General features: G+C 54.1%; 61 protein-coding genes, 2 tRNA genes and 2 pseudogenes. 41 read left to right on the top strand and 24 right to left on the bottom strand.

What is annotated here, in order from left to right:
- Positions 1–41: 41 nt before the first annotated feature.
- The 6 genes from AC2FGB_RS15245 (at position 42) to AC2FGB_RS15220 (ending at position 3,807) form a co-directional block, all read left to right on the top strand.
- A complete protein-coding gene (locus AC2FGB_RS15245) occupies positions 42–674 on the top strand; it encodes an ATP-dependent Clp protease proteolytic subunit (protein WP_142638117.1) in 633 nt (210 codons plus the stop codon).
- A 132-nt stretch (positions 675–806) separates the two neighbouring features.
- Positions 807–2,072, top strand: coding sequence for an ATP-dependent Clp protease ATP-binding subunit ClpX (gene clpX, locus AC2FGB_RS15240; RefSeq protein WP_142638118.1), 1,266 nt, complete (start codon positions 807–809; stop codon positions 2,070–2,072).
- 66 nt (positions 2,073–2,138) lie between these two features.
- Positions 2,139–2,513: a Rid family hydrolase gene (locus tag AC2FGB_RS15235; RefSeq protein ID WP_142638120.1), complete on the top strand. Its 375-nt coding sequence runs from the start codon at positions 2,139–2,141 to the stop codon at positions 2,511–2,513.
- A 79-nt stretch (positions 2,514–2,592) separates the two neighbouring features.
- Complete coding sequence (locus AC2FGB_RS15230; protein WP_142638122.1) at positions 2,593–2,976, top strand: NADH:ubiquinone oxidoreductase subunit NDUFA12; 384 nt, start codon at positions 2,593–2,595, stop codon at positions 2,974–2,976.
- 13 nt (positions 2,977–2,989) lie between these two features.
- Positions 2,990–3,442, top strand: a complete 453-nt coding sequence (gene mlaD / locus AC2FGB_RS15225) for an outer membrane lipid asymmetry maintenance protein MlaD (RefSeq protein WP_496690137.1) — start codon at positions 2,990–2,992, stop codon at positions 3,440–3,442.
- Positions 3,439–3,807 (top strand): DUF2155 domain-containing protein, encoded by a 369-nt coding sequence (locus AC2FGB_RS15220; RefSeq protein WP_142638127.1) that lies wholly within the window; start codon positions 3,439–3,441, stop codon positions 3,805–3,807. The genes mlaD and AC2FGB_RS15220 overlap by 4 nt, the downstream gene beginning before the upstream one ends.
- Here AC2FGB_RS15220 and aat read toward each other — a convergent pair.
- From aat to AC2FGB_RS15200, 4 genes are all read right to left on the bottom strand, one after another.
- Positions 3,762–4,394: a leucyl/phenylalanyl-tRNA--protein transferase gene (aat, locus tag AC2FGB_RS15215; RefSeq protein ID WP_496694231.1), complete on the bottom strand. Its 633-nt coding sequence runs from the start codon at positions 4,392–4,394 to the stop codon at positions 3,762–3,764. The genes AC2FGB_RS15220 and aat overlap by 46 nt on opposite strands.
- A 48-nt stretch (positions 4,395–4,442) precedes the next feature.
- The gene (accC, locus tag AC2FGB_RS15210; RefSeq protein ID WP_271950374.1) at positions 4,443–5,792 is read right to left on the bottom strand and encodes an acetyl-CoA carboxylase biotin carboxylase subunit; all 1,350 of its coding nucleotides are present in this window, start codon (positions 5,790–5,792) and stop codon (positions 4,443–4,445) included.
- Between the two features lie 9 nt (positions 5,793–5,801).
- Positions 5,802–6,293, bottom strand: coding sequence for an acetyl-CoA carboxylase biotin carboxyl carrier protein (gene accB / locus AC2FGB_RS15205; protein ID WP_496690134.1), 492 nt, complete (start codon positions 6,291–6,293; stop codon positions 5,802–5,804).
- A gap of 152 nt (positions 6,294–6,445) precedes the next feature.
- Complete coding sequence (locus tag AC2FGB_RS15200) at positions 6,446–6,982, bottom strand: helix-turn-helix domain-containing protein (protein WP_142638135.1); 537 nt, start codon at positions 6,980–6,982, stop codon at positions 6,446–6,448.
- 223 nt (positions 6,983–7,205) lie between these two features.
- Between AC2FGB_RS15200 and AC2FGB_RS15195 the strand changes: the two genes are divergently transcribed.
- The 5 genes from AC2FGB_RS15195 to AC2FGB_RS15175 all read left to right on the top strand — a co-directional run bounded on the left by AC2FGB_RS15195 (position 7,206) and on the right by AC2FGB_RS15175 (position 13,109).
- A complete protein-coding gene (locus tag AC2FGB_RS15195; RefSeq protein WP_281995802.1) occupies positions 7,206–8,504 on the top strand; it encodes a helix-turn-helix domain-containing protein in 1,299 nt (432 codons plus the stop codon).
- A gap of 78 nt (positions 8,505–8,582) precedes the next feature.
- Positions 8,583–8,963, top strand: coding sequence for a response regulator transcription factor (locus AC2FGB_RS15190; RefSeq protein ID WP_142638139.1), 381 nt, complete (start codon positions 8,583–8,585; stop codon positions 8,961–8,963).
- On the top strand, positions 8,960–9,262 hold the full coding sequence (locus AC2FGB_RS15185; RefSeq protein WP_496690133.1) for a hypothetical protein: 303 nt from the start codon (positions 8,960–8,962) through the stop codon (positions 9,260–9,262). Before AC2FGB_RS15190 ends, AC2FGB_RS15185 begins: the two co-directional genes overlap by 4 nt.
- Positions 9,262–11,940 (top strand): ATP-binding protein, encoded by a 2,679-nt coding sequence (locus tag AC2FGB_RS15180; RefSeq protein ID WP_496690132.1) that lies wholly within the window; start codon positions 9,262–9,264, stop codon positions 11,938–11,940. Before AC2FGB_RS15185 ends, AC2FGB_RS15180 begins: the two co-directional genes overlap by 1 nt.
- A gap of 50 nt (positions 11,941–11,990) precedes the next feature.
- A complete protein-coding gene (locus AC2FGB_RS15175; RefSeq protein ID WP_496710134.1) occupies positions 11,991–13,109 on the top strand; it encodes a FliM/FliN family flagellar motor C-terminal domain-containing protein in 1,119 nt (372 codons plus the stop codon).
- Between the two features lie 8 nt (positions 13,110–13,117).
- Here AC2FGB_RS15175 and AC2FGB_RS15170 read toward each other — a convergent pair whose 3' ends face one another.
- The 4 genes from AC2FGB_RS15170 to AC2FGB_RS15155 are packed head-to-tail and all read right to left on the bottom strand — an operon-like array spanning position 13,118 to position 15,311.
- Positions 13,118–13,549, bottom strand: a complete 432-nt coding sequence (locus AC2FGB_RS15170; protein WP_142638147.1) for a protein tyrosine phosphatase family protein — start codon at positions 13,547–13,549, stop codon at positions 13,118–13,120.
- A 9-nt stretch (positions 13,550–13,558) separates the two neighbouring features.
- Positions 13,559–13,990 (bottom strand): DUF6691 family protein, encoded by a 432-nt coding sequence (locus AC2FGB_RS15165; protein ID WP_496694229.1) that lies wholly within the window; start codon positions 13,988–13,990, stop codon positions 13,559–13,561.
- On the bottom strand, positions 13,990–14,412 hold the full coding sequence (locus tag AC2FGB_RS15160) for a YeeE/YedE family protein (protein ID WP_142638151.1): 423 nt from the start codon (positions 14,410–14,412) through the stop codon (positions 13,990–13,992). Before AC2FGB_RS15160 ends, AC2FGB_RS15165 begins: the two co-directional genes overlap by 1 nt.
- 35 nt (positions 14,413–14,447) lie before the next feature.
- Positions 14,448–15,311 (bottom strand): MBL fold metallo-hydrolase, encoded by an 864-nt coding sequence (locus AC2FGB_RS15155; RefSeq protein ID WP_496690130.1) that lies wholly within the window; start codon positions 15,309–15,311, stop codon positions 14,448–14,450.
- A 246-nt stretch (positions 15,312–15,557) separates the two neighbouring features.
- On the opposite strand from AC2FGB_RS15155, the gene AC2FGB_RS15150 reads away from it, so the two are divergent.
- Complete coding sequence (locus tag AC2FGB_RS15150; RefSeq protein WP_142638155.1) at positions 15,558–15,773, top strand: hypothetical protein; 216 nt, start codon at positions 15,558–15,560, stop codon at positions 15,771–15,773.
- A 9-nt stretch (positions 15,774–15,782) separates the two neighbouring features.
- On the opposite strand, the gene AC2FGB_RS15145 is transcribed toward AC2FGB_RS15150, so the two are convergent.
- Positions 15,783–16,001 (bottom strand): carboxymuconolactone decarboxylase family protein, encoded by a 219-nt coding sequence (locus tag AC2FGB_RS15145; protein ID WP_142638212.1) that lies wholly within the window; start codon positions 15,999–16,001, stop codon positions 15,783–15,785.
- Positions 16,002–16,163: 162 nt separating this feature from the next.
- Here AC2FGB_RS15145 and AC2FGB_RS15140 point away from each other — a divergent pair, with 162 nt between their 5' ends.
- Positions 16,164–16,430: a DUF2312 domain-containing protein gene (locus AC2FGB_RS15140; RefSeq protein ID WP_142638157.1), complete on the top strand. Its 267-nt coding sequence runs from the start codon at positions 16,164–16,166 to the stop codon at positions 16,428–16,430.
- A 22-nt stretch (positions 16,431–16,452) separates the two neighbouring features.
- On the opposite strand, the gene AC2FGB_RS15135 is transcribed toward AC2FGB_RS15140, so the two are convergent.
- Positions 16,453–17,010: a hypothetical protein gene (locus AC2FGB_RS15135; protein WP_496791786.1), complete on the bottom strand. Its 558-nt coding sequence runs from the start codon at positions 17,008–17,010 to the stop codon at positions 16,453–16,455.
- Positions 17,011–17,509: 499 nt separating this feature from the next.
- Between AC2FGB_RS15135 and AC2FGB_RS15130 the strand changes: the two genes are divergently transcribed.
- The 9 genes and pseudogenes from AC2FGB_RS15130 to AC2FGB_RS15090 all read left to right on the top strand — a co-directional run bounded on the left by AC2FGB_RS15130 (position 17,510) and on the right by AC2FGB_RS15090 (position 23,699).
- Positions 17,510–17,585: transfer RNA gene (locus tag AC2FGB_RS15130), tRNA-Thr, on the top strand.
- Positions 17,586–18,024: 439 nt separating this feature from the next.
- Positions 18,025–18,117 (top strand): annotated as a pseudogene (locus AC2FGB_RS15125) (DDE-type integrase/transposase/recombinase); the annotation flags it as partial.
- A gap of 126 nt (positions 18,118–18,243) precedes the next feature.
- On the top strand, positions 18,244–19,233 hold the full coding sequence (locus tag AC2FGB_RS15120; RefSeq protein WP_496708093.1) for a hypothetical protein: 990 nt from the start codon (positions 18,244–18,246) through the stop codon (positions 19,231–19,233).
- Positions 19,234–19,310: 77 nt separating this feature from the next.
- Positions 19,311–19,824: pseudogene (locus tag AC2FGB_RS15115) on the top strand (integrase core domain-containing protein); the annotation flags it as partial.
- 524 nt (positions 19,825–20,348) lie between these two features.
- Positions 20,349–20,600 carry a type I restriction-modification system subunit M N-terminal domain-containing protein gene (locus AC2FGB_RS15110; protein WP_496708094.1) on the top strand — a complete coding sequence of 84 codons (252 nt, stop codon included), beginning with the start codon at positions 20,349–20,351 and terminating at the stop codon, positions 20,598–20,600.
- The gene (locus tag AC2FGB_RS15105; RefSeq protein WP_496708096.1) at positions 20,582–20,932 is read left to right on the top strand and encodes a restriction endonuclease subunit S domain-containing protein; all 351 of its coding nucleotides are present in this window, start codon (positions 20,582–20,584) and stop codon (positions 20,930–20,932) included. Before AC2FGB_RS15110 ends, AC2FGB_RS15105 begins: the two co-directional genes overlap by 19 nt.
- Entirely contained in the window at positions 20,929–21,825 is an 897-nt protein-coding gene (locus AC2FGB_RS15100; RefSeq protein WP_496708097.1) for a DUF6615 family protein, read from the top strand. The genes AC2FGB_RS15105 and AC2FGB_RS15100 overlap by 4 nt, the downstream gene beginning before the upstream one ends.
- 60 nt (positions 21,826–21,885) lie before the next feature.
- On the top strand, positions 21,886–23,118 hold the full coding sequence (locus tag AC2FGB_RS15095; protein WP_496708111.1) for an anti-phage deoxyguanosine triphosphatase: 1,233 nt from the start codon (positions 21,886–21,888) through the stop codon (positions 23,116–23,118).
- A complete protein-coding gene (locus AC2FGB_RS15090) occupies positions 23,115–23,699 on the top strand; it encodes a type I restriction endonuclease (RefSeq protein ID WP_496708099.1) in 585 nt (194 codons plus the stop codon). The genes AC2FGB_RS15095 and AC2FGB_RS15090 overlap by 4 nt, the downstream gene beginning before the upstream one ends.
- Before the next feature lie 919 nt (positions 23,700–24,618).
- Here the strand turns inward: AC2FGB_RS15090 and AC2FGB_RS15085 are convergent.
- The 6 genes from AC2FGB_RS15085 to AC2FGB_RS15060 all read right to left on the bottom strand — a co-directional run bounded on the left by AC2FGB_RS15085 (position 24,619) and on the right by AC2FGB_RS15060 (position 30,369).
- On the bottom strand, positions 24,619–25,272 hold the full coding sequence (locus AC2FGB_RS15085; RefSeq protein WP_010442259.1) for a DUF3299 domain-containing protein: 654 nt from the start codon (positions 25,270–25,272) through the stop codon (positions 24,619–24,621).
- Between the two features lie 18 nt (positions 25,273–25,290).
- Positions 25,291–26,694, bottom strand: coding sequence for an ABC transporter permease (locus tag AC2FGB_RS15080; protein ID WP_260027312.1), 1,404 nt, complete (start codon positions 26,692–26,694; stop codon positions 25,291–25,293).
- Complete coding sequence (locus AC2FGB_RS15075) at positions 26,694–27,380, bottom strand: ABC transporter ATP-binding protein (protein ID WP_037321629.1); 687 nt, start codon at positions 27,378–27,380, stop codon at positions 26,694–26,696. Before AC2FGB_RS15075 ends, AC2FGB_RS15080 begins: the two co-directional genes overlap by 1 nt.
- 29 nt (positions 27,381–27,409) lie before the next feature.
- Positions 27,410–28,519 carry an HlyD family secretion protein gene (locus tag AC2FGB_RS15070; RefSeq protein WP_010442262.1) on the bottom strand — a complete coding sequence of 370 codons (1,110 nt, stop codon included), beginning with the start codon at positions 28,517–28,519 and terminating at the stop codon, positions 27,410–27,412.
- Positions 28,520–28,601: 82 nt separating this feature from the next.
- Entirely contained in the window at positions 28,602–30,056 is a 1,455-nt protein-coding gene (gene gntH, locus AC2FGB_RS15065) for a guanitoxin biosynthesis MBL fold metallo-hydrolase GntH (RefSeq protein WP_109312726.1), read from the bottom strand.
- A gap of 4 nt (positions 30,057–30,060) precedes the next feature.
- On the bottom strand, positions 30,061–30,369 hold the full coding sequence (locus AC2FGB_RS15060) for a hypothetical protein (RefSeq protein ID WP_496708101.1): 309 nt from the start codon (positions 30,367–30,369) through the stop codon (positions 30,061–30,063).
- A gap of 81 nt (positions 30,370–30,450) precedes the next feature.
- Here AC2FGB_RS15060 and AC2FGB_RS15055 point away from each other — a divergent pair, with 81 nt between their 5' ends.
- Positions 30,451–31,839 (top strand): tetratricopeptide repeat protein, encoded by a 1,389-nt coding sequence (locus AC2FGB_RS15055; RefSeq protein WP_496708102.1) that lies wholly within the window; start codon positions 30,451–30,453, stop codon positions 31,837–31,839.
- 387 nt (positions 31,840–32,226) lie between these two features.
- Here the strand turns inward: AC2FGB_RS15055 and AC2FGB_RS15050 are convergent, their stop codons facing one another.
- From AC2FGB_RS15050 to AC2FGB_RS15030, 5 genes are all read right to left on the bottom strand, one after another.
- Complete coding sequence (locus AC2FGB_RS15050; protein WP_496708103.1) at positions 32,227–32,604, bottom strand: hypothetical protein; 378 nt, start codon at positions 32,602–32,604, stop codon at positions 32,227–32,229.
- The gene (locus tag AC2FGB_RS15045) at positions 32,601–34,109 is read right to left on the bottom strand and encodes a YfjI family protein (protein WP_496791785.1); all 1,509 of its coding nucleotides are present in this window, start codon (positions 34,107–34,109) and stop codon (positions 32,601–32,603) included. Before AC2FGB_RS15045 ends, AC2FGB_RS15050 begins: the two co-directional genes overlap by 4 nt.
- Positions 34,106–34,993, bottom strand: a complete 888-nt coding sequence (locus AC2FGB_RS15040) for a DUF7146 domain-containing protein (RefSeq protein ID WP_496791784.1) — start codon at positions 34,991–34,993, stop codon at positions 34,106–34,108. Before AC2FGB_RS15040 ends, AC2FGB_RS15045 begins: the two co-directional genes overlap by 4 nt.
- A 120-nt stretch (positions 34,994–35,113) precedes the next feature.
- Positions 35,114–35,308 carry a helix-turn-helix transcriptional regulator gene (locus tag AC2FGB_RS15035; RefSeq protein WP_496708107.1) on the bottom strand — a complete coding sequence of 65 codons (195 nt, stop codon included), beginning with the start codon at positions 35,306–35,308 and terminating at the stop codon, positions 35,114–35,116.
- 419 nt (positions 35,309–35,727) lie between these two features.
- The gene (locus AC2FGB_RS15030) at positions 35,728–36,954 is read right to left on the bottom strand and encodes a tyrosine-type recombinase/integrase (protein WP_496708108.1); all 1,227 of its coding nucleotides are present in this window, start codon (positions 36,952–36,954) and stop codon (positions 35,728–35,730) included.
- 283 nt (positions 36,955–37,237) lie between these two features.
- On the opposite strand from AC2FGB_RS15030, the gene AC2FGB_RS15025 reads away from it, so the two are divergent.
- From AC2FGB_RS15025 to AC2FGB_RS15015, 3 genes are all read left to right on the top strand, one after another.
- Positions 37,238–38,335, top strand: coding sequence for a hypothetical protein (locus AC2FGB_RS15025; protein WP_496694220.1), 1,098 nt, complete (start codon positions 37,238–37,240; stop codon positions 38,333–38,335).
- Between the two features lie 315 nt (positions 38,336–38,650).
- The gene (locus AC2FGB_RS15020) at positions 38,651–39,148 is read left to right on the top strand and encodes a hypothetical protein (protein WP_496694219.1); all 498 of its coding nucleotides are present in this window, start codon (positions 38,651–38,653) and stop codon (positions 39,146–39,148) included.
- Positions 39,149–39,277: 129 nt separating this feature from the next.
- Positions 39,278–41,161 carry an AAA family ATPase gene (locus AC2FGB_RS15015; RefSeq protein ID WP_496694218.1) on the top strand — a complete coding sequence of 628 codons (1,884 nt, stop codon included), beginning with the start codon at positions 39,278–39,280 and terminating at the stop codon, positions 41,159–41,161.
- Positions 41,162–43,164: 2,003 nt separating this feature from the next.
- Here the strand turns inward: AC2FGB_RS15015 and AC2FGB_RS15010 are convergent.
- Positions 43,165–43,875, bottom strand: a complete 711-nt coding sequence (locus AC2FGB_RS15010; RefSeq protein ID WP_496694217.1) for a DUF6994 family protein — start codon at positions 43,873–43,875, stop codon at positions 43,165–43,167.
- A 158-nt stretch (positions 43,876–44,033) separates the two neighbouring features.
- On the opposite strand from AC2FGB_RS15010, the gene AC2FGB_RS15005 reads away from it, so the two are divergent.
- From AC2FGB_RS15005 to AC2FGB_RS14940, 14 genes are all read left to right on the top strand, one after another.
- A complete protein-coding gene (locus AC2FGB_RS15005; RefSeq protein WP_496694216.1) occupies positions 44,034–44,423 on the top strand; it encodes a hypothetical protein in 390 nt (129 codons plus the stop codon).
- 54 nt (positions 44,424–44,477) lie between these two features.
- The gene (locus AC2FGB_RS15000; RefSeq protein WP_496694215.1) at positions 44,478–44,969 is read left to right on the top strand and encodes a hypothetical protein; all 492 of its coding nucleotides are present in this window, start codon (positions 44,478–44,480) and stop codon (positions 44,967–44,969) included.
- Positions 44,970–45,344: 375 nt separating this feature from the next.
- Positions 45,345–45,959, top strand: a complete 615-nt coding sequence (locus AC2FGB_RS14995; RefSeq protein ID WP_496694214.1) for a hypothetical protein — start codon at positions 45,345–45,347, stop codon at positions 45,957–45,959.
- Positions 45,960–46,148: 189 nt separating this feature from the next.
- Complete coding sequence (locus AC2FGB_RS14990) at positions 46,149–47,453, top strand: DEAD/DEAH box helicase family protein (RefSeq protein WP_496694213.1); 1,305 nt, start codon at positions 46,149–46,151, stop codon at positions 47,451–47,453.
- A gap of 93 nt (positions 47,454–47,546) precedes the next feature.
- Entirely contained in the window at positions 47,547–48,047 is a 501-nt protein-coding gene (locus AC2FGB_RS14985) for a hypothetical protein (protein ID WP_496694212.1), read from the top strand.
- Between the two features lie 4 nt (positions 48,048–48,051).
- Positions 48,052–48,531, top strand: coding sequence for a hypothetical protein (locus AC2FGB_RS14980; RefSeq protein WP_496694211.1), 480 nt, complete (start codon positions 48,052–48,054; stop codon positions 48,529–48,531).
- Positions 48,532–48,554: 23 nt separating this feature from the next.
- A complete protein-coding gene (locus AC2FGB_RS14975) occupies positions 48,555–49,271 on the top strand; it encodes a hypothetical protein (protein WP_496694210.1) in 717 nt (238 codons plus the stop codon).
- 27 nt (positions 49,272–49,298) lie between these two features.
- The gene (locus AC2FGB_RS14970) at positions 49,299–49,916 is read left to right on the top strand and encodes a hypothetical protein (protein ID WP_496694209.1); all 618 of its coding nucleotides are present in this window, start codon (positions 49,299–49,301) and stop codon (positions 49,914–49,916) included.
- Complete coding sequence (locus tag AC2FGB_RS14965; protein WP_496694208.1) at positions 49,913–50,233, top strand: hypothetical protein; 321 nt, start codon at positions 49,913–49,915, stop codon at positions 50,231–50,233. The genes AC2FGB_RS14970 and AC2FGB_RS14965 overlap by 4 nt, the downstream gene beginning before the upstream one ends.
- Positions 50,234–50,334: 101 nt before the next feature.
- Positions 50,335–50,616 (top strand): hypothetical protein, encoded by a 282-nt coding sequence (locus AC2FGB_RS14960; RefSeq protein WP_496694207.1) that lies wholly within the window; start codon positions 50,335–50,337, stop codon positions 50,614–50,616.
- Between the two features lie 3 nt (positions 50,617–50,619).
- Positions 50,620–51,249: a virion core protein, T7 gp14 family gene (locus AC2FGB_RS14955; RefSeq protein WP_496694206.1), complete on the top strand. Its 630-nt coding sequence runs from the start codon at positions 50,620–50,622 to the stop codon at positions 51,247–51,249.
- A 227-nt stretch (positions 51,250–51,476) separates the two neighbouring features.
- Positions 51,477–51,794 carry a hypothetical protein gene (locus tag AC2FGB_RS14950; protein WP_496694205.1) on the top strand — a complete coding sequence of 106 codons (318 nt, stop codon included), beginning with the start codon at positions 51,477–51,479 and terminating at the stop codon, positions 51,792–51,794.
- Between the two features lie 370 nt (positions 51,795–52,164).
- Positions 52,165–52,250: transfer RNA gene (locus AC2FGB_RS14945), tRNA-Leu, on the top strand.
- Positions 52,251–52,475: 225 nt separating this feature from the next.
- On the top strand, positions 52,476–52,847 hold the full coding sequence (locus AC2FGB_RS14940; protein WP_142638196.1) for a rhodanese-like domain-containing protein: 372 nt from the start codon (positions 52,476–52,478) through the stop codon (positions 52,845–52,847).
- Positions 52,848–52,895: 48 nt separating this feature from the next.
- Here AC2FGB_RS14940 and AC2FGB_RS14935 read toward each other — a convergent pair whose 3' ends face one another.
- Positions 52,896–53,696, bottom strand: a complete 801-nt coding sequence (locus AC2FGB_RS14935) for an alpha/beta fold hydrolase (protein WP_496694204.1) — start codon at positions 53,694–53,696, stop codon at positions 52,896–52,898.
- A gap of 49 nt (positions 53,697–53,745) precedes the next feature.
- On the opposite strand from AC2FGB_RS14935, the gene AC2FGB_RS14930 reads away from it, so the two are divergent.
- Positions 53,746–54,120: a hypothetical protein gene (locus AC2FGB_RS14930; RefSeq protein ID WP_282027770.1), complete on the top strand. Its 375-nt coding sequence runs from the start codon at positions 53,746–53,748 to the stop codon at positions 54,118–54,120.
- 55 nt (positions 54,121–54,175) lie between these two features.
- Here AC2FGB_RS14930 and AC2FGB_RS14925 read toward each other — a convergent pair.
- Positions 54,176–54,641 (bottom strand): PLP-dependent aminotransferase family protein (locus tag AC2FGB_RS14925; protein ID WP_496694203.1); only part of this gene is annotated, 466 nt, incomplete at its 5' end.

Genomic DNA, 54,641 nt, shown 5'->3' with positions numbered 1-54,641 from the left:
CGGGTAGTGTCCCGATCCATAGCAAAGCAGGCAGGTTTCTTATGTTCGATCCCGTTGACACATACATGAACACGCTTGTCCCAATGGTCGTTGAGCAGACCAGCAGGGGTGAGCGCGCATATGATATCTTCTCGCGCCTTCTGAAAGAGCGGATCATCTTTATCAACGGCCCGATCCACGACGGGATGAGCCATCTTGTGGTTGCTCAGCTGCTGCACCTTGAGGCGGAGAACCCGAACAAGGAAATCTCGATCTACATCAACTCGCCGGGTGGCGTGGTCACCAGCGGTTTGTCGATTTACGACACAATGCAGTATATCAAACCGAAATGTTCCACATTGGTGATCGGTCAAGCGGCCTCGATGGGGTCGGTTCTGCTGGCCGGTGGTGAGAAGGGCATGCGCTTTTCCCTGCCGAACAGCCGCATCATGGTGCACCAGCCCAGTGGCGGATATCAGGGGCAGGCAAGCGATATCATGATCCACGCAGCTGAGACGCAAAAGCTGAAGGATCGCCTGTATGATATCTATGTACGCCATACTGGACAGACCAAAAAGGCTGTTGAAAAGGCGCTGGACCGTGACAACTTCATGAGCCCGGAAGAGGCTAAGGAGTGGGGTCACATAGACGAGATCGTTGAAAACCGCGCCAAGATGAGCGGCGAAGAGGGCTAAGCCCAGACCCCTCGTGTCGCCGATACGGGGGGTATTTTGAGATTGTAGCCGCCACAGTGCTGGCCTAAGCTGCACGAACAGGCGCAAGCGCGGCCCCGCAAGGGGCATAGGATGGAGCCCGAAAGGTAGATCATGGCGACGAATTCAGGCGGTGACGGCAAAAACACGCTCTACTGCAGCTTCTGTGGCAAAAGCCAGCATGAGGTGCGTAAGCTGATTGCAGGTCCGACCGTGTTCATCTGTGATGAATGCGTCGAGCTGTGTATGGACATCATCCGCGAAGAGACGAAAGCCAACGGGCTGAAATCTTCTGACGGAGTGCCGACGCCGAAAGACATCTGCGAAGTTCTGGACGATTATGTGATCGGTCAGGCTACGGCCAAGCGGGTTCTGTCAGTAGCGGTTCACAACCACTATAAACGATTGAATCACGCTCAGAAGGCCGGCAGCGATATCGAGCTGGCCAAATCCAACATCCTGTTGATCGGCCCGACAGGCTGCGGCAAGACGTTGTTGGCGCAAACTCTGGCGCGCATTCTGGATGTGCCCTTTACCATGGCCGATGCGACCACGCTGACCGAAGCCGGTTATGTGGGCGAGGATGTCGAAAATATCATCCTCAAACTGTTGCAGGCCAGCGAATACAATGTCGAACGCGCGCAGCGCGGCATCGTTTACATCGATGAGGTCGACAAGATCACGCGCAAATCCGAGAATCCCTCGATCACGCGCGACGTGTCGGGCGAGGGCGTGCAGCAGGCGCTGCTGAAGCTGATGGAAGGCACCGTCGCCAGTGTTCCGCCGCAAGGTGGACGCAAGCATCCGCAGCAGGAATTCCTGCAAGTGGACACGACGAATATCCTGTTCATCTGCGGTGGTGCCTTTGCGGGTCTGGATAGAATTATCGCACAGCGCGGCAAAGGCTCGGCCATGGGCTTTGGTGCCGATGTGCGGGACAATGATGACCGCGGCGTGGGTGAGATTTTCAAAGAGCTGGAGCCTGAAGACCTGCTGAAATTCGGTCTGATCCCGGAATTTGTCGGACGTCTGCCAGTTCTGGCCACGCTTGAAGATCTCGACGAGGATGCGCTGGTCACCATTCTGACCAAACCCAAGAACGCGCTGGTCAAACAATATCAGCGTCTGTTCGAACTGGAAGATGCCGAGCTGGGCTTTACCGACGATGCGCTCAAGGCTATCGCCAAACGCGCCATTGAACGGAAGACCGGTGCACGCGGGCTGCGCTCGATCCTTGAAGACATCCTTCTGGACACGATGTTCGAATTGCCTGGCATGAAGAACGTGACCGAGGTTGTCGTTAACGAAGAGGCTGTATCCTCGGACAAGCAGCCGCTGATCATCTATGCGGATGCGGCGGAATCAGCTTCGGCCGGGTAATCACTGAATTTGAATTACAACAGATGGCGCGGTGATCCCGCGCCATTTTGTGTTTGGGAGGGCAGGATGACGATAAGGCGAATTTCCTCGGGCGGTCAATATGAGGCCAAAGTCGGCTATTGCCGGGCAGTGGTTGCAAACGGTTTTGTCTTTGTTGCCGGCACCTGCGCACAAGGCGAAATCATTCCCAAAGATATCGTCGGACAGTGCAAATCCGCGCTGCAGGCGATTGAAAAGGCCTTGGATGAGGCTGGATCAAATTTGGCGCATGTGGTTCGGGTAAACTACTACCTTCCGGACATGTCAGAATTTGAACTGTGCTGGCCCTTGCTGGTTGAGGCATTTGGTGAAAACCCGCCGGCGGCGACAGTGACCGAATGCAACCTGATCACGCCAGAGGACCGCATCGAGATTGAAGTGACCGCAGTTTTGCCGGATTGATGCGCAACGTTACCCTAGCACTGGACCTTGGCGGACCTTTGGTCCATATCTGCAGAGACAAAAATGCCGGAGGCAGCCGATGGGAATCCTGAACAGTCTTTTGCGCGCCGTGACCTGGTGGAACGGGGCCACCCTGAACACCCAGATTTACACCGCGCGCAAAGGCGTGAAAGTCGGTGAAGATAATGAAGGCAATATATTTTATCGTACCGCGGATGACAGCAGGCGTTGGGTGATCTTCAACGGCGAGGCCGAGGCCAGCAGGGTTGATCCCGATTGGCACGGTTGGTTGCACCGCACCTGGGACGAACCGCCAACCGACAAACCTCTGGCACATAAATCCTGGGAAAAACCGCACCAGGAAAACCTGACAGGAACCGCGCTTGCTTATGCACCGGCGGGGTCTTTGCGCCGCCCGGATCCGGTCGAGCGTTCGGATTATGAGGCCTGGAACCCGGAATAAGACGAGGCGAGCAATGTCATCTTACAAAGTTTCAGAAGTTTTGGTCGGAGGCGCCGTCCTGGCCGGGGCAATAGCGTTTGGCGTCTATGCGAGCCAGTCGACAGGCCTGTCCCAGGGCGGTTCTGGTTATGAGCTTAACGCCTCTTTCCGCTCGCTCGAAGGCGTCGGCGTCGGAACGGACGTGCGGCTTGCCGGGGTCAAAATCGGCACCGTGACAGGGGTGACCCTGAACCCGGAAACCTACCGGGCGGACACGACTTTTGCGATTTCTGATGGAATTCTGGTCCCCGATGACAGTGCTATCGTGATCTCATCCGAAGGGTTGCTGGGTGGTAACTTTGTAGAAGTCATGCCAGGCGGATCGCCCTTTAACTTTGAACCGGGCGATCAGGTCGAGGATACACAGGGCGCAGTCAGCCTGATTTCGCTTTTGGTTAAGTTCGTCGCCGGAGATGGCGGCGAATGAAGCGATATGCTCTGATCGCGGCAATACTGGCAGCCTCTGGGGTAGCGGCACAGCAAAAGGTTCAATCCGGACCGGGTGCAATGCTCAGAGGGCTGGATAAGGTCAATGGCCAGACCGTTGATGTCGAACTGCAAAACGGCCAATCCAAGACAGTCTTTGGGCTGGATGTCGCACTGGGTGATTGCCGCTATCCTGCAGATAACCCAACAGGGGACGCGTTTGCCTACCTGACCATTTGGGAACAAGGCGGAACGGATCAACTGTTTGACGGGTGGATGATTGCCACCTCGCCAGCCCTGAATGCGCTTGATCATTCGCGCTATGACGTCTGGGTGATCCGCTGTATCACGCCATCCGGCGATTGATCGAGATCAGCAGAGAAATCTGCTGCAATAGTCACTGCCTCTTCCAGCGCGTTCCGATACTGTGCCCGCGGCACCTCGATCGCGCCGAGCGAGGCGAGATGCGCGGTTAAAAACTGCGTATCGAACAATTTGAACCCGCAGGACCGCAATCGGTCGACCAGATATGCCAGTGCAATTTTTGAGGCATCCTTGCGTCGGGAAAACATGCTTTCGCCAAAGAAGGCAGCGCCAAGAGTAACGCCATAAACGCCCCCAACCAAATTCCGACCGTCCCAGATTTCCAGTGAATGGGCGTGACCGGATTGGTTCAGCTTATGGTAAAGGGTGCGAAGTTCCTGATTGATCCAGGTATCCGTGCGATCAGCGCAGCCATCAACAACGCCGGCAAAATCCCTGTTGATTGACACCGTGTACCCACAGTTCCGAATCCTGCGGGCCAAGCTGCGTGAGATGTGGAAACCGTCCAGAGGGAAGATGCCGCGAAACTTAGGATCAACCCAGAACAGGTCCGGATCATCGCGATGTTCAGCCATCGGGAAGATACCGATGGAATATCCATGGAGCAGTAATTCCGGGGAAAGGCTCATGCCAGGCGCCTCAGGGTCGGAAAGCGGTAGCCCTCCGACCCAGCAGAGTTAGTCGGCCATATTCTCCGCAAGCCAGTGCTCCAGCCAGTGGATGTTATAATCACCGCTTTGGACGTCACTTTCTTGCAGAAGTGCGTGGAACAAGGGAACCGTCGTGTCGATTCCGTCCACGATCAACTCTCCCAATGCGCGTTCCAGACGGGCCAGTGCTTCGGGTCGGTCGCGGCCCTGCACGATCAGTTTGGCGATCAGTGAGTCGTAGTAGGGCGGGATCGTGTACCCGTCATACAACGCTGAATCCATCCGCACACCCAGACCGCCCGGCGCATGGTAGGCCGAGATTTTTCCGGGGCAGGGCGAGAAGTTTGGCAATTTCTCGGCGTTGATCCGAACCTCGATGGCGTGACCATTGATTTTCAGATCATCCTGACCGAATGACATTGGCTGACCAGCGGCAACGCGGATTTGTTCGCGCACCAGATCTACGCCAAAGATGCCCTCAGTGACCGGGTGTTCGACCTGTAGGCGGGTGTTCATCTCGATGAAATAGAAGTCGCCATTTTCGTACAGAAATTCGATCGTACCTGCACCGATATAGTTGATCTTGGCAACCGCATCGGCACAGACCTTACCGATCCTTGCGCGTTCTTCGGGGGTGATGCAGGGGCCGGGTGCCTCTTCGAATACCTTTTGGTGGCGACGCTGCAGGGAACAGTCGCGCTCGCCCAGATGAACCGCTTGGCCCTTGCCATCGCCAAAGACCTGAATCTCGATGTGGCGCGGTGTGGTCAGGTATTTCTCAATATAGACCTCGTCATTACCAAATGCGGCTTTGCCTTCGGCGCGCGCGGTCATAAAGGCGCTTTCCATCTCATCCGCACTCATCGCGACTTTCATGCCGCGTCCGCCGCCACCGGCGGTGGCCTTGATGATGACAGGATAGCCGAATTCTTCACCGATCCGCTTGGCTGCGGCCAGATCCGGCACGCCACCATCTGAACCAGGCACACAGGGAACGCCCAAGGCTTTCATCGTGTCCTTGGCTGTGATCTTGTCCCCCATCACGCGGATATGCTCAGCGGTGGGGCCAATGAAGGTGATGTCGTGATCTTCGACGATCTGCACAAACTCGGCATTTTCAGACAAAAAGCCGTAGCCCGGGTGGATCGCCTGGGCGCCAGTGATCTCGCAGGCTGAGATGATCGCAGGCACCGACAGATAGCTTTGAGGGCTGGGCGGGGGGCCGATACAGACCGATTCGTCCGCCATGCGTACATGCATCGCGTCACTGTCTGCGGTTGAATGGACGGCGACTGTCTTAATCCCCATCTCGCGTGCGGCGCGGATGACGCGCAGGGCGATCTCGCCTCGGTTGGCAATCAGGATCTTGTCGAACATGGGGCCGCCTTACTCAACAATGACCAGAGGAGTGCCGAATTCCACAGCATCGCCATCACCCACCAAAATACGCTTGATAGTGCCGGATTTAGGCGCGTGGATGTGGTTCATGGTTTTCATCGCTTCGACGATCAGCAGCGTGTCGCCTTCGGAAACACTGGCACCGATGGAGATGAAGGACGGCGCACCCGGCTCGGGCTGCATGTACACGGTGCCGACCATGGGCGAAGTCACAGCGCCCGGATGGCTGGCTGGATCGTCACTTGCTGCGGGTGCTTCAGCTGCTGCTGGTGCGGCTGCCGGGGCTGCGGCTGGCGCGGCCGCCGGGACCGCAACCTGGACCGGAGCGGCGACGGGTGACATGCGGCTAACGCGTACGTTCAGGCTGTCATCTTCGCCATAATCACGCTTTACCTGCAACTCGGTCAGGTCGTTTTCCCGCAGCAGTTCGGCCAGTGCCTTGATAAACGCCACATCCGCTTCGTGTTTGGTATCTGTCATGAGTGTCCTCGACGGTTCCCCTTTGGCCCGTCTGTTTCGCGCGGGCTTTGGTCTGATTACGCAGCGTTATAAGCTAAGCGTACGGCCATGAAAAGCACAGTCTCGGCCTGTCAGATGGGGGTTTTGCTGAAGATTACCAGTGGTAAACAGCGTTACAGCGGCATTCCGGAGAGTTTCGCAACCAGTTCAGGCAGTTTACGTGCCCCGAATTTTTCAAGCAGCCGCGCACGGTAGGCTTCGATTGTACGATAGCTCAGGTTCAGTTCCGCACCGATTTCCTTGGCCGACAAGCCCTTGCAGGACAGAATGGCAACCTCGCGCTCACGGCTGGTTAGCTCGACCAAAGGGCGTTCCTCGGAAATATCCGAAAAACTCCAGATGCCATGGCGGAATGGATCTTCAGGCGTTAGCGAACGTCCGCGCGCGCGGCACCAGAATAAGTCGCTATCGCGGCGACGCATGACCCTCTCATCCGTGTAATATCCGGTGTCGCGCATGATTTGCAGGCTCCGTGCGCCGATACGTTCCCAATCTGCGACAGAAGGGTAGAGATGTAGCAGGGGCATGTTGCGGTAATCGGCCTCTTCACCGCCGAAAGTGCGTGCGAACTGCAGATTGCACCGGCGGATCACGCGGTTCTCCAACTCGACCAATCCGATCGGCGCATATTCAAAGGCTGGGTCGCTCATATGTCCATGGTGCAGGTGTTTTTCCGAAAATAGAAGGGGAAGGCCTGTGATTTTCGAAATATGCAAATGGGTTACACCGTGGTCCGGGTGTTTGGAACTGCGGGATGCGTTTGTGAAGAAAGTAAATTGCTCAAGAAAATTAATTGCTAAAGACTTATATTTAAATAATAGTTTTGAAAATGCTTCTGAGGTTGACCAAAGGAGCCAGCGGAAAAAGAGGAAAATTTTGCGGGACACGTTAACAGGCAGCCGTATTCGCGAAAGGCGGCAGATCGCAGGATTGCGTCAGGCCCAGCTTGCACGGCAGGTTGGAATCTCGGCATCCTATCTGAACCTGATCGAGCATAACCGCCGCAGGATCGGAGGAAAGCTGCTAGTGGATATCGCTGCGGCCCTGACCGTTGAGCCTTCGGTGCTAACCCAGGGGATCGAGGCGACGCTGATTTCTGCGCTGCGCGAGGCTGCGGCAGATGCTGTTGGCCAGAAAGCCGAAGTGGACGGGCTTGAGGAGTTCGCAAGTAGGTTTCCAGGGTGGGCGGGCGTTTTGGCGCAAATGCACAGCCGAGTGGTGTCGTTAGAGCGAACGATTGAAACCCTGTCGGATCGTTTGACGCACGATCCGCATCTGGCAGCATCCATGCACGAGGTCCTTTCGACAGCCGCCGCGATTCGTTCCACCGCTGCCATTCTTGCTGAAACGCAAGAGATTGAACCCGAGTGGCAAGACCGATTCCACCGGAACCTGCACCAGGATGCCGAACGGCTGGCCGATAGCTCCAAATCGCTGGTGGCCTATCTGGATGATTCCGAGGGGGCCGAGGATCGTCGCGGCGTCCCTCTGGAAGATGTCGAAGCATTTTTTGACAGGCATGATCACCATTTCCCGGAAATCGAAACCGGAGGGGGAAGCGCGGATGTTAATCTGAATGAGATTGATTCCTCTGCCGCGCGAAAAGTGGCGCGGGATATTCTGGACGTCTACGAATCCGACGCTCGGCTTTTGCCTCTGGATGCGCTCAAAGGGGCTTTGGATCGGGGAGTTACAGATCCTTTGCTTTTGGCAACAGAGTATTCAGTCGACATCGCCACCGTGCTGAGGCGGCTGGCCGCCTTGCCCAAAGGGTATTTGTCGCGCCCGACCGGGCTGGTGATATGTGATGCCTCAGGCAGCATTTTGTTCAGCAAATCGGTGCCCGGTTTTGCCATGCCCAGGTTCGGCGAGGCGTGTCCTCTGTGGCCGCTGTTTCAGGCGCTGAACCGGCCGCTGGTTCCGATCCGAAAACGGATCGTTCAGTTGGGGCGAACGGCCGCGGAATTCGATTGTTATGCCTATGCCTGGCCGCAATCCATTTCCGGCTATGATGATGCGCCGGTTTATCGTTCTGTCATGCTGGTTCGATCCGTCGAAGAAAGCCCTCAGGGCAGTCAGGCGGTTGCCCATGTTGGCCCAAGTTGCCGGGTCTGCCCCAATAAGGACTGTGAATCGCGCCGAGAGCCCTCGATTCTGAGCGAAGGTTTTTGACAGTTTCGTGACACTGCGCATAAGCTGTTTCGGACAGGTTGACAGTGGTGCAGCCCGTCTCGGGGAGGAATGAAATATATGAGCCGAAAGGTTCTGTTGATCGAGGATGAGCCGAACATTGCTGAAGCCATTCGGTTTTTGCTGACCCGCGAGGGATGGCAGGTTGAAACGCATGCTGAAGGGACGGATGCGCTGCTGGTGATTCAGGGCGCGAAGCCCGATCTTGTGATTCTGGATGTGATGCTGCCGGGCAAAAGCGGGATGGAGATTTTGCGCGACTTGCGCGAACTCGAAGAACTGCGAAATCTTCCGGTTCTGATGCTAACGGCTCGTGGCCAATCGAAAGATCGTGAGATGGCCGAGAATGCAGGGGTCAGCCGGTTCATGACAAAGCCGTTTTCCAATGCAGAAGTTCTGACCGCCGTCCGCGATTTGCACGCGCAGGCCTCGCGGTCATGAGCATGCAGGACGACCGCCAACCATCTGGTGCGCGGCCGTCGCTGTTTCTTGAGCGCCAAAGTTACCGCCGACGCAGGCTAACCGACGCCGCCCGTTTATTGCCTATATTGGGGGGCGCGCTGATTGCGATTCCGTTGCTGTGGCCGCGTGGGGGCGATGCAGCGGACGGAGTGCCGCTGTCTTCTGCGATTCTCTATATCTTCACATGCTGGGCGGTTTTGATCGTTGCCAGCGTTCTCTTTGGGTTCGCCGCAAGACGCATATCAACCGGCGATGATTCCGAGCCAGGTCAAGACTGATGGCAACGCTGAACGTGCTGATCCTGGTTTGTTTGGGCTATGTGGTGCTGTTGTTCAGCGTCGCATTTGCCGCCGACAGAATGGCCGCGGCGGGCAGGGGGGCGTGGCTGCGATCTCCGTTGATCTACACGCTGTCGCTGTCGATCTATTGTACCGCCTGGACCTTTTATGGCGCGGTAGGGAACGCCGCCCGGTCGGGGCTGGAGTTCGTAACGATCTATCTGGGACCCACGTTGGTCATGATCTGTTGGTGGTGGGGATTGCGCAAGCTGGTTCGGGTTGGCCGCAGCCAGAGGGTGACCTCAATCGCCGACCTGATTTCGTCTCGCTATGGCAAGTCGAACACTCTGGCGATTTGCGTCACAATTCTGGCCGTGTTGGGCGGGACGCCCTATATTGCGCTGCAACTTCAATCCATTACGCTGTCATTCTCAATCTTTGCCGAGGCCGACCCAAGCGGTCTTTACCGCGAAGGGTCCAGTGTGTTCTGGGTTGCGGCGGGGCTGGCAGTGTTCGCCATTCTGTTCGGTACCCGCAATCTGGATGCCAACGAACGCCATCATGGCGTTGTCACGGCCATCGCATTGGAATCTGTCGTTAAACTTTTTGCGCTGCTGGCCGTGGGCATTTTCGTTGTCTGGGGTATAGCCGGAGGAGTCGGTCCGATGATGGACCGCATCGATGCCTCTGAGATCGGGCAGTGGAATGTGAATGCCGGACGCTGGACCACGTTTATATTTTTATCGGCTGCGGCCTTTGTGTGTCTGCCGAGGATGTTTCAGGTGATGGTGGTGGAGAACGCCGATGAAGGGCATCTGAGGACAGCCGCATGGGCCTTCCCCCTGTATCTGCTGTTGATGAGTCTCTTTGTCGTGCCAATCGCGGTCGTAGGATTGGACCTTTTGCCCGAAGGATCGAATCCGGATCTGTTCGTGCTGACGGTGCCCCTGTCGCAGGGCAATGAATGGCTGGCGATGCTGTCCTTTATTGGCGGCTTTTCATCCGCCACATCGATGGTGATTGTCACGGCAATGGCCCTATCGACCATGGTGTCAAATCACGTCGTGATGCCGATCTGGTTTAGCCGGCAGGAGGGCGCTGGCGCCGTATCCGGTGATGTCCGCAATGTGGTTTTGCTGTCCCGGCGGATTTCAATCGCCGTGATCATGGTGCTTGGGTTCTCGTATTACCGCATTTCCGGCGGCGGGGCCGCGCTGGCCTCGATTGGTCTGGTGGCCTTTGCCGGGATTTCCCAGATTTTGCCTTCGCTGGTTGGCGGGCTGTTCTGGCGCGGGGCGACGCGAACAGGGGCTCTGATCGGACTGACGGTCGGGTTCTTGTTGTGGATCTACACGCTGTTGTTGCCCGGCATGGGCAGCGCGATTATGTCGGATAGTGTCCTGCAGAACGGACCGTTCGGATGGGGCTGGTTGCGCCCGCAGGCCTTGTTCGGGATCGACGGAATGGACCCGATGGTGCACGCTGTGTTGTGGTCGCTGTCGCTGAACACGCTGGCATTTTGCGCGGCCTCTTTGCTGAGTTTTCCAAGCCCGCTCGAACGTTTGCAGGGGGCGCAATTCGTCAACGTATTCGACCATTCGGTTGCGCTGCGCGGTTGGACCGGATCGGTAGCGCAAAGCGAAGACCTGATGATCATGACCCAGCGCATTTTGGGCGCAGGTCCGGCGCAAGAGTTCTTTCAGGCGCAGGCGGAACAGCAGGGTGGGCGTTCCAGCCTGCCCGAACCTACGCCTGGGTTTTTGGAGCGGTTGGAACGTGAACTCAGCGGCTCGGTCGGGGCGGCGACAGCGCATGCGATGATCGGGCAGATTGTTGGTGGTTCCTCCGTTTCGGTCGAGGATTTGCTCGCCGTGGCCGACGAATCCGCGCAGATGTTGGAATACTCCAGCCAACTGGAAGCGAAATCCGCTGAACTCAGCCGTACGGCGCGCCAACTGCGTGAGGCGAACACCAAGCTGACGCAAATTTCCGAACAGAAGGACGGGTTCCTCAGCCAAGTCAGCCACGAATTGCGAACCCCCATGACCTCGATCCGAGCATTTTCCGAGATCATGCGGGATACCGAAGGTCTGACCAGCGAAGAAAGAACGCGTTACGCTGCCATCATCCATGACGAGGCGCTTCGGTTGACACGGCTGCTGGATGACTTGCTGGACCTGAGCGTTCTGGAAAGTGGGCGAGTCAATTTGAACAAGAGCGGTGACACCCTGCGGTCGGTTTTGGATCGTGCTGTGTCCAGTGCCTTGGCTGGAACCAGCCAGAAACTAACCGTCCGGCGGTCGAAAACCTCCGAACGCGTTCTCCTGCATACGGATTTGGACCGTCTGGGGCAGGTGTTTATCAACCTGATTTCGAACGCTCAGAAATATTGTGATGCCAAAGAACCGGTTCTGACCATTTCCGCGCATGATGTCGGCGGACAAGTCGTCATTGATTTTGCTGATAACGGCACCGGCATTCCCCCGGATGCCCGGCAGATGGTTTTTGAGAAATTTGCCCGCGTCGGAGGCGACAAGGCAGGTGGTGCGGGGCTGGGATTAGCGATCTGCCGTGAGATTATGCAAAGACTGGGGGGCGATATCAGCTACTTGCCCGGCCATGGTGGGGCTGCGTTCCGGGTCAGGCTGCCACAGGCCTACCGACAGGCTGCGCAGTGACGGCTGTATAAACAGGTTGGTAACTATCGCCGGGTTAGACCTGAAAGAGAATGCAGGAACAATCAGCGGTTTTAGGCATGACGCAATCTGTCAGCGCGGCTCTGGCGCGCAAGCTTTCGATCAGTCAGGAGGAAAAGGGTGACAAGCCTCGCTCGATCCTACGTGCGCTGCGTCTGGCTTTTGCTCGCGCGGCAGAAGATCGTTTGCAGATGCCGTTGTCGGTAATCGGCGCCAAACAATCCTGTCGGCCACCAGGTGGGCTGACACAGTCTTTGGATGAGGAATGGATATTGCTGCTCTTTTCAGGCTCTGACAGCAGCTTGGCTGCGATCTGCATGGATATAGGGTTAGTGTCGGCTGTCGTGCAGGCTCAGACAATAGGCGAGGTGATGCCGGGAGCGCCTTCTGCGCGGGGGTTCACCGATACGGACGCGGCCATGGTGTCCCCTTGGATCGAAGAGGGGCTGTCCCGCGCGGCATCACTTGTCGAAACGGCGAGTGACCGCATGTGCCTGATCGGTTTTGAATATGCTTCGCGCCTTGCGGATCTGCGAACTTTGACCCTGGCGATGGTGGAAGAGGAATACCGAGTTTTTGAACTGACAGTCGAACTTGGCGGTGGGCTGAGACAAGGTCAGCTTTCAGTACTGTTGCCTATCCGACCGGCTGAAACGGCCGAGACGGAGGTGATTCATGATGAGCCAGAGGGCAGGCTTGATCAGGCATCGGGCGTGTTGAGAGCAGATTTGAATACGGTGGCCTGCCGGATGCCCTTGTCCCTGGCGACGCTGACAGAACTGGCGGTGGGGGATGTGTTGCCATTGATCGGGGCGCGGCTGGATCGTACCGAGATTGTGGCGATCGACCGCAGCCGGGCCGCGATCGGACGGCTCGGCCAATGCGGAGGACTGCGTGCGGTGCGCCTGAACGAAACCTACCAAACTCAGACATTTTCCCAGCCCGAAGCAAATGAGTTCCTTGAGGCGAGTTCAGCCAGTATACACGAAGAGGGGCCAACCGAACACGGGCAGGAAACAATGCCATTTTCCCGCGGCGCGCTGGGCCTAGAGGGGACAGAATTGAACCTCGAGAATTCGGAACACATGGTTGCCGAGATATCTCAACTGGCTGGTTTATCTGGGGATGAAAGCGCGCTGAAAGGCAGTTAGCAGACGGCTCAAGTCACTGATCTGCGTATTTCTTCCAAGGTTGGACGCAGGTTGTCCAACGCATAGCCTGCCTTGGTCGTCGCCTGAAGGATGTCTTCGGTGCTCATGCTTTCGCACTGCCCCAATGCCCAGATCACAGAACAACGCGTGCCCGATGCACAATATGCGAGAACCGGACCGGCACAGGATTCTGCCAGGTCACGTTGCAAGGAGACGTTTTCGGGCGTCATGGTCTGATGCGTCAGCTCTAGCACTTCGTATTCCAACCCGGCAGCACGCACGGCCTGTCCGATAGCATCTGACTGGAGATCCTCGGGAACTTCGCTGTTCGGCCGGTTGCAGATCACTTTGACAAAGCCTGCCTCGACAATAGTGGGAACATCCTCGACCGAAATTTGCGGCGAGACGGCATAGCGGGGGGTTATCGGTCGAATCTCCATGGCTACTGCTTAGGTCGCGTTTACGGTTCTGTCCAGTTTTGCACCTACGGCAGGAGCGGCATACATCCCTGCGAGCATGGAAATCATAAACACAACGCCTCCGGTTCCGCCATACGTAAGAGACGCGATGGCTGGACCGGGACACAGTCCCGCTAATCCCCATCCCATGCCAAACATGACCGATCCGATGATAAGGCGGCGATCCAGTTCATGCTGCACCATTGTCGGGAAATTCCCACCCGACAGCGGTTTGCGATCTGGAACCAGCCTCCATGCGATCATCATGGGCACAATGGCTCCCCCCATCACAAATGCGAGTGTCGGATCCCAGTTGCCGAAAATATCCAGCCACCCCTGCACCTTGGTTGTGTCAGTCATGCCGGAAATCAACAGGCCTGCTCCGAACAAAGAGCCCGAAAGAAGCGATATCAGATTGCGCATCAGATCAACCCCCAGACATGGCGAAACAAGGCCAGCGTCACTGCCCCGGCCGCAATGTAAAGGATCGTTGCCACGATCCCGCGCACCGAAAACCGGGAAATGCCGCACACCCCATGTCCAGAGGTGCACCCGTTGGCAATTCGTGTCCCGATACCGACAAGCAGCCCAGCCCCGATCACAACCGTCAAATTCGAGGTCAGGTTTGTCTGCGGCCCCGGCGACAAAAACAGGCTTAGCATCAACGGCGTCCCAATCATCCCAGCGAGGAAATACAGCCGCTCGGCCGAGCGGTCAGAGCGATCGACAAGCCCTCCCAGGATACCGCTCGCCCCCATTACACGACCGTTTCCAAGCAGGTAAACTGCTGCGCCAAGACCAATCAACAGGCCGCCTACCAGTCCCCATATCCATTCTGAATACACTGATTTGTTCCCCCAAGAAGTTCGGCTCTAGCCGTCTAAAGTTTGTTCACTGGTAGTTTCAGGAACACGTCGCCATTCTCATCCTCAGGCGGCATCTGACCCGCCCGCATATTGACTTGTAAAGAGGGCAGGATCAGCCGCGGCATGGCCAAAGTGGCATCGCGGGCGTCGCGCATTTCAACGAATTCCTCGATAGGTCGACCTTGCCCGATATGCACGTTCAAGGATTTTTGCTCTTCAACAGTTGTTTCCCACGCAAACTCGTCCCGCCCAGGAGCTTTGTAGTCATGCCCGACAAAGATGCGTGTCGCATCCGGCAGTGAAAGGATCCTCTGGATCGAGTTGTACAAATCTCCGGACGATCCGCCGGGAAAGTCGCATCGCGCAGTGCCAAAATCCGGCATGAACAGCGTGTCTCCGACAAATGCCGCGTCGCCGATGACATAGGTCATGCAGGCGGGCGTATGCCCGGGGGTGTGCAAGACGTCCCCTCTCATTTGACCGACATGAAATCCGTCGCCGTCGCGGAACAAGGCGTCGAACTGGCTACCATCGCGCTGAAACTCGGTACCCTCGTTGAAAATTTTCCCGAAAGTTTCCTGGATGGCGACGATTTGATCACCGATGCCAATCTTGCCTCCGAGTTTCTGCTGCAAATAGGGGGCTGCTGAAAGGTGGTCGGCATGGACATGGCTTTCCAGAATCCATTCGGTTCGCAACGAATTGGATTGGACATATCCGATGATCTCATCCGCAGATCGCGTATTGGTCCGGCCGGATGCGTGATCGAAATCCAGAACACTATCTATGATCGCGCAGGCATCACCTTCAGGATCCTGAACCAGATAAGACACCGTGAATGTCTCGGCGTCAAAAAATGCTTTCACTTTGGGCGTCATGGTTTCCTCCGCCGGTTAGGTCTTAGTCATATATTAATAACGGAATGTGAAGCAATCAACATTTGGTGATTTGATGCCGGTCAAGGCAGAAGCGGCAAAGTCGGGCTAAAATCCAGGCATCCTGCGAAAGCGCGCCGATGTTAGGGGGCGGTCGGGCGAATTTTCGCGCGATAGAATAACCGAGTGATGTAAGTCTTAAAACCGTTACTAAACTATAGGTAACTGATGACATTTGGGAGGATGGATATGCCGAGAATCGATTTGTATTCCGAAGCCGAACAACTTGAGAAGAAACTGAAGGGCGCCAGTGTTGATACCCGCCTTGCCCTTCAGCCCAGTGTCACAAAGGTCATCGAGAAGATGCGTCTGCAGGGTGTTGAGGTTCCTGCGCGCCTGCGTCGCCTGGATGCGGCCCTGTGCGAGGACGTTATGGAAGCGCGTTTCGACAATCTGCCGGTTTGATGGCCGCAGTCAACCGAACGAGATTCCAAGTATAACCAGCATAAGACCTATCACCGACAAAAAGAGCGCGCCCATGTTCCAGGGCAGCACCCGTTGAACAACGGCGCGCAGTTCATCGTCAGACAGGCCGGATTTGCGGGCTTTCATGACATGCAGAATGCACCAAACCAGCCCAGCCAGGCCGATAAGTGACAGGGCGGCACCGCCCCAAGTGATGAATTCGAACATCGTTTTCCATCTTTCAACGTCTGACCTGAGCGCTTAACTGATCGCGCTGGCCCGCACAAGCGAGACTGGTTTTTTGCATGCTTGCGGCTTGGCTCGCACCGATGTATCCCGCTTGTTGCCCACCTTTTCAGCATGACAAACCAGCCTCCGGGAGAGACTTAGATGGAAGAGAATACCGAAGATCAGGCCGCCGCGAATTACCGTGTAACCGCGGGTGAGTTGCGCCAGTTCATCGAACGGATCGAGCGTCTGGATGCGGAAAAGAAAGATTTGGCGGAGCAACAAAAAGAAGTGATGGCCGAGGCAAAAGCGCGGGGCTATGACACCAAGGTCATGCGGAAAGTGATCGCATTGCGCAAACGTGACAAAGACGACATCGCCGAGGAAGAGGCGGTGTTGGAAATGTACAAAGAAGCGTTGGGAATGTAACGGCTGCTTTCCCGCGATAGACTCAAGGTTTTAGAACCTCCACTCCGGGCATGGACTCAAGTCGGTCCATGTCCTGCGCATATAATTCTGCAAACGCGTCGACGATTTCCATACTCCAATCTGGCAGATCAAGCTCTTCTGTTGTGAGCTCGGTTTTGGCGTGTTCCTCCAAAACCGTGGCAAGGTCGTCACGCAAATGTTCGTCCTGTTCCAGGCTTTGATCAATCAATGCCAGACCTTTGGATTTGCCTGAATCGTCTAGAAGTGACAGCAGTAAATCAAACTCATCAACCAGCGTGTTGTCCGAGGGAAGGGCCGCGATTGCACGGACTATATCTCCCCAGATCAGTGGTGCGTCCTCGTTGCTCCAGAGTGTGATTTTGACATTGGGCGCAAGATCCCTGATGTCCTCGACCATGCTGATCCAGCTGAGGCAGCTGATATCGGTATTTCGCATTTTGTCGAGGCGACTCTGTTCAGGTAGCGACATCAAAGCTTTGGGAATAAATCTGCCAGGGCTTAAAAAACCCATACAAAGCTCAATTTCGTGGTCAGGAAAGGACTTTTCAAGCAACTCCATTCGGCGTCCCGCATTTGGGTATAGCTGCCCGTCGTCCAGTGCATTTCCAACATCGCCTGCAAAGCTGGCGCATGAGTAAATCAAACGATCGACCTTCGGAGCTGATCGCAACCCATCCCGGAGCATTTCCATTGCGGCACCGATTTCATCCTGGTTTTCAATGGCAGCAAAGGCGGGTTCGAAAATTTGTCGATATCGGCGCGGGCCAAATACGGATGCACCATTTTGATGCAACGCGCCGGTGTTGCGTTGAAGGGACCGCAATACGAGACCTTCATCGGTGAACGCAGCACCTGCGTGGATTGCAACCTGCATATTCGGTTTTTACCCTCGCGTTCGTGCACATTATCTGCTGGGTTACAGGCTGTACTCCGCACAGTCAAACCAGGCGGAGTAAAATCTCTGGGCCAGACCCAGTGCCATGAATACAGAAAATCGTTAAGCGGCGGCAAAATTCTGTCTTGAAGTCCGTAACAAGAGGCATTAATCGACACCAAGTGCCCCTATAGCTCAGCTGGTAGAGCAACTGATTTGTAATCAGTAGGTCCGCGGTTCGAGTCCGTGTGGGGGCACCACATTCAAAAATAAGATGCTGTAATATAATATTTTTTTAGAGTGGAGCTTTTGTATCCCCTGATCTATCCCCTATTATTTCGCTGATAGTTATGAGCCCCGATTTTCTTGCCATCGATTCCCATGATACGCATTCTTTTAATAAGATTGATGATGGTAAATGTTGGATTTTGTTAGAGCTACGGCTGTGAAAATGTCCCAAGTTAAACGGGCAACCTGACCCAGGTTCTGTACCTATTAACGATGGTAGGCTCCGACCCAAAGCCACGGATTCGGACGTCCGCACCTTGTGCAGCATCTGTTGCTAAGGGCTCGCTCCGTACGTTGTCTGAGGTCTGCGCCAAAGAGACAGTTTAAGTCGATTTGATAAGAGAGGGTTTCTGGCTCATCGTAACCGCCAAGGAGTGGAGGTGAGAAAGAAACCCGGAACCAAGCAGCGCCACGGTGAGGCCGAACGAGCTTTGGCAGACAGACTTCACTTATTTGAAGGTCATCGGTTGGGGCTGGTTCTATCTCAGTACGATCCTGGACGACTAGCCGATCCAGTGGATTGGGTCGAGGTCCCTCAATCATCAGGATCTGAAAGAGAAACGAGCTATTTTGGTGGTCTCATGAGTGCTATGCTTAGCGAGATTTCCTTTGAATAGCAGTGAGAAAACAATGAAAGATGCCAGGGTCGAACAGCGTACCTCGCCATTGGCTTGGCTGATTGCGGGCCTATTCTTTTTCACAGTGGGTGTCTTGGGTCTTTTGGGGCATAGCAAGTGGAACCCTCTAGTTTCGATGGGCGAGGCGACAGCGGAGAAGATCACGGGATCGACGGTCGTGGTCTATATTTCGCTGCGCGCCATTAACGCGGCTTTGTCGGCGGCGCAGGAGGTAGAACTTGGTGCGTCGGCTGTAGGGCAGGCGAGCGTTCAGCCACTGAAAGTTCTGGAGCCAATTGATGACACAGTCGAACGGGTTGCCGATGCCGTGTTCATTGTCGCGACCGGAGCGGCGCTTGCCACGGTCGGCCTGGCACCGGTGGTCTCGGTGGGCCTGATTGTTCTGGGATCGAGTCTTCTGGTTGGGTTCTTAGCTCGGCGCAGCGCTACTCTGGCACGTTCGGTGGAGCCAATGTGCCGCAAGGGGATTAACTTTGGCCTGGTCGTAGGATTTGCGGTTCCACTTTTCTTCACTTTGGGTGTTTGGGCCGGTGAGCGCGCGACAGCCGCGCAGATGCGCGAGGCCGAAGCCAATCTGAGCGCGGTCTCGCAACAGGCGAGGATCCTGATCGGAGACGCGGAAGATGAAACGCAGGGTGTGGTACAGGAGCGCAGCGCCGTTAAAGAGTCTGAACCTGCGGCGGAAGAAGAGGGTGGCTACTTTGACTGGTTCATTTTCGTCAGAGAACCGGAGGGTGGCCTGCAGCCCGCACCGACGGATGATGAGGAAGGGTATTTCAGCCAGTTAACCTCTGCGGTGGCCGAGGTTATCGATCAGGGTGGGAGATACATAAATGCTGCAAGCATGTTCAAGGCGGAGGCAGACACTATCTTAAGGTCTTCTCTGACGATCGTTGGCATCTTTGCGTTGCGGCTCGTCATATTGCCAGTCTTTCTGCTCTGGGGTGCACTGTCACTCTTGAAGACTTTTCCTCGCCAATGAACTCCGCTTTTCTTGCATTCATACTTGCCCGCGGCTTCTACAAACTCGTTTCGCTGGGCGCTCTGGTCAGAGTTGACCGGGTACGGCCAGAGTATCGCAACCATGTTTGGTCGTATGACTTCCTTCATAGCCGAACCGATGATGGCAAAGCCTTCCGGACGCAGAAAATCCTTGATGAGTACAGTCGGGAATGCCTAGCAATCAGAAGGGGGCGGAAACTGAACTCGACCGATGTAATCAACGTCTTGGCAGACCTGTTCATACTTCGCGGCTCCCAGTTTCATATGTTCTGACAATGGGCCGGAATTTGTCGCCCAGGTTGTCTGAGACTGGATCGCCGCCGTTGGCGCCAAGACGACTTACATCGAACCCGGCAGCCCGTGGGAAAACGGATATGGTGAAAGCTTCAATGGCCGGTTCAGGAACGGGCTACTCACCGGCGAAATCTTCCACAACCTGCGCGAAGCTCAAATTCTGATCGAGCAATGGAGAAGACACTAAAACACAAAACGCCCACACAGTGCTCTGGGCTATCGCCCGCCAGCGCCCGAAACCATCATCCCGATGGATCACAGGCCGATGATGCACTAACAATCAAATTGGACCAATCAGATGAGGCCGTTCAGGCCCGCGATGTCTAGGTGCACTATTCAAGTATGCGTCGCATATGACCCACTAAAACGATTTGTCTTGCGGTCACGCCGCAGTGTCTTCAAAGACATCTGAAATGCTAAGGTTTGTTAAGGTTTGCTAAAGTTGACTGCCCTGAAGTGATTGGAAAAGCCTAGAACCATCCAGCCGTTTGAGCGGCGTACCGAACCAATTAAATCAGGAACGATCCAATTCTAAAAAATTTGACAGGAATGCACCGGAGTGAGTTGCGGCAAGGCTCTGGAGACCGCAGGTTTGATCAGAACGACTGATTTTATCTATTTTACGGGTTAGTTTTAGTTGGCCGTCTAACCCTTTATCGGCTGCTATACAAATCTTCTAAATGAACCAGGATTGAAACTTGCGCGCTGGTTTTCGTGTAGGCTGACCAACTTGTTGGACACTCAGCGTAAGCGTGTCTAAAGATAGGGCAAACGTGAAATTACCCAAAGAGCATTTCCAATATGTCATCCACGGTTCGTCAGTCTGACCTCGACTTTGCCGCCGACCTTTTCAAAGCCGCTGACAAGATGCGCGGGGGGCTTGAGCCGTCTGAATACAAACATGTCGCGCTGGGCCTGATCTTCCTGAAATACATCTCTGAAGCCTTCCAGGCAAGCACGATCAGCTTGCTGAAGACGAACTCGCTGAGGGCACCACAATCATCTCAGCTCGCGGCACCGTCGGTAAGATTGGGATGGCACCGGGCGATATGACCTTTAACCAGTCATGTTATGCCTTAAGACCGAAGAAACCTGTGGGGGAGCGCTTTGTCTTCCTCGCGACAGGGCAACTCGTCGAACGCCTGCAAGCTATGGCGCATGGGTCTGTGTTCTCAACGATCACCCGAAATACATTCTCCAGCCTGAGCTTCGCCGGTGCCAGCGAGGCTTGCCACACGGCCTTTGAGGATACTACCGGTCCGCTGTTCGCGAAGATCAAAGCCAACGGACAAGAAAACCAAACCCTCGCCGAGATGCGCGACCTCCTCCTGCCCAAACTCATGTCCGGCGAAATCCGCCTTAAAGACGCTGAGGCGCTGGTATGAGAGGATCGTTACTGCAAAGTTTGTTGGAGTTGGCCCATTCTACCTCGCAGAACCTCGGGTTTGCCCATCGCGACGATGTCAATGTCAGCTATGGCGAAGAGACGATCACGGAAACCAATCTGCTGGAGCTTCGCCGCCGCCATCCCTCTATCATTACCTTGAAGACCTTTGGCAAGAAGAAGGAGGCCAAGAACGGGGCGGATTGGGAGTGGCATATCATCGGGCGCGGACGGAAATTCGGGATGCGGGTGCAAGCCAAACGATTGCAAAAAGATGATAAACTGAAGATCCCGCACAAGGTGAAGTCATCTGGTGAAGAGCAGATCGAACTTCTCATCAAGGATGCACAAGCTAATCAACTGAAGCCTGTCTATTGCTTTTACTCGGCCGAGCGGCAGCGCGATCACTGGAAAAAGGAAAACGTAGGCAGCAACTTTGAGGCGTTTGAGGCGGGGTGCCTTTTGGCGCCTGCTGAGGCGGTGAAGAAAGAGATGCCCACTTGCCTTACCGATATCGAAAAAGACTGTGTGCCCTGGCACTATTTGGTCGAGCGCCGAGACTATGTGACGAACCGTGCAAGAAACGTTTTTGACGTTGAAGGTTCCATTCTGCAATTTCTGGTTATGTCTGAGGACGTGCGGCGTGCGATGGATCCTAATAAGACGAGGGATAGCGAGTCCCTACTCAACTTTCCCACACTTGATGAATTGAATGACCAAGATCCCCCAAAGCGTGAAATTAAGGGCTTAGTTGAAGTTGGCGAGCCGGAATATGAGCGCCGAGGAAGCGTGTCAGATTATCGCGAGCGCGGTATCGGGCGGCTTGTTGAAATTGATGTACGCGAATTTCCCGACCGTCCGGTATTTCGGGAGACACCAGATGAGCAGCATTAGGAAAATTACGTGATATTCAACAAAGAACACTTTGAGCAACGCCAGCATGGCGATCAGGGTTTGAGACCAGGGGACAATCGCAGCCAATTTCAGCGCGATCGTGCGCGAATAATGCACTCTGCTGCTTTCCGGCGTTTACAAGGTAAAACTCAGGTCATGGGCACTGGTGAGGGCGACTTCCACAGAACTCGTCTCACGCACTCAATTGAAGTCGCCCAGATCGGCTACGGCATTTTAGAGGCGCTTAAGGCCAGGAACGACATTCCTGCCGATGTTGTGAATTGTTTGCCGGACAGAGACCTGATTGAGGCCGCCTGCTTTGCGCATGACTTAGGCCACCCGCCGTTTGGACACAAAGGCGAACAGGCACTTCACAAATCGATGTTGAAAAGCGGCGGATTCGAGGGAAACGGCCAGACACTACGTATCCTCACAAAGCTAGAAAAGTACAAGGAACGTGGACGCGGAATATATCCTACACGGCGTTTGATCTTGGGCGTGTTGAAGTATCCGAAACCGATGAAAGACTTCGACTTCTCTGAATTTGGTCCAAAGCCTCCGAAGTCCTATCACGATGAAGAAAAAGACGCTGTGGATTGGGCTCTGTCTGGCTTCCAAAATGAAGACATCGACGAACTTGTTAATTCGGCTAACGGAAAAAGTGCGCATCACAGTCTCGACTGCAGCATCTTGGAACTGGCAGACGATATTGCCTATGGCATCCATGACATTGAAGACATCGTCGCACGCGGTCTGGCCACTCATCAAGAGGTCCGGCAAGAAGTCACAAAAGCTTTTGATCGGGTCAACGGCTCGCTGACACATGAGCAAACGGAGTTTAACAGCGCCATGGTCTGTTGCGGTCTCCTCGGATCAAGTTTTGAACGCAAACAGATGGTTGCGAGCCTTGTAAATTTGTTCATCACCAACGTGAGGTTATCCACTCATAGTGAGTTCCAGCACCCGCTTTTGAGGTTCAATGCATCTCTTCCCGTCGAGCATCGCGATCTCTTAAAGGCGCTCAAAGGCTTGGCGTACGACTTGATTGTTAAAAAGGCGAAGTTGCAGCAGCTTGAATGGCGGGGGCAGATGATAGTTGAGCGTCTATTCGACGTTCTAAAATCAAACCCCAATGGACTGATACCTCAGAGTTCATGGGAAGACGGCTGCACAGATAGCTCAACAGAGCGCAGGGTCTGCGACTACATCGCGGGAATGACGGATGCCTACGCCGAAAAACTCTACAAACGACTTTATCAACCGGGGTTTGGGAGTAGTGGGGATGAGTTGTGAGCATTAACGAAGACCTCGTCGAACAAGCCGTTATTGGCATTCTGCAAGACCTTGGCTGGCGATACGAAGACCCGTTGGCGATTGCACCCGATGGGGCTGAAAAACGGCGAGGATCTTATGGCGAGGTGGTCTTGTACGAGTTGCTGCAAGTCGCGGCAAAGCGGTTGAATCCGGACATCCCGGATGAGGCTTTGTATGCCGCTGTCAGACAGGTGGCGGTCTCTGAGACTCCCTCGCTTATCGAAGAGAACCGGCGCATTCACAAGCTGTTGGTTGACGGGATCGACGTCGAATACCGCCGCCCCGACGGATCAATCAAAGGTGACAAAGTTCGGTTGATCGACTTTGCCAATCCATTAAACAACGACCTGATGGTCACGAACCAATTCACCGTCGTAGAAGCGGGACACAACCGTCGTCCCGACGTGGTGGCGTTCGTGAATGGTTTGCCTCTGGTGGTGATCGAGCTGAAGAATGCCGCTATTGAGAACGCCACGATTGAAGACGCGTTCAATCAGCTACAGACCTACAAGCATCAAATCCCTTCTCTATTTCGAACCAACGCCGCCCTGATCACTTGAGATGGGCTTTTGGCGCGAATAGGTTCGCTCAGTGCGGGAGAAGACCGCTTTATGCCTTGGCGTACGGTCACCGGTGCCCACGATGATTTCACACCAGAAGGTCCGAAGGAGATGGACTGTTGATTGTCACTGAGAACTGACCCGGTATGCCCATAAATTGTCACTGAGAATTGACCCATGTGAACACACTTCCCCGACGGTTTTGGTTGGGGGGATTTGGAGTGATCGACATGGGATTTTTGAGTGTCATCAGACGCTGGGCATTGCGTGACAAAATGCCGATACGCGAGATCGCCCGGCGGACGGGTTTCCGCCCACGTTCTACACAGTCAGGGCCACGCTTTGGCCGACGGCTTTTATTTGGGTGAGCCTAACCGTTTTTCCGAGGTCAGCTTCTGTGCGCTACGCAAAGGTTGGATAATTGGCTGTTTTGAGCTCTAAGCAGTTAGGCCGACCGGCTGACGACCGTTTGTTGACATTGATGAAGTGGCTGACCGTTGGCGCAGAAGCGGACGTTCGAGCGAACAACGGCGAATGACCGTATCGAGCCCAAACTAACGGATGCTGCGACACGCACGAAAGGCGGCTTACAAGCGCGGTATGCGATGCGATTAAGAACACTGATCAATAGGTCAAAGAGACAACATGATCGATCAAGAGCAATGAAAAAGAGTTCTTGCTACTTATAATAAGCTGATTAACCAGCGAGGGTTGCCGGGTGTACTTGTAAAACCCGTACGCGTGGAATGGTGTGGTCACGAAATGGCGGATCGTGAAAAAAAATCGCCCTATTGATCATCAAGGAGCTTCAGAGGAGATTTGCAGCGTCACATCTGCACGAACCAAAGATCCTGATACAGGGGTGCGGTGCAAAGATTTATCCCGGTGAAGCCATAGAACAGACCTCTAGTCTGACTGATCAGTCATAGATTTCTACCGACAGCGCATCCATCGCATATGAGGTTTCGATATTTGCCTGGCCGTCCACGTAATTGAGTGACTGGGACCTGCTCAGTGCCCGCATTTCCCCGCTTATCCAAACCGGCTTATATAACTCATCGATTTCGAAGCCTTGTTCGTATCGCACGTAAACCATCTGATTGGCTGGAGGTGCTGGTGTGTGAATGCAGGCTCCAACTGTCGGAACCAGAAGGAATTCGACCGCCTTCTGGTCGACAATATCCAGGGGAAGGAGATAGCCGGGAAGGCGCACGTTCTCTCCCAAAAGGTCAAGGTTCGGTTCGCGCGCGGCAATCAACCGTTGGTTCATCACAATTTCGCGTTGTTCAAACAACCAATCTGGGTCAAGGCCTTGAGATACGAGTCCTTCGCGGATCTGAAACGCTTCTGCGCGCTTCTCGTCATCCGCAGTGTCCGCATGCAGAACCTCAATCCGATAAAGCATGGCCAACGCATTGACCTGAGAATATTCTAGGGTGGCAAAAGGATCGTGGTAGGGCCGCTCTTCAGGAAGGAGATCCTGCCAACTTATGTTGCGCGGATCCGCTGCTAGAAGAGGCCCCGCAATCGCAAGGGCGAATAAGATATTCAGAAAATGCGCAATGGTTTTCATTTCAGCGGATCCTCTTATTCAAAGCCGCACCAACAGTCCGTCTGATAGCGTCATACGGTACACCCTTAACGCAGGTATAATACTGGCAAGAAGACCAGAGCAGAAAACGATGGCTATGAGAAGAACCTCGCGAAAACTCGGCAGGCCAACACCGATGCGAAGCCCAAAATTTGCGGCAAGAATCGGATCTATCACGCGCGTGAGAGCGCTGAGCGCGATTACTCCAAGCACGATACCGGCCGACAACAATAAAACGGCTTCAAGCAAGATCAGGGAAAAGACGCCGGCAGGTGTTGCGCCCACGGATCGAAGGATCGCAAATTCACGCCGCCGGTTGTCGAGTGAAGCAGACAACATGACCACCATGCCGATCATTCCAGCCACTGCCACAGCGCCTGCCATCAGACGCAGCGCAGTCTCGGCCGTACTGGTAATCGACCAAAGCTGCAACAGCGCAACATTAGGAAGAACAGCGGTCAGTGCCTCGTCGCGATGGTCTGCCAGTTGCCGTTGAACTGAAAGCACCGCCGTTTTTTCCTCCAGCCCGGCAAAAATCGCGTTGATGGTCCCCGGTTCATGATCATGGCCATCGTGATCGTGCCCGTCAGAGGTCGTGACAGTTTGCCCCTCGTCTTCATGGCCGCTTCCGTGAGCATGACGGTCGTCATGTTCCTGATGCCCTTCTTCGTGCTCGTCAGGCTCGTCTAACTCCACATGGTCATGGTCTTCGTGTTCTCCGGCGACTTCTGGTGCTTCGATCAAAACGAATGGGTCCGCAACCTCTGATGCAGGTTCTTCGTGCAAGGCGTCAAAACCCTCGAGTGAGACAAAAACCATTCTGTCGACGGCCGTCCCGGTATGCCCCAGCACGCCGGTCACTGTGAATGGCGCTTCGTCGTGCACATCAAAGGCGACTTCCCCTGAGCCATGGGCATTCACGATTTCAGTACCTGACGTGTACCCGAAAGCCTGAGCAACTTTTGCTCCAATCACTGCGCCATCTGGAGATTTAAACGGAACACCTTCAGCAAATATCAGTTGCCGGCCGCCACTATGACGAAAGTGGTCAAAATATTGCTCGGACGTTCCTATCACGGGATATCCTCGGTGGTTGTCACCCATCATGATTGGCACTGTCCAGCTTATCTGGGGCAGATCTTCGATCATCTCGTAGCTGTCCCAGCTGATACCAGCGCCAGTTGTGCCGACACCAAAAACCGTTGCCATCAGGATCTGCACATCGTTTCCGCGTGCCGCAATGATCAGGTCGATCCCTGATGCAGAATTGGCAAAACCCGCTCGTGCCTCTGTTCGCAGTCGTTCAACCCCAACAATCAAAGCCACGCTCAAGGCAATGCTAAGAACAGTCAACGCAGCGATAAAGCGGCGATTGAGAAGGCTTTTATAACAAAGATTGAACATCACGTTTTGCCCGCGTTCAGCATCGGCAAGTCAACGCTCCGATCGAAGTGTTTTTCCAGGCTGCGATCATGGCTGACAAATAACAAACTTGCCCCTGATGCTTTGCATTCCTTCAACAACAACTGGACAAACGTGTCTTTCGCTTCCTCATCCAAAGCCGAGGTGGGTTCATCCGCCAAAACTACTTCAGGCGCCCCTATCAGAGCACGCGCCGCCGCAACGCGTTGTTGCTGCCCAACACTCAGTGCGCTGGCAGGTCGATTGATGAGCTCAGTATCCTCAAGACCCAGCTCACTTAGCAACCGTGTGGCGGTAGCCTTGGGGTCTGGCCCCGACCGATTGCGACGTCGCGCTGAAAACCGGCAGGGCAGCAACGTGTTTTCAAGCGCACTGAGCCAAGGCAAGAGATTGAAGACCTGGAAAACAATCCCCAAATGATCCACACGAAAACGGTCACGATCACCTCCGGCCAAAGCCCCGACATCCGTGCCTGCAACGCGAACCGCGCTTTGCGGTACATCGATCACGCCAGCAATTGCCGAAAGCAATGTGGTCTTTCCGCTGCCACTGGGGCCTTTCATAAACACACTTTCCCCGGCCTCAAGATCGAAGCTAGCGACTGAGAGAACCGGGTCAGGTTGACCGGGCCACCGAAACACCAAGGATTTGAGCTCTACAGTTTTCATTGATGACACAGATGCTTTGGCTTGGTTTTTCAAAGATAATTGAGCTTCTTGGTGACCCAGAAAAGGATCTCTGCCAAAACACCAATGGCTCCGGCCTCGTCTGTCTTGACCAAAGCTGTTCCTGACGTTCCAAATTGCAAGTAATTTATGTCTGCATCTGCAGGTAGTTCAACCAATACGATGTAGCTGGATATCCCGGTTAGTTCGCGCAATGAGGGAAGGCCTGACCTTAGATCAACAGTACCTTCGACAGTTCCGACCGGAAAATCGGAAATACGGCCGGTAATTTCTCCGCCGGGTTCCGTTCTAAATGCAAGCCGGATTTCGTCACCGACCGAAACATTGGCACGACTGGATTGGGGCAGAGTAGCAATTACTGCAAAGTCTCCGGGTTCGACAAAAGTTATTGCCCCTTGTAGCGGAGTGGCGCGGTTACCTGGTCGTAGTGATACAGCCGTGACAACGCCGTTTCCCGGCGCTTTTACAACTGTTTGCTCTAAATCCCAAAGAGCTTGCGCAAGTGTCTGTTCGGCCTCCACAACACCTGCGTCACGCCCGTCGATCTTCGCGGCGATACGCCGCTCAAGGCTTGTCTTCCGGGCTTCTGCTGCGCGGATATTCGCGGTCAACTGGTCGATGGTTGAGACAGCCTCTTGCAGTTGGAACGTGGTTGATGCCCCGCGTTCTTCCAAACGGATGATGTCATCACGACGCTGAATTCCGAAAATCAGCTGAGCAGTCAGGGATTCAATCTCGGCCTCGGCAGCTGATAAATCTGATAACAGTTGATCGGCAGATGACTTTGCAGTTTCCAAGACAGCTTCGAGCCGGGAAACCTCGGCTTTGAAAACCTCATTATCTATCCGGAATAGGGTCTCGCCAATTGCAACTTCCTGGTTTGGCTCCACAACGACTTCTGTAACCGTGCCCGCCACGTTCGGAGCAATATTCGTCGAAACACCCTGAATGGATACCGGGCCAGTCGGAGTTGTGTGGTTCAGCGCACCGATGACCACCAGAGCGATAACACCGGCTACACAGTAAACCAGAGTTTTCCAGAATCCATTCCAGGGGAGAAGGTGAAACTTGGAAAAGACCAGCCAGACTATTCCAAAGTAGAGGCCAAGTACGATTAACAAGACTTCATTCCTTCGTGATGTTTCCGGAAAGTTCGAACGACCACCCAAACTTACGAGTGATCGCCCTGTTTGTCATGATGACTTAGTTGTCACCTTGCTCTTCCAACACTTTGCGGTTGGCTTCACGATGGCGCCATGCCGCGCCCATACTCTCTTTCAGATTTTCGGGAAGCGCTTCCAGAGGAACAACAAGGTCGTCATCAACTGGCCACTCTGTCAGCAGCTCAGGATGATATCCCTCGGGATAGTACAGCTTAGGATCGATCTCCATATCCCGCACGTAGGGTTCTTGAATGTCTTCGCGCCGGTGGGGCGGCTTCGGCACGATCAACTGACCATTGCTAAAGTCAAACTGCGGCGCTCGTGAGTTTGGAAACTCGGGCAATATGCCTTCGCGAACCCATATCTGATCTTTGGTGACGTTCACAACGATCCCGTCAGGCGCTCCAAAGTGATAGGGGCCTTTCCAGTGCTCTCGGATCTCCGCTACGGTTTCCTCGATCTGATAGGGGTCATAGCTCATGTGAGTGTTCATCAGAAGCCTGGGTTGCACCAGATTGGCAATGTAGCCGGCCGCATAGCTGGGCGTGTGATGGGTGTCGACGGTATACCGCCCGAGGAAAGGCGGCACGCCTTGAACTCCGGATGAGATTTCGATGATTTCCTGTTGCTGTTCCGTTACGAAGACATCGCAGCCTTTGGCGAAAGGAATGTCGATCATGTTGGGTCGACCGTCACCTGTCCAGATGAAGCACATGCCATTCCAGTCCATCCGGTATCCGGACGCACCGTCCTTGGCATGGCTTCTTTGCCAGTGTGTGACTTTGACCCCGTCTTCATCATAGATCACGCCACCATTGTCACGGAAATCAAATTCGTTGACTTCGATGTCCCAACCTTTGCCAACGGGAAAGACGCTGAACGCATCCCGGTGCCAGCCGGTCATCATTTTCATGCCTTCTACCATCGTTGCGGTGCCGTACTCCTTGGTGCGGCCGGATGGGCCGTGGACCGTCAACTGCTCGTGCCATCCACCTGCCCAGGTTCCGAACATCCACAGGTACGGCAGCCCACCAAAGTGGTCCACGTGCAGGTGCGTGATGAATACATCGGTAATTTCATTCAGTGCATATCCACTGGCAATGATGTTCGCTGGTGAGCCCTCACCAATGTCAAACATGAAAATCTTACCGTTACCCAGCTCAACAAGAATCGCTGTGTTCATTTGCCCAGGGCGAATGAACGGGGCAGATCCCATGAAGATAATTCTCATCTCGTTGGGCTGTACATCTTCTGTGCGTGGGAACCAGTTCGCCGCACTTTTCAACCACGGTTGAGGAGAGATGCCCTCAAAGGTCAGACCCTCTTTCCAACGTCCCATTGGGACGCCGCCAGTCAGTGCAGCCTCAATATCTTCTTGGGATGAGGGCTCCTGTACCGGAGGAGCCTGACCGAACGCATTTGTGGCGAACAATGTCGCTGCGACGGCGAGTGCGCTGAGTGACTTAATTGACTTCCTCTGTCTGTCTTGCAGCATATTTTCAGTCCTTTGTTCGAGCCTGGGTGAATATGGGAGCCACTTCTGAAATGGCTTTCGGGACAATCTCTGAATTAGTGAATCGAGAGAGATGCTCGGCGATTTCCTCGGCCAGCCCGTTTAGGCTTTCGGTGACAGGATCGATCAGACATGGTGACGTCTGCTCATTGACCTTCCGGACCCTCTCCAACTCGGTTGAGAGCAACTCGAAGTCACCGCAAAGTGCCTCGAATCCACGATGGTTCTTTCGCATGACGCGGATGCGGCTGATTTGGCCCGGAAAAGCGAGCTCTAGTAAGTTGATGTCCGTCATTGCCCTGGCGCCTAGTCCATCTCTGGGCACTAGGCTGAGGGCACATCGCGCGACGCGGAAGGGTTACACCGTGAAATTAGGGTGACATTCAAATATTCATTTGACAGTATAGAGTTGAAAATACAGAGAAACTTGAAGTTTCAGATGCCCGACAGAGAATTGACCCTTGATCCGGAACGTCACGCGACCCGTGTGAAGTACGCGCTGGACCAGGTATTGGCGAGTGACATATTTGGCAAGGCGGAACGCCTTCGGAATTTTCTGAGCTACGTTGTCGAAGAAGCCATTGCGGGTAGATCCGAGGCTATTCTTGGCAAAACAATCGCTCAGGATGTTTACTTCAAGAGTTTTGCCAGTGATGACGGCCACATCAACGTTGTTCGTGTGGATGCGGGGCGGTTACGGCGGAAACTTCAGCAGTACTATGAAACGGCAGGTGCTGGAGACGATCTGCGCATTCACATTGATAGCGGCGGCTACGCACCTTGGTTCGAGGACCGCTCTGGTACAATTCAGAGCAATGTCGATCATACGCCATTCAGGCCAGGATTACCCTGGCGGATTGGCATCCCTGCTGTCACCATAGCGATCATTGCTCTTGCTTACGTCTTGGGCGGGCGCATGGAACAGGTTGTTGATCTCAACCCAAAGACATCTGCGCGCTCACTTGAGCGAAAGGCTCTATCCGCTAAATCACCCGCTGCAGTACAGGCGTCAAATTACTGCGATCAAGCTCGGGGCCTGCTCTTTCCAATCGCAACTATCGATAACCAGATCCTGGCCAGCGACATTTTTAGAATGGCAATAAATGAGGCTCCCGATTTTTACTGTGGATATGCCGGATTGGCCCATAGTCTGGGAACCCAGGCTCTACTAACGCGAGGCGAGGAAGAGCGTGACGCGCTGATACTGAATTCAGGAAAAATGGCACAGAAAGCTGTGGATATTGCGCCCTCAAACGGCTGGAGCCAATCGGCAATGGCATGGGTGTCTTACGTTTCTGGCGACTATGACAGCGCATTGGACTATTCAGCACTCGCCCAGTCGCTTCGACCCAATGACGGAAACGTTCTGGACTTTCGCGGCGTGATACTACTGGTTATGGGTCGCTTTGAAGAAGCGTATGACGTCAGCGACCCAAGCCACCCCAGAGAGATGGGAAGTCATCGGTTTGCCCACAGGAACATTCACGCGGTTGCCAGTTTTCACATCGGTGAGTTTAGGGAAGCAATCGCGTCCTTGAAATTTGCGAGTGACAATGGTGACCCCGTCAGTGCACTGTCTTTGGTATTTTTGGCGGCTTCCTATCAAAGGTTGGGCGAAGCCAAAGACGCACATGCAACCTTGAATCAACTGAAACAGTCGTGGCCAGAGTTCAGGCCAGATCTTGTTCTAGCAGCATTTTATTCCAGTCCAAATCTATCGGACGAAGTGATTTCAGCCTTAACAGATGCGGGATGGCGGTTTTAAGATATTCCTTTTCGAGCCATGGCTGGAAACAGGCACATTTGCGTAATGTGTGTTTTACCGCCAACACAAGAGAACATATCTTGGTAGTGTTAATGTACGCCGAAAGCGGTCATCGGAATTTGTTGTAGCTAACGGCGGAATTGTCCGCTGACTTAACCTCCAAGTGCGCTGCCGCGAACGTCCAGTTCTCGTTGATAAGGACTACGATTGTACGACGACGGCACACAATGCTGCACAGCCGGGCAGCCGGAGAAAAGGTTCTCACCAAACCGCCACTTAGTCTTGTGTTCGTGACATACTGACCAGTGCGACCTGCCAACATTCAGATTTACACCGGGTGAACCACAGACAGCGCAAGCTTCGAACTCGCTCTCAAATCCATTCATTTCATTCCTCCCATTGCTGAGTTTTCCCGTTCCACACCTTGCCGTTCGGGCCGTGTCGCTCCCATTCGGATAGGTTTCGCCAATCGTCCAGGCTGACAACCTTGCCGGTCCATGTTGTAGGACGACCACTCAAAGTGAGGCGTTTCGGTGTTTCAAAACCTTTCCCCTCGGCTTCCACCCGGCACCCAGCAGAAACCATTAAAAAGCCATCTGGACCTTTTTTTGTTTGGTTTGTATCGGAAGGCCCCGTGCCGGCAGAAACCAGCAAAAACCCCCCTCGGGTAGTGCTTGCATCCCTTTTTGCTGGTTTCTGCTGGGTGCCGGTATGGGAAGGTGTAATTGCTTCGGCACGGCGCGCTATGTCTAACCACCTGCTCATGTGTCGAACCTCAATTTAGGATTGACGGCATAGTCAACGCTCGGGCTACCGCCAGTGGAGGATCGAACCTCACGCACCCAATCAGCCTCGATCAAGATTGCCAACGCTGCCTTAACCTGTTTCGATTTCGTGAGCCCAGAGCGGCGTCTATTGTAAATGTCACGGGCCTTGAATAGTTGCAGTCCCTCGGCACGAATGACGCTTGCGATTGACTGTGCTGCCTCCAACTCAGGAGGAACTTTAACTGCACCATATGCACGGTAGGCGTGATGGCGGAGATACTCGCCAACGAAGTGGCAGGCACGGCCTACATGGCTTTCGTCAATGGTGGACGGGTACGGTGCTCCCTCGGTAGCGGCCCAATCCAGATGAGCTAGAACGTTGGAAACGCGGACGACCAAACCCGGCATTTTACCGATATGGCTTTTGAAAAAACCGGATGCGTTCGCCTCCCAACCCCTGCATTGCTCGCGGAATTGCTGCAAGATATCTGCGGCAGGGTCACTGAAAGGAACGAAGAATGGACGTTTTCCGCCGTCCTCATCGACTGCGTGAGGTAAGGCCCTGAGTTGCGAAATTCCGCGAACCATACGTGCGTCATCAAGGACAGCAGCAGGCCGCGCGATAGGCACCGGATCCGGGAACACCACCATGAATCGGGCAAGTAAGCCGTCATCATCAGCTTTGACTAAGAGATCGGACAGTCGGTCAGGCTGAGTTCCCCCGACGATGGCAACGCTCAGGTGGTCAACGATAATCGGCTCAGGGCTGTTCTTTCGATCGATGGTGTAACTGCGCCCGCCATATGCTTCCAGCCAGAAAGGACGGTCACCGCCGCCGTTATAGCGGTCCATGCTGGACAGCCAGCCGGACAGCTCGTCGCGCGCCAAAAGCAGACCGCGCCAGGTTGAAGAAAGCAACTCGGCAACTTTTTCGGTTGTGATATCTGTTATGCTGATCCGCTCTCGAACCGGGGGCTTGCCTGCGTCTGCCTCATTGGGTTTCGCGGGCGGTTCCAGGCCCTCGGCTACTGCGGATTTGGCGTCGGCCTTCCATTGCGCTAGAGCGAATGAGGCCAGTTCATTTTCGGCCTCCCATTTTTCTCGGTCGCGCCGATAACCTTCCGATAGAAGGCGTTCAATCTCCTTGACCGGATCAAGGACGCTATCAAGCGCGGGGCTTTTACCAGCGGACGGATCACCAATCAGCATTGACCATAGGACGGGAGGTTCCTTCCACCCGCCCCAAGGAACAGCCCAGCGGGTATTGCCGATTGCTGCGCCAGCAACACTTAGTAATGTCAGAGCCACATAATCAGTTGGCACATTCTTGACCGCTGCCGCCGACTTGATCCAGTTTGACCACTGGCCAAACACAGCGTCAAAGTCGGTTTCGCTCATCTGTGGTGCCTCGGGGCGGTTCGGAATGCCAAAGCTCATATCTGGTTCCGGCCATTGTGAAGCGGGGTCAAACGGAACGATGTTCGGTGTTCGTTGGTCTGTCATTTTACTGCTCCCTCTATCAGGGCGTCATTCCAATCCTGTCCGTCTGGTGCGGGCATCATCGATACTTTCCAGCCAAGGGCATGAGCCCGAGAGGCGAGCTTTTCGCCCGCTTCCCGTCCCGCAGGGTCTCCGTCAGTTGCGATAATCAGCACCCCCAGTTTTTCCGGCAGGCGCAAGGCTTTCAGTCCCGAGGTGCTGAGAGTGGCCCAGACCGTTGCGGGTCCGTCCAGCAATCCGGACAAGAGCGAAAGGCCGGTTTCGATACCCTCACAGACCACAAGCGGCCCTACGGCCTCTGATAAGACCACAGCGCCACCACCGCACGGCCCCAGCATCAACTTCGGGCTTTTGCTTACCCTCACGCCTTTCTTGTCCAAGAATGTACGGTGAATGGCCCCCGTAGTGACGTTGGCGATCATAGCCATACACCAAGACGCCGTCGGGCTATGAAACAAATCTGGCGCAACCCGTAGCGACGGCGGCAGGGGACAGGTAATACCCCGATCACGCAGGTACGCTTCAGCCTTAGTGCCCTTTATCGGGCGAGCCGCTTCCCAAATTCCTCGGGCCTGTTGAAGTTTGTTGAACTCGTACGCATTGCGTTTTTCCTCAGCCTCAGTCCGCGCTGTGTGATCGACACAAGTGTCGCTGGGCGGTACATCGGCTGCGGTTGCAATATCCTTGAAGCGGCAACCGCTCTTGAAGCAGTACAACAGTAACTTGCCTCCCGATTCCGAGATCGAAAGAGCTTGTTGATCGCGGCGGCCTTCAGGCTGGCAAACAGGGCAGGGTGCTGAACCCCTACCGGCGCGCCAGACACCCCCGAGGCGGAATGTCAGGGTTTCCCCACAAATACGTGAATTGGATTGTATTTCGATAGTCATTTGCTCTGACCTCACCTTGCGCTGAGGGGCCGAACACATTAGATTTCGGGTGTAGTTTTTCTACACTCCTTAACGAAATCACCCGTGTCCAATGTCATCCCCATTGGCGCGGGTTTCGTTTTAATCGCTCTGGCTTTCGCCCAAGATCCAGGCATCAATTTGATGCGTGTCTACAAATGCAGCGCGACCCAGCGTGTGCTTTGTAATCTCGCCTGCGTTGGCCGCACGATCGAAGGTGGACCGGCTCAACGAATACCGCTCAATAGCGTCCTTGAGTCGGATCAGATTCTTAGTGTTGGTGTTCTGGTCTGCCATGTAATGACCTCAAATTGGGCAGACGACCAGAAAAGAGTTTCAACCAATGTCGCAAAACGCGATGGAACACATCCATTTGCACCGATGCAATGGGTGTTGCATTTTGCAACAATTTTGTTGATATAGCGAGAGGAAGAAAAAAAGCAGGTGCCCGCTTTTGCCAGCGATACCTTGTTTCTTCCAACCACATACTATTCCGGGCCTTCTGCTAGTTGGTTTCGGTTTCAGCAGTGAGGGCGCTCTGACTTTGGCGAGACAAGCGCCCTCGCTGTATTTATGCGTTCTCCCGAGGGATACTGACGCAAGTACGTTATCGCTTTGTTGTGTACACCTCAATATGTTGATTGCGCGAAGCTACACTATTATTATTTAAGTATATTTTTGAGAGTAGCCGATGGTTGCACTGCACCTATCTGCCCTCATTTGACACCTCTCAAATTGAAAATGACGTCAGCATTCTTGCCAGTCACATGCGCTGCCCAGCGTTCCGCCAATAAAAGTCTTTGGTCAAAATAGTCGGACCTTTGGTAGGCGCGTGAGACGGCTGACCCAACCTTGTGCCCGATCGCAGTTTCCTTAATTTCATAGTCTGTTTTGGTCGCTTCGTCGGCCCAGGTCCTGAAGCTGGCACGGAAGCCGTGTGGGCGCGCCTCCAATTCTAACCGCTCCATATGTCGGGACATGCTGGCGTCGCTGATTACGCCTCTGCGGACGCCGGGGAATAAATATCCATCGCGGGCGGTTTCACGTGCTTTATCAACGATCCGAAGTGCCTCATTGGACAATGGCACCCGAAAGTCATCGGTCTTGCCGCGCGGACCTTTGACCAATTCTGCCGGAACAATCCAGACATTACCCTTAATCTGGTTCGTCTTTGCGAATCTTATCGGTCGAGATCGCAACCCCGTTAGGATCAAAAGCTGTAAGGCAAGTTGAACTGTGCCACCGCCGTCGAGGCTCTGATAGAACACTGGAACGTCCCGCCAGTTCATCGATGGTATATTCTTTGCCTTATGCACTTGCTTGCCTAGAAGTTCTCGGGCGTCTTCGATGGCGTGGCGGTCAATCTCGTATTTCTTGGCTCTGGCATAGCTCAGACAGGCTTTCAGGCGCGTCAAAGCTTTCCGGGCGACATCCGTCTTGGTGTGCCATATCGGGCGGAGGGCGTCGGCGATAGCGGTGCCCGTGACATCCTCGACGGGCTTTTCACCCAAGTAAGGCAGGATGTGTGTTTTAATTGGGCTGTACCAACGCCCAGCTTTCCCGTTATCTTTCAGCTGCGCTTTGCGGGCTTCGAAGGCTAAAGGCGCGATGTTCTTCAACAGTCTCTCTTCGCGGAGTGTGGGGTCGGTTGCAATCTGGTTAGCAACGGCTTGCGCTTTTTCTGCATTGCGAACTTCAATAGGGTTGCCACCACGCTTGACGATCCCCCGGTGAGCGTCAGCCATTTCACGAGCCTGCGCCAAAGTCACGCCGGGATAACCGCCCAAACCCATCTCTTTGCGCTTACCCGAATAGGTGAAACGAAACACCCATTGGTCCCCTGTGGTAAGTCGATAAAGGTAAAGCCCCCCACCGTCACTGTGCTTGCCGGGTCCGGCACTGCGGACCTTTGCCGCGCTCAATTTGTAGAGTGATCCGGCCATATCCCCTCACAACTTTAAATATCCCCTGTTTTATCCCCTCTTTTCTATGCGGTTTCAAGGCGCGTCATGAGGCATAGAGACCGTTGCTTAGATAATAACCTTGTTTTATTTCAGGAAAAATGGTTTCACGGAGGAGTCCTGACGCATTGTGGTGGATTTGTTCAATGCCGTGTGGGGGCACCACTATCATCACCTCATAGCCTTTATTTCCTTATTTCATTGGGTTATCAGCCCGGAAATTAGGACACAAATGAGGGCACCTTAAATACACAGAGGTGAGAATATGGTGAATCACAAGCTGAAGCATCTGGACAGTTTGCGTGGCGGAAAGACCCTGCGGTATCGTCGCCGTTGGCCTAAGGACATCGCTGATCAAATGGACAGCGCTACCTTGATTGTGTTCCTGAAGAACAAATTTGGCTCGAAGATGGTGCAGGAACATGCGGCTATTGACGCTATGTTCGAGAAAACCGTTCAAACAATGCGTGAGCGGCTGGCCGGATTGGACGCTAGAACTCCCGGTCAAAAGTTCCATGAGGCTGCCCTGAAAGCTGCGGGACTGTTGGAGGGCGTTAAAGGTCTGGATGAAGACGACCCTTGGTTACGCGGTCACCTTGCAGAAACCACTCCCGACCCGATGGTCAAGGAAATCCTCACCAACCCCAAGGCCAAACCACCTGCTCCTACAGTGGCCGATGGCGTAGCCATGTACCGAACGCTTCGCTGCGCTGACAATAAGGCCAAGCGCACCCGTTTGGACCGCCTAGCGGGGACACTGAAGGCTGTGTGGGGGCCATTGGATAAGTTGCCCTTAGAAAAGCTCAAGCGCGCTCATGGGCGCGATCTGGTCGACCATTACAAATCCCATCGGAAGAGCAATGGGGAACCACTCAGCGCCGACACAATAAAGCGAGAAGTAGGGCAAGCCTCAGCGCTCATCACCTTGGCCCTGCGTGAGAACGATCTGGCAGGCAAAGTGGCTAACCCTTTGGATGGCATTGAGTTGCCCAAAGCGTCCACCCGAAAGGCCGACAAAAGGAAACCCTTGAGTGACGATGAGTTTGCCAAGGTCTCAGAACGCCTTAAGCCGATGTCGTCCGAGCTTTGGCCCATATGGAACCTGATGAGCCTTGGTGTTCATGCTAAGGAACTCTGCTTTCTAGAACGGCAGGACGTTGACCTTGAGCGCGGTGTCATCCACATCCGAGCGAACGGTTTGCGTGGAGCGCTTAAGACCCAGAGCAGGGACCGTGATGTACCGCTTACACCCAGCGCTCAGGAGGCTGCCAGAGAGGCGCTAAGGTTGGCCGGGGAAGGTGAGCCTGCTGAGACGCATTGTTCGCGCGTTACAGCCGTGGTGAGAGAGGCGCTGACAGCCTGACCCAGCTACTTAACACCAAACACATCAAGCCGCTTGGCATCGAAAACACTACTTATGGTCTTCGCCATAGGGCGGCTTCCAAACTGCGCGCGGCTGGTGCTGAGCAGGTAATCATTGACCGCTGTTTAGGTCACTCAATCCGGGGTGAAGGGGCGAGTGTTTATGGTGGCGATGAACGGACTGAACAGGTTCGTGAGTGGCTAGTGAAGGCTGGGCTTTAAGAGCGACCAAAAGTCACTGAGTAGGGCCTCTAGGCCTGCTCAATCAAACGTTGTACCGTGCACAAGACACAAAAAGCAGATAACGGACAACATATTGAAAACCAAAATAATTGCTGCCGCGCTTTTGATCGCGACCCCTGCGGCCTCAGAAACAAAAGTTTACGCCCCGGAAGACTTCGATAAGGCTTGGGTTAAAGTTACCGATTTTGCGAAGCATGGCTGTTGGACGAATATAGGGGAGGTAACAACCTACACTGAGGACCAGTTGAGGCTGGCAGGTTTCAACGTGGTTGACGAGCCAGTTGCTCAAGAGGGTGATCCAAACCCATTGCTGACTGAGGATGGTATCGCGGTTTGGATCAATGTGAATGGGGAAAGACTGAGTAACGGTACTTGCGTTGGATATATCGACGCCACCTTCTTTGCAGAAGTAAACAACCCAAATAGAGATATGGACATAGGGTTCGTTAGTCCGATGGGATTACCTGCTCAGCCATACCTGATGTGGACACCAAAAAACTTCAACACGTATGCGCTGGACTTTATGAAAGTCACAATCAAGACTTGGGTCGAAAGGGGCGTCTTCGAATAGTTTACACATACGACACCCATTGAGCGCTTAGCGCTACCAACGACCCTAAGGTGACTTGTCTAGTCACGGTATTTTGGTTCTATACCAGAATGCAATCTTATCTGCTGAGTTTGAGAATTAGAGAGACAAATGAAGTTAAAGCAATTTCGCGTATCCAATTTCCGTTCAGTAACTGATAGTGGCTGGATCGATGTTTCCGATGTAACTGCCTTGATTGGCGAAAATGAAGCGGGAAAAACGAACCTTTTACTCCCTCTTTGGAAGTTTAATCCAACTGCTGCCGGTGAGATTAGCCACTTGGACGACATGCCACGCAGTCGGTACGCGGAAATGCGAAACGACCCGGCATCACATCGCTTCATATATTGCAAGTTTGAGATGGACGCAGACGACGTCAAAATTGCGAACGACTACGGAGTAGATGTCAAGGAAGGTGCTACTGTCATAGCTCGAAGAAACTTCGACGGAGGATACGGGTTTGAGTTTCCAGATTTTCCAGACGTTAACTTAACTAACACCTACAACCCTGAACTCGAGAAACCTGCGGAAGCTGAAGGCGAAGAACCCAAAAAAGGGCCAAGCCTTTGGCGTCGTTTCTTAGATCGGCTTCCGTGTTTTGTGTACTACTCCAATTACGGCAACTTAGATGATCAAATATTCCTCCCGCACGTCGTCGAAAACATGGCCCGTGATGATTTGGGGCAGCGTGAGGCTGCGAAAACTCGAACTCTTAAGGTCTTGTTCGATCTGGTGAGCCTTAGCGCTGAGGAAATGTTGGAACTTGCTCGTTCCACAGGGGTGGTGGAGCGAGTAAACCAACAAGGCCATAGGATTGGAAACCTAACAGACAAAACTGAAGATCAAATTCAGGAAGACGACAGGCAACTTCGTGAGCGTTTGGCTCTGTTGCAATCTGCTTCATCCAAGTTGACCACAAGTTTCGCCGATTGGTGGAAACAGGGTGACTATAGGTTTAGGTTGGTGGCCGACGGTAACTATTTCCGAATTATGGTAGCGGATAGCCGTCGCCCTGAAGAAATTGAGCTTGAGAACCGGAGCGCTGGTCTCCAGTGGTTCCTCAGCTTTTTCTTGGTCTTTACATATGAAACCGAGGACACGCATGAAGATGCGATTGTGTTGTTAGATGAACCCGGACATTCGTTGCACCCGCTTGCGCAGCGGGACTTGACAGCGTTTTTCAATAACCTAGCAAAAACAAACCAACTCATCTTCACGACCCACTCTCCATTTATGATTGACGCAGATCGTCTGGATCGTGTTCGAAAGGTGTTTGTGGGTGATGATGGCAGCACTCATGCGTCAAGCGATCTAGGCACTAAGAGAGGGGCGAAAGGGCTAAAGGACAAGGGAGCGACTTACGCGGTTCATTCCGCCCTTAACTTGACTGTTGCGGAAAGTCTGCTTCTAGGCTGCAAACCGATCATCGTGGAGGGTCCTTCAGATCAACACTACCTGACTGCTATCAAGAGTATTCTGATCGGAAAGAAAAAGATCGCACCAAAATCTGAGTTGGTCTTCCCTCCGTCCGGTGGTGCCAAAACGGCAAAGATCATTGCTTCAATTCTCTCCGGGCGGGACGATGAACTCCCGCTGGTCCTTCTGGATAGTGACGCTGCCGGAAAACAGGCAATCAAGTCTCTACGCAGCGACACTTATTCTGATGTAAAGACCCGTGTGCTGGAAACGGATGACGTTTTTGATGACCTTAAAGGGACAGAGATCGAAGACCTCATACCTGCTAGCCTAATAATCCAAGTGCTTGACCGAATGGAGAGACGTGCTGAACAGTATTTTGAAGACGCCCACGACCCTAAGAAACCCATCATCCCGCAAATAAAGAACTGGGCCGACACGGAAGGTTTCGAGTTGGAGCAAGGGTGGAAGGTTAAACTGGCACTGGGGGTAAAAGAGAAGCTTCTGGCGAACGCGGACCGGCACACGGACGCTGATGACATAGCTCGTTGGAAATCTCTATTCGATAAGCTTCTGTGAAATGCGGCTTAGCGAAATGTCAGCTTGGACGCGCCGCGTCATTCATAGGGGCGATGATAAGGTAGCTTCAAACCGCCCCCCTGCGTCCACTGCTAACCCCCGCAGATTCGGCACTGGATGGTCGACTTAATGGCGTCGGGAGAGATGAACTCTCCTAGGGGTCAATTTTTGCTATATAAATAAGGCGCATAAGGCCCCATTCCCGTTAGATAAAAGTTTTAGTTCAGTCCCTTCTAAAGGGGGTACCATCAGGGGACACTCAAGGGTCGCTTTCGCTCCGAAAGACCACTTGAGGATGGATGATTGCTTTCCATCACTTCCGGCTAATACTTAATCACCATGTTCGAACGAACAGGTAAGTCTGCATCTTAAGGTTAGCACCTGATAGGGTACCTGAATTATTCAGGCAAACCATCAGGGGCACCCTAGAGCCTTTCGGCTTTGATTGGTTGATGAGAGTGGTCGAACCTTAACCCACTATCACAAACCCCTCAGGAAGCCCCAGAGCAAGCCTACAGGCTACCTAAAGTAGAAGCGTTCAGGATCATCGACCTGCGGAACCAACGAGTGAGCCTAATAGCTGACCGTAGAGGTGGCCCCAAAGGTGCTGCTAAGGTGTTGGTGAGGTTGGTTAAATGCTCATTTCTTCCATGGCCTTTCCCACCATCAGCGTTCCTTATTTTTGGCGTAAAATTGTGAGTGGCAGAGATAGATATAGATGCCGCGCGTACCCCCCGGTGCCCCCATCGTTGCCTCTTCGCGCAGCCATCAGGGAACACCTCAGTCTACTTTTTGAGGCCGAACGTGGGCACCATGTCACCGCTGCGCGTCAACGCATTAACACCAGACCCCTTGTTTCATTGGTCTTCGCGCCAGTATGCCGAGGATTGTAAATCACCTGACGCCACATGAGGTGTCCTAATCGTGTATCATCAGGCACCAGCCGGGGGAACTTAGGGCAGCCTCAGGGCGCAGGGCAGGTCGGTCTTTTTCCTGAGCGGCTGGGCATCTGTGCAAAGGGGCGTACAGACCAGCGTACCTCCAGCAGACACCTAAGCCGCCACCTCAGGTACCCTTCAGGTCCCCGTAATATAACACCTTTAGGTATCATGTTTGGTGATCGATAGGTGGCTCGTCATCATTTACCGTGAAGTGACGCCGCCGGGTACCGCAGTAGCGGCCTTAGCTACACTTAAGAAGATCAAGCAGATCGAACACATTGCTCAGCAAATCGACAACCACAATAAGAGAGCATTGAAGATCGCCTTACAGGGTCGTAAGTCTTCCCTAGACACAAGCGGAGATTGCACCTTGCGAAACCTCAACATCCTTTTGGCAGCCTTCCTAGTTCTCACCTTCGGGACAGACTTTGCAAGGCAGCTAGAGCTTACTACCGACATCAGCCGATATTTTATTAGAGACGTTATCTGGGTGGTCGTACCCATAGCAGCCCTTGTCGGCATCCTGTACCCGATCATTAGGGACAGACGTAAAGGCTGACTTCGCAGAACACACTTGGATAACCTCGTGTGCCATAGCCGCGTGGTGAGTTCGCGTCGTGAAGCGTCAACCAGTGGGTCACCTCGCAGCGCTCTTGAACTCAGAAAACTGTACCGCTCCACCTGCGGGAAATTCCCGAAAACGCAATAAAAATAAGGGGTTGACGGCAATTCCTTGAGGACTCATCTATGCGTTGCATCGAGTTAATGCAGCACTACCAATAATAGGAATAGTAGAATGATCCTCTTTGACTTTTGCGTCGGCCCCTATGATTTGCTCATTGAGCGTTACCCGGACAAAACGCCCCTTAAGGTGACCCGTGAGGGACCGGGAGAAACCTTCGTTGACGTTAGGCGGTTCAGGCTGACCTTCACGAACCACAAGAAGGTGCGGGCAGGGGGTTCTGCTGCTTCTGGCACTCTCGGGTAACGCGGGGAGGGTGAGACTTAAGGTGCCCTTCTGGTGGAGTGAGGGGTGCCTTGGGTCTATCTGTTAAGCAGGCATCAATCAGAGATGGACTGTAACATCCTTCGGTTTCGAGCGGTCACGAAGGCAACAACATTTGGTTTGTAGGAGTGATAGTCTCCAAGGCCACTTGGGTAGGGGGAGGACTTGAAGCCGTCGAATGGTAGATGAAATTTCACTTCGCCGAAATCCTCAGAAACCAAATCCTGTAACAAGAAAAATTCAACGTAACCGCGAAAACTCTCAAACAGATTGAAGAAGTCTGAGTATCTTTTCAGTGGCTCTGAGAGTGGGTTTTCACGTTGTAAGTAGTGCAGGCGAATGCACTCCAAAGTCAGGTCAAACCTATCACCAATCTTAGCGTTGAGACCTCGTGCGCCATTGATCGTCAGTTTTCCATCAATCTTGTTGCCGGGAAAAATGGTATATGCACCGATTGTACTACACAGAGAGAAGAATGAGGCCATTTCGTCGGGGTCGATTTTCCCCACAGCGTCAGCGGCCTTTTTGGTCTTGCTATAAGTATGGGTGATTGCATCGCTGGACAGAGTAAACTCTCCCAAGCGCGATTTGTGATGCAAATATATGTTTGGCGTGTCGTCCATAAGCTCGAATACGGTCCCGTTTGGCAGCGGCTTGCTCCAAAGCAGCTTGTGGTACTTTCGAAGAGTAGGACTTAATTGGTCCGGGTCTTTTCCGCGCGGTGTGTCTGTGTAGAAATCGAACGAAGTATCCAAAGCTATTGTCACAACAATCCTCTTAACATTGACACCGCCTAGACTGCCGTAAGACGCCGTCCCGTATTCCCCAGTAGTACACTTAAATACCACGATCAAAAATACCTCAGGACATGACGACAGGGGTAGCCCTGACGGCTGACGCCTAGCGCGCTAAGGCCGTCAACCAAATGCACCGTGAAGTGGTGTCACTAGGCCGCACAGCTAAGGAAATCGCTGCGTACATCGGAGAGGAACTGATCGCGGTGAAGGCTGAGTTGAAACACGGGGAGTTCATCCCGTGGGTCGAGCAGAACTGTACGTTCACTGTACGAATGGGACAGCAGTACATCAAGGTTGCGGAAGCCAAAAACGAAACACGTTTCGCATTTGATGCCTGCTCATCCATACGCGAGGTCCTCGCCATCGGGAAGACCAAGGCAGCCCCTAAACCCGACACCCGAGCGGCGACCCTCGACGATCTCCGTAAGGTCGAACGTCTGCGTGCCCTAAGGGATGACCCATCGGCCACTGAAGGGGAGAAGAGGGCGGCTCAATCCCGCCTTCACAAAAAAGTTTAATGCCCTGCACAAGACACCTAGTCCCCTGCGCAATCAACGCTTTCAGGGGCTTCCGTGGGCACCAGTGACCTGTATGTCACCAATCGCCAAAATCAAAGAAAAGTTAGTAAAAATAATGCCTTGCGCCTCGTTTCTATTTGCCTAGATAGGGGTCAGAAACAGCTTAAGGAACCCAAGATGAAAGATAGTGTAATCGCCCCGATGCAAGCAGACGCAGACGAAGCCGCAGCGCAATACATGGGACTGCCCCGCGTAGGATATGAAGGGATGCATTGGGCGCACCTGATACTGACAAGCAAGATGATCTGGGCAATCAACAGCACTCTGCAAGGGGTTAAGTGGCCAGACCACGCGGAACCCGAACGCGCCAAAGCCCTTCGTATGCTTGGAGAAACCATTACCGTATTCCAAGAATTTTCTAGTGAATTTTGTCCCTATGGAGAGGACATGCGCCTTGATGCTGATGAACAGGAAAGACTGGAACAAGCCGAAGAGTGGAGCGACAAAGTCTTTAACTCGCTTCCTCCTTTGCCAAGCGGCGAATAAGTACAGACCTAGATTAGACTAACGTAGGGGCGGCCTTAGGGCTGCCTTTATGGTTTTCTGTAGCGGTTAAGAGAGCGCCGAACGCATCCCATAAATCTCTAAGAAATCTTGAGCGTGTACAGCAGCTTACAGCATTTCAGCGGGCGCAGTTAGTGAAACACCCCCACTTTAGCACAAACAGAACGGTCACGATTGCTGATAAGGCACCCGGAAGGTTGCCACAGACCTCGGCTGAAAACGCTCGTGAAGCCATGCAGTTACGCCCACTTCAGCAGGCCAATAGGTAATTCACCCACACTATTGCATGCACAGAACCGTCGCCATTGCAGCCAAGGTGCCCCTGACGGCCACCCCCAACATCACCCAAAGGATACCATGACAGACACATGGACTATGCCCACGCCTCAGAGCATGGGCTGCAAACCACTGACCCGGCCCCAGCAGGACGCCTTCGCCAACCTCTGGAAGGCCAGAAAGATGAAACACAAGCCGAGGTTAGAGCGCGAAGAACTGTGCCGGAAGGTCTACATGAGCAAATCCCGAGTGGCCCTGTGCCGTGCCTTGATGCCGAAGCAAACGCGAAAGCAAGAGAAGGAACACGCGAAGAACAGGAAGCCCCTGACCAAGCTGCAGATTGGGCGAGAAGCCAAGCAAGCTGCCACTAACCAAAAGCGCAGCGAAACCATGAAGAAGGTTTGGGCAGAACAGAAGGCTGCCAATGAGCTTGCCGAGCGCCGCCACCAATGGGTGACCATGAAGATTGCCGAGTGGCGACAACAAAGGGCAGCCGAGTTTGAAGCCGAACTGAAGGCCGAGGTACCACCCCGCGAAGAGAACCCTGACTGGTTCGACCAGATGAACAAGGCGGCACTCAAGGCACGGGAGATGGCTGTTGGTCTGGATACATCAGACGTTGAGGCGAGGCTGATTACTGAGTTCGACAAGGGAAACCGTGCCTTACCCAAGAACCCATGTGAAAGTGGCGTGTAAACAGGGCCTTACCAATCACACCCACAGTAGAATAATACTTGATAGTTTGATCTCCCCCTATCGGCTTTTCTTATCCTTTGGCCGCGAGGGGACCTTGGCGGGCGTCCTAGATATGTGCTTCGGGATGCCCGCCGCCTTTCCCTTATCGATCCACATCCCCCCATCCCTGTCACCATAAGGAAGGTAGACATGACCAAGATCACTTTCATTGACCGTCCTTGCGGAACGGGAAAGACCACCGACCTCATTAACGAACTGAAACAATGGAACCCGGACACGCACATGCCTGTCCTAGTGGTGACCCCGAGATTGTCAGAGGTCGAAAGAATAGTTTCAGGGGCACCTGAGGCCATGCTCATGGTCCCCGAGGGCAACAACAAAACGATAGACATTGAGGGACTGCTTCAGTCTGGCATGAACATTGTCTGTACCCACGCGCTTTACATCCGCCTTGAGCATCTGGCGCGGGCTGGACTTCTGTCCCGCTACCGTCTGGTCATCGACGAATGCCCGACGCCTCTTGAGATTGGTCCTGCCATCAGCAAGCGCAATTTTCAGGAACAGGTGCTGGATACAGGCTTTGCCAGCGTTGACCCGTTCACACGAAAAGTCAGTCCGAACCCGTTGTGGCTTCAACACATGACCAACACCGGACTTACGGGGACCTTGGGGCGGTTGTTGAACGAAGCCTCAAGGGGTCGCCTGTTCGTTGCTGAGGATGGTCGACCTATCGTTCTGGCAATCCCCACGGCACTCCTAACAGCACCCTCAAGCCTCAAAATTCTAACCTATCTGACTGAGGGCAGTATGATCGCGGCCTATCTCGACCGGATAGATGCGCCTTATGAGGTCCAGAAGTGGGTAGGGGAAGCTGACTGGATATGCGCCCAGCGCGACCTGATCACCGTCGAAACGATGGACCTGCCGACCGTCAAAGGGAAGCCCATGAAGTTGACCCATAGCGGTCAGACAAAGGGCCTGTCTACCGGGGTCGCTAAGACGCTGGGTAGCAAGCTCCGCAAGATGTACTTTGACGGCCCCCTCAGGGACACCCCGAAGGAAGACATCATGATCACCTGCGCGGCCAACCTCTACTTCGATGGTGGTGCCGACAAACGCAGGAAGGCCAGTGCGATGATGAAAAGCACCGGACTGTATGGCCGCTGGTCTGAGACAGACGGGCAGTGGAAAGTGAAGGGCGGTCTGCAGTGGGTTGCCAACCAGACCCGAGGCATCAACGACTACATCAACTGTTCGCATGCCTTCTACCTGTACGATCAGCACCCTAATCCCGTCCTGTGCAGCTACTTGAAGAAGGACCCGGACAAATGGGGCGAACAGTATGCCCTGACCGAGTTGGTGCAATGGCTCTATCGTTCCCGTGTTCGCGTTGGAGAACCCGTCACAGTCTATGTCCCGTCTGAAAGGATGAGGCGCATCCTGACCGAATGGCTCAACTCAGCCCAACCTGAACACCTGCCGATAGCTGCCTAAGCGGACCCCGTCAGGTTCACCATCACAACCAAATTCTTGGCCCTGCCTTCCTGACCGAAGGTGGGGCCTTTTCTATTTCGAAAGGATAACCCCATGCCTAAACCTATGGTTCCAACTAGGACAGGACCAAAGAAGCGCGTGCTTGTCCCCGGCAAACTCAAAGGCCGTAAGGCCCGGACCGAGTTCGCCCGTGAGCGGTACATGACACCGACGCAAAAGGCCGAGGCTGAACTCAAATCGCTGAAGTCCAACAGTCATCCCATCAGGCGCATCCAAACGACCCGCTTAGAGAACGCCCTCAGGGACATGTTCGGGGACGTTGAAGTGGGCCGCATACTGGACAAGATGAGAGATCGCCGTTCAGCTCTTGGCTATGAGGGCTACAAGCTACCCGTGAACGTGCCCGTGAGGTTGAAGCCAACCACGTATGTCTTGCTGGACATCATTCGTGAGCGCTTTGCCGAGGCACACCCCGAAATTCCGTTTGAACTCGGAAATCAAGAGATTGTCTCGGGTCTCATGGCGAAGGGTTTGGAGGCCATTGCTGCCTCTGATGACGACGTATTCAGCGACACACTTCCCACCAAAGGATAAAACCATGAACTCCAAGCGCATCGTTGTGGCGAACCGTCCCAACAGCAAACAGACACAATCCTCCGAGTACAGCGGTGATGACTACTGGAAAATCACCAAGGCACAGGATGCCGACCTGTATTCCTTTGAATGGCGCGACCACAAGCAAGCACCTTGGAAGGTGATTGTAAGCCACGTTGACCCAATCACCTTATACGACCGCACCCGCATTCACTTCGCCGCTCAAGCTGGCGTTGACGCTGAGCAAGTGGACCTGCGCGGGGACATTAGCAACGGCTTACTGCGAACGATCTACGGCAACGCCAAGGGTCACTTCACGGGCATGAAAGCACCCAACTCTGGGCCGTCCCTAGAGGAACGCCTGAACGCTGAACTAGAGGCTGGAAAGATCGCTCCTGAACAAGTCGAACAGGTCAAGCAGGACGTCGATAAGCGCAAACGCCAGAACTTCAACCGCATCGCCCGAGAGAATGCACGGGCATAACCCAACACTGAAAGGATACGAACATGGACCTGCGTTCAGACATCATTGACGTTTCAAACTTGGACGCTGTTACCCAAGGCATCAAAGCCGAAGGTAGCGTTACTGGTGGAAGCGAGTTCACCACAACTGTACCCTCGGCACCGACCAACGTCGCTGCGACCGTCCATAACCTTGGCGGCATTCCCACTGTAGAGATCGAACCCGGCAACCCATCAAGCCGTACTTCTGTGGAGGCCGCTCTGGCTGCTGGTCTGGTGACCAAGGAACAACTTGAGGAAGCCCCTCAGGAAGCCCTTAACGAAGCCTCAGAAGGTGATGATGACGACGCCACTAACGAAGCTCTGGGTGCGCATGATTTGGACGAGTTGCTGGGTGAAGAGAACACTGACATCGTCAACCATCTGGTGAATGAGATGGGCGAGGCCGCCACCGCCGAAATAATTGGTCAGACCATCATGTCCGACGGGTTTATCGACGTTGACGCCATTCGAGACGCTATGGGCGATGCAGATGACGACAAAGTTGAGGTCGTGGTCAACGACGTTGCCGACTTTATCGACGATGGACGGGACTACCTAGCCGAACAGATCACCACCGCTGGGTACGACCTGAACATGCTTGAGCAAGTTGTGTCCAATGACCCCGAACTCCACGCACAAGCAAAGGAGGCCTTCGGCCAATTCCTGACTGACGGCTCTATGGCTGGCGTCAAGGCCGTGCTGGACAAAGCCACTTCCTAAACCAACCCCCAAAAGGATAAACTAACCATGAATGAACAAGACCAATTCCTGCCCCAAGGTATCCGCTCGTATGACCTTAAGGCAGAAGAACAACGTGCAGCCCGTGACGTGGCCGCTAAGGAACTCTCCGAAAGCATGGCCAAGGAAGCTGAAGCCACGGCTGAACGCTTGAAACAAGAGCGCCTGCGCGCTGGTGGCACCGAGGGCGTCGTTCAGGACGCCTTCAAGGAACTCCTAAACCAACGCGCTAAGGATGCCGAAGAGGCTGCCCTGAACGCCGTGCATACAGTTAGAGAACCTGACGAAATCGAATATCACTTCGAACGTCGTGGCAGCGGGGTGCTACGGGTGTCTGGTCCTATCCCTACCGGATGCGAGAACAGCCCTTACTACGGCTACTCATACGCTGAAGTAGAACCCCCAGCCGACCCTGTAGCCGAGGCTGTTAAGACAGCTAAGGAAGCTGAGAACCGCAAGATGAACGAGTTTCGTGCATCCATGGCACGACAGATCGCCGCACAGAACGTCGACACCTCAAAGGGCATGGAACTTCCCAAGTCCGACGCGGAACGGATAGCAGAGCTTGAGGCACAGGTTGCATCCCTGACTACTAAGGCCAAGCGGAAAGCGTATGGTTCCAAATGAGCGAACGTGAAGATCACTATGGGGGCATCGAACAAATCAGGGTTCTGTTGAGAGAGAAATTCCTCGACGGCCTGACGCATGGTGTCCCTGAGATTGACGCTGCCACTGGTGAGGTCATCTCGCGCTCTGAACCTAAGGCTAGCTGGTTAGCAGAAGCCCACCGTTTCCTGAACTCAGAGGACAAGAAACGTGAGGCGGAAGAGGCTGAAGCCAAAGCAAAGGCGCAGCAGAGTAACGCCCTGCAAGACGCCCTTGATGAACTGCCTGAGTTCCCTGAGGATGAGGAAAACGCACCTCTTTCGTCCACCATCAACTGACCCCTAACACGCCCCTGAAGAGGCCCTGAGCGGCTACTGCGGTTTACCCCGTGGTGGTTGCTGGGGCCTTTCTGCGTTCTGGGTCTCAGAGAGAAACCACAATGACCTACACCGACATGATCACCGCCCTAGGGGCAGCCCATAAGGAACTTCGAGAGGCTGGCCTTAGGGTTGCTGATGCCCGCGTTGAAATTGAAGCCGTGGCGCACCGTATGGCTGAGTTCGACGGTTCCGAGACGGACGCCAAAGCGACTGCACTGGACTACGTCGAAGCCAAAGCCACCCTCGACGTTGCTGAGCGCGTAAAGGCCGCAGCCCGTGACGAGTTTAACCGTTCCTACCTTGTCCTGCTACGGGCAGGGGTTCCCCAATTCGAAGGATAACCAATGAGCTTACCCCTCATCTTACCCGCCCTCAAAGCTGCGATTGGTCTCGCGGCACCGACCGCCAAAGTCGCATCCATCGCTTCTGCTGTATCCGCTGGCCTTTCAGTCGCAAGTGCCGCCTCTGGCTACGGTCAAGCAAGCGCTCAAGCCGAGGCTCAGGCTGCCACCAATGCCAACATCAAAGAGATCGCAAGGCAAGATATGGTCGATGGTGTTGACCGTCTCAATCTGCGTCAATCACAAGAGATTGCAGCCGCGACTGAGCAACAGCTAGACCACCAGAACGCCGCTACACGTGCCGTCGCATCTGCCAAAGTAGGTGCCTCAGGTAGCGGCGTTACCGGGTTCAGCGTCGACGCTCTTCTCGGTGACCTCTACGGCCAGCATGCGACGAACCGTGACCGTATCAACATGAACCTCGACAACAGCGTCGAACAGATTGGTGCCGAGCGTGAAGCTCTAGGGACCAACTACTCACGAACCGTCTCCAGCCTTCCGAACGTGCAGAAGCCGAACCCTTGGTCCTACGGCCTGCAAGCCGGAGTTGGTGTGCTGGATGCCTACAAGGACCGCCTTAAGGCAATCGCGGATACCCCGGCTGATGACCCGTCTCAGAAACCCGAACTGTGAGGTTAGGCAATGACCACTTATCGACCCAACGTGAAGGACGCCGAGAGCTTCAACCCGAAGTGCAACGTGAAGGGCAATTCGATTGACACCATAGGCCCTTTGTCTGGCAGTTACCCAAACGGTGAAACTCGCCAACACACGGCCTTCGTGGCAGCGCGAGAGAACCTCAGGCCGAACCCTAACGACCCCTCAACATTCCCACCAGAAACCCCTGAAGAGTGACCACCATGCAAGACATTCCCGGTATCAAATTGGACCACAGCCGCCGCCTCTGGAAAGCCTTTGTCATGGTCAATGGCAACTTCCGGCACATGGGAAGGTTCCGCTCTAGAGAGGCCGCTATCGTCGCCCGAGGGTTGGCCCGAGAGTATTACGGGCAGCCAGACGACGGTTACACCCGCTGGCTTAACTCTGATCAGATGGCCGAAGCGTTCGAAGAGATCAAAGGCAAGCGCGTCGGTCTGATCAAGCGCGGGCACGACAGCGCGGCTTATCGTGTTCTGGTGGAATATCTTGATCAGAAAGCAGGCATTTGCACCGCCTGATTAGTACACAGAAACCCCTGACGTTAGGACACTTTCAACCCTGATGGCAGGGGAGCGTAACGATTAAGGTGCTGAAAATAAGTGATTTTCTCGATCAGTTGTTTTTGGCTTGAAATCGTGTGGGGGCACCATTTCACTCTAAGATTCTTTCTATTTCTTGATTTTCCAAAAGTCAGAATGATTGGGACAGCGCAGGCGAATTGCGTAACGAAGAGTTTTTCCGAGGACTTTTTCTGATGACCTGCGTAAATGGGGTGGTGGTCAAAGGCGGCGATTGAATTTCCGCAAGTTGCATCGGCGAAACGCATTGTGTTCATAGCCTTATGGCCTTACTGGTGCTTTCAGCCTAAAAACTGGCCCAACGCGCTGTGCGGGCGTGATGGAATGGTAGACATATCAGACTTAAAATCTGAAGGGCGTATGCCCGTGTGGGTTCGAGTCCCACCGCCCGCACCACCTCTGATGCCCTGATTGATTTTCAAGTCTCGATGCAGCAGAACCTCTCCCGGTTTGCTTTGGTTCGGGTTCGGCGGGAATTGAATACCGGGATTGGTTCAGCGCAAAAATCGGTGTCCTGCAATAAATGTCCAATATCTATCCAGCCTAAGGTGAAGGCCTGTCAGGCTACACCTTCCAGTTCCTGCATGTTAGCATCCCGTAAATTTCTTCAGGAGACACCATATGCCGTTGACCGTAAAACAAATGATGGAAGCTGCGAACTCCACCGTCGAGCGAATCCAGAGAGCCAAAGCGGTCGAGATCCTGGAGCGAGGTGGCCTGCTTCTGGACATTCGCGATGCAGCGGAATTGCAGCAGACAGGGCGTGCTTCGGGGTCACATCATATCCCGCGCGGTATGTTGGAATTTCGGGCCGATGACACTCTGCAATCACATGATCCAGAGCTTCGCAAAGATCGCCCAATTGTCTTGTATTGTGCCTCGGGTGGCCGCGCTGCCCTTGCGGGAAAACTGTTGCAGGACATGGGGTATGAGCAGGTCTATAACCTGGGTGGCTTGGTCGATTGGGTGAATGGCGGGGGCGAAGTCGCCTAGCCAATAGGAAACGCCAGAACCCGAGCTGTGATCGTTCGAGAGGTCAGGTCAGGCGTTGAGGAACGTCCTGACGGCGGCCTCGAACTCACGCGGTTTTTCCGCATGCAACCAATGTCCTGCACCAGGTATTTTTGCAAAACGTGCCGAAGGGAACATTCCGCGGATCACAGAGCGATGTTCAGGCAGCACATAGTCGGACTCCCCCCCGGACAAAAACAGTGTTTGACCACCCCAGGATGCGTCTATTTCAGGAAAGCCCATGATCTTGGGCATTTCAGAGGCCAAAGTATCCAGGTTCAAAAGCCAACGCTGTCCGTTGATGTCGAGTGACTGCGTGAAAAAGCTCTGAAGGGCTTTTTCGACTCCGTTGTCGGCCAGTTGTTGTTCAGCGTCCGAGCGACGCTCGACCCGAGAATGGTCCACCGCGCGCATCGCTTCAATAAACTGAATCTGACTGTGGCTATAGGCCACCGGGGCGATGTCTGCCACCACCAGTTTGCGCAGCTTTGCGCTGTGCAGCAGGGCTAAAGTCATGGATGCCTTGCCGCCCATCGAATGTCCGACGACATCTGCCTGTCCGCCGAACTGGTCGATAACTTCGGCCAGATCATTCGCCAGATCGGAATACCCATGGTCATGCGTCCACATGCTGTTTGCGTGGTTGCGCATATCAACCGCCACAACTTGCCGCTCGTCAGATAGCCGGCGGGCGATGACCCCCCAGTTCCGGGCCGAGCCATATAGGCCATGGGCGATCAGCAAAGGGGGCTTGTCGGTTGGTTCACCATGTATGATCGTGTTCAGCATATAGCCGTGATACCCGCCGCAATCTGAAACGGCCAGCCCCATTGTGGCTCCTATTCCACATGGGTAAACTGTCAGCTCAGGAGGCCGCAGCATGCCGCAAGACACAGATATACAAATCCAAATTGCGCAGACCATACAGCTGTTGCGTGACAAGTTGGGTGTGCGCGACAAAACGCTGACCGCCTCGGTCAAAAAGGCCAAAAGGCAACTGCCGCGCCGGATATACAAACAGGCAATGGTCCTGGCTCAAGCAGAGCAGATGGCGGCCCATCCAAAACTGCGACTTGTGCTGGACAATCCAAAACTGATCCAGGCCTCGGAAGAGGTTCAAAAACATCTGGGGGGTATCAATTTGGCGGATCGGAGGATGGGATGGTTTCTGGGAATGCTGGGCGGGCTGACTTTTAACCTGTTGGCCTTTTCTGCTTTGTTGCTGATCTTCATGTTGTGGCAGGGGCTTATCTGACCACAAAAAAAACGGCGCCGGATTGGCGCCGTTTTGTTCTTGGATGACTGAATTCTTACAAGTTTGGATAGATAGGGAATCTGGCGCAGAGGTTTGCGACTTCGGTTTTGACTTTGGCCTCGACCTCACCGTTACCGTCCTCGCCATTTGCGGCCAGACCGTCGACCACTTCGATGATCCAGTCGGCGATCTGGCGGAACTCGGCCTCGCCAAAGCCACGCGTGGTACCTGCGGGGCTGCCAAGGCGGATGCCGCTGGTCACCATCGGTTTTTCGGGATCGAACGGGACACCGTTCTTGTTGCAGGTGATATGCGCCCGGCCCAGTGCCTTTTCAGTCGCGTTGCCTTTGACGCCTTTAGGGCGCAGGTCCACCAGAACCACGTGGGTATCGGTGCCGTGGGTGACTGTGTCCAGCCCACCTTTGATCAACTGGTCCGACAGGACCTGCGCGTTGGTGACCACCTGGGCGATGTAGTCCTTGAACTCGGGTCGCAGTGCTTCGCCAAAGGCCACGGCCTTG

It is taken from the genome of Ruegeria sp. CDSC021 (assembly GCF_059610845.1).
This window is presented reverse-complemented; position numbering and strand designations above follow the sequence as displayed.

What these genes read in the sequence shown, in the direction of transcription:
- AC2FGB_RS15245 (WP_142638117.1), top strand. Translation starts at nt 42, where the DNA reads ATGTTCGATCCCGTTGACACATACATGAACACGCTTGTCCCAATGGTC.
- clpX (WP_142638118.1), top strand. Translation starts at nt 807, where the DNA reads ATGGCGACGAATTCAGGCGGTGACGGCAAAAACACGCTCTACTGCAGC.
- AC2FGB_RS15235 (WP_142638120.1), top strand. Translation starts at nt 2,139, where the DNA reads ATGACGATAAGGCGAATTTCCTCGGGCGGTCAATATGAGGCCAAAGTC.
- AC2FGB_RS15230 (WP_142638122.1), top strand. Translation starts at nt 2,593, where the DNA reads ATGGGAATCCTGAACAGTCTTTTGCGCGCCGTGACCTGGTGGAACGGG.
- mlaD (WP_496690137.1), top strand. Translation starts at nt 2,990, where the DNA reads ATGTCATCTTACAAAGTTTCAGAAGTTTTGGTCGGAGGCGCCGTCCTG.
- AC2FGB_RS15220 (WP_142638127.1), top strand. Translation starts at nt 3,439, where the DNA reads ATGAAGCGATATGCTCTGATCGCGGCAATACTGGCAGCCTCTGGGGTA.
- aat (WP_496694231.1), bottom strand. Translation starts at nt 4,394, where the DNA reads ATGAGCCTTTCCCCGGAATTACTGCTCCATGGATATTCCATCGGTATC.
- accC (WP_271950374.1), bottom strand. Translation starts at nt 5,792, where the DNA reads ATGTTCGACAAGATCCTGATTGCCAACCGAGGCGAGATCGCCCTGCGC.
- accB (WP_496690134.1), bottom strand. Translation starts at nt 6,293, where the DNA reads ATGACAGATACCAAACACGAAGCGGATGTGGCGTTTATCAAGGCACTG.
- AC2FGB_RS15200 (WP_142638135.1), bottom strand. Translation starts at nt 6,982, where the DNA reads ATGAGCGACCCAGCCTTTGAATATGCGCCGATCGGATTGGTCGAGTTG.
- AC2FGB_RS15190 (WP_142638139.1), top strand. Translation starts at nt 8,583, where the DNA reads ATGAGCCGAAAGGTTCTGTTGATCGAGGATGAGCCGAACATTGCTGAA.
- AC2FGB_RS15185 (WP_496690133.1), top strand. Translation starts at nt 8,960, where the DNA reads ATGAGCATGCAGGACGACCGCCAACCATCTGGTGCGCGGCCGTCGCTG.
- AC2FGB_RS15180 (WP_496690132.1), top strand. Translation starts at nt 9,262, where the DNA reads ATGGCAACGCTGAACGTGCTGATCCTGGTTTGTTTGGGCTATGTGGTG.
- AC2FGB_RS15175 (WP_496710134.1), top strand. Translation starts at nt 11,991, where the DNA reads ATGCAGGAACAATCAGCGGTTTTAGGCATGACGCAATCTGTCAGCGCG.
- AC2FGB_RS15170 (WP_142638147.1), bottom strand. Translation starts at nt 13,549, where the DNA reads ATGGAGATTCGACCGATAACCCCCCGCTATGCCGTCTCGCCGCAAATT.
- AC2FGB_RS15165 (WP_496694229.1), bottom strand. Translation starts at nt 13,990, where the DNA reads ATGCGCAATCTGATATCGCTTCTTTCGGGCTCTTTGTTCGGAGCAGGC.
- AC2FGB_RS15155 (WP_496690130.1), bottom strand. Translation starts at nt 15,311, where the DNA reads ATGACGCCCAAAGTGAAAGCATTTTTTGACGCCGAGACATTCACGGTG.
- AC2FGB_RS15150 (WP_142638155.1), top strand. Translation starts at nt 15,558, where the DNA reads ATGCCGAGAATCGATTTGTATTCCGAAGCCGAACAACTTGAGAAGAAA.
- AC2FGB_RS15145 (WP_142638212.1), bottom strand. Translation starts at nt 16,001, where the DNA reads ATGTTCGAATTCATCACTTGGGGCGGTGCCGCCCTGTCACTTATCGGC.
- AC2FGB_RS15140 (WP_142638157.1), top strand. Translation starts at nt 16,164, where the DNA reads ATGGAAGAGAATACCGAAGATCAGGCCGCCGCGAATTACCGTGTAACC.
- AC2FGB_RS15135 (WP_496791786.1), bottom strand. Translation starts at nt 17,010, where the DNA reads ATGGAGTTGCTTGAAAAGTCCTTTCCTGACCACGAAATTGAGCTTTGT.
- AC2FGB_RS15120 (WP_496708093.1), top strand. Translation starts at nt 18,244, where the DNA reads ATGAAAGATGCCAGGGTCGAACAGCGTACCTCGCCATTGGCTTGGCTG.
- AC2FGB_RS15110 (WP_496708094.1), top strand. Translation starts at nt 20,349, where the DNA reads ATGTCATCCACGGTTCGTCAGTCTGACCTCGACTTTGCCGCCGACCTT.
- AC2FGB_RS15105 (WP_496708096.1), top strand. Translation starts at nt 20,582, where the DNA reads ATGGCACCGGGCGATATGACCTTTAACCAGTCATGTTATGCCTTAAGA.
- AC2FGB_RS15100 (WP_496708097.1), top strand. Translation starts at nt 20,929, where the DNA reads ATGAGAGGATCGTTACTGCAAAGTTTGTTGGAGTTGGCCCATTCTACC.
- AC2FGB_RS15085 (WP_010442259.1), bottom strand. Translation starts at nt 25,272, where the DNA reads ATGAAAACCATTGCGCATTTTCTGAATATCTTATTCGCCCTTGCGATT.
- AC2FGB_RS15080 (WP_260027312.1), bottom strand. Translation starts at nt 26,694, where the DNA reads ATGTTCAATCTTTGTTATAAAAGCCTTCTCAATCGCCGCTTTATCGCT.
- AC2FGB_RS15075 (WP_037321629.1), bottom strand. Translation starts at nt 27,380, where the DNA reads ATGAAAACTGTAGAGCTCAAATCCTTGGTGTTTCGGTGGCCCGGTCAA.
- gntH (WP_109312726.1), bottom strand. Translation starts at nt 30,056, where the DNA reads ATGCTGCAAGACAGACAGAGGAAGTCAATTAAGTCACTCAGCGCACTC.
- AC2FGB_RS15060 (WP_496708101.1), bottom strand. Translation starts at nt 30,369, where the DNA reads ATGACGGACATCAACTTACTAGAGCTCGCTTTTCCGGGCCAAATCAGC.
- AC2FGB_RS15050 (WP_496708103.1), bottom strand. Translation starts at nt 32,604, where the DNA reads ATGAGCAGGTGGTTAGACATAGCGCGCCGTGCCGAAGCAATTACACCT.
- AC2FGB_RS15045 (WP_496791785.1), bottom strand. Translation starts at nt 34,109, where the DNA reads ATGACAGACCAACGAACACCGAACATCGTTCCGTTTGACCCCGCTTCA.
- AC2FGB_RS15040 (WP_496791784.1), bottom strand. Translation starts at nt 34,993, where the DNA reads ATGACTATCGAAATACAATCCAATTCACGTATTTGTGGGGAAACCCTG.
- AC2FGB_RS15035 (WP_496708107.1), bottom strand. Translation starts at nt 35,308, where the DNA reads ATGGCAGACCAGAACACCAACACTAAGAATCTGATCCGACTCAAGGAC.
- AC2FGB_RS15030 (WP_496708108.1), bottom strand. Translation starts at nt 36,954, where the DNA reads ATGGCCGGATCACTCTACAAATTGAGCGCGGCAAAGGTCCGCAGTGCC.
- AC2FGB_RS15025 (WP_496694220.1), top strand. Translation starts at nt 37,238, where the DNA reads ATGGTGAATCACAAGCTGAAGCATCTGGACAGTTTGCGTGGCGGAAAG.
- AC2FGB_RS15015 (WP_496694218.1), top strand. Translation starts at nt 39,278, where the DNA reads ATGAAGTTAAAGCAATTTCGCGTATCCAATTTCCGTTCAGTAACTGAT.
- AC2FGB_RS15005 (WP_496694216.1), top strand. Translation starts at nt 44,034, where the DNA reads ATGCACCGTGAAGTGGTGTCACTAGGCCGCACAGCTAAGGAAATCGCT.
- AC2FGB_RS14995 (WP_496694214.1), top strand. Translation starts at nt 45,345, where the DNA reads ATGACAGACACATGGACTATGCCCACGCCTCAGAGCATGGGCTGCAAA.
- AC2FGB_RS14990 (WP_496694213.1), top strand. Translation starts at nt 46,149, where the DNA reads ATGACCAAGATCACTTTCATTGACCGTCCTTGCGGAACGGGAAAGACC.
- AC2FGB_RS14985 (WP_496694212.1), top strand. Translation starts at nt 47,547, where the DNA reads ATGCCTAAACCTATGGTTCCAACTAGGACAGGACCAAAGAAGCGCGTG.
- AC2FGB_RS14980 (WP_496694211.1), top strand. Translation starts at nt 48,052, where the DNA reads ATGAACTCCAAGCGCATCGTTGTGGCGAACCGTCCCAACAGCAAACAG.
- AC2FGB_RS14975 (WP_496694210.1), top strand. Translation starts at nt 48,555, where the DNA reads ATGGACCTGCGTTCAGACATCATTGACGTTTCAAACTTGGACGCTGTT.
- AC2FGB_RS14970 (WP_496694209.1), top strand. Translation starts at nt 49,299, where the DNA reads ATGAATGAACAAGACCAATTCCTGCCCCAAGGTATCCGCTCGTATGAC.
- AC2FGB_RS14965 (WP_496694208.1), top strand. Translation starts at nt 49,913, where the DNA reads ATGAGCGAACGTGAAGATCACTATGGGGGCATCGAACAAATCAGGGTT.
- AC2FGB_RS14960 (WP_496694207.1), top strand. Translation starts at nt 50,335, where the DNA reads ATGACCTACACCGACATGATCACCGCCCTAGGGGCAGCCCATAAGGAA.
- AC2FGB_RS14955 (WP_496694206.1), top strand. Translation starts at nt 50,620, where the DNA reads ATGAGCTTACCCCTCATCTTACCCGCCCTCAAAGCTGCGATTGGTCTC.
- AC2FGB_RS14950 (WP_496694205.1), top strand. Translation starts at nt 51,477, where the DNA reads ATGCAAGACATTCCCGGTATCAAATTGGACCACAGCCGCCGCCTCTGG.
- AC2FGB_RS14940 (WP_142638196.1), top strand. Translation starts at nt 52,476, where the DNA reads ATGCCGTTGACCGTAAAACAAATGATGGAAGCTGCGAACTCCACCGTC.
- AC2FGB_RS14935 (WP_496694204.1), bottom strand. Translation starts at nt 53,696, where the DNA reads ATGGGGCTGGCCGTTTCAGATTGCGGCGGGTATCACGGCTATATGCTG.
- AC2FGB_RS14930 (WP_282027770.1), top strand. Translation starts at nt 53,746, where the DNA reads ATGCCGCAAGACACAGATATACAAATCCAAATTGCGCAGACCATACAG.